The organism is Streptomyces sioyaensis, assembly GCF_004122735.1.
GTDB classification, from domain to species: domain Bacteria; phylum Actinomycetota; class Actinomycetes; order Streptomycetales; family Streptomycetaceae; genus Streptomyces; species Streptomyces sioyaensis.
In genome coordinates this window covers 1-57,671 of sequence record NZ_SDIF01000033.1, presented here as the reverse complement: position 1 = coordinate 57,671, position 57,671 = coordinate 1, and the positions used below count along the sequence as shown (strand labels likewise).

Annotated in this window: 47 protein-coding genes (1 of these 47 running past the window's edge); 16 read left to right on the top strand and 31 right to left on the bottom strand. The window is 71.7% G+C overall.

The window, feature by feature from the left end:
- The 3 genes in view from hisB to hisD are tightly spaced (at most 8 nt apart) and all read right to left on the bottom strand, a layout consistent with a single transcriptional unit that may run on beyond the window.
- Positions 1-284 carry the beginning of an imidazoleglycerol-phosphate dehydratase HisB gene (hisB, locus tag EST54_RS14485; protein ID WP_030085936.1) on the bottom strand. 310 nt of this gene lie to the left of the window's left edge, so 284 of the gene's 594 nt are visible here — the first part of the coding sequence; the start codon lies at positions 282-284; its stop codon lies off the left edge, out of view.
- Positions 281-1,399: a histidinol-phosphate transaminase gene (locus EST54_RS14480; RefSeq protein WP_129248042.1), complete on the bottom strand. Its 1,119-nt coding sequence runs from the start codon at positions 1,397-1,399 to the stop codon at positions 281-283. Before EST54_RS14480 ends, hisB begins: the two co-directional genes overlap by 4 nt.
- 8 nt (positions 1,400-1,407) lie before the next feature.
- Positions 1,408-2,730, bottom strand: coding sequence for a histidinol dehydrogenase (gene hisD / locus EST54_RS14475; protein ID WP_129248022.1), 1,323 nt, complete (start codon positions 2,728-2,730; stop codon positions 1,408-1,410).
- Between the two features lie 264 nt (positions 2,731-2,994).
- Between hisD and EST54_RS14470 the strand changes: the two genes are divergently transcribed.
- The 3 genes from EST54_RS14470 to ybaK are packed head-to-tail and all read left to right on the top strand — an operon-like array spanning position 2,995 to position 5,962.
- Positions 2,995-4,596: an oxidoreductase gene (locus tag EST54_RS14470; protein WP_129248021.1), complete on the top strand. Its 1,602-nt coding sequence runs from the start codon at positions 2,995-2,997 to the stop codon at positions 4,594-4,596.
- Between the two features lie 49 nt (positions 4,597-4,645).
- Positions 4,646-5,392, top strand: a complete 747-nt coding sequence (locus tag EST54_RS14465; protein WP_129248020.1) for an LON peptidase substrate-binding domain-containing protein — start codon at positions 4,646-4,648, stop codon at positions 5,390-5,392.
- Positions 5,393-5,449: 57 nt separating this feature from the next.
- Positions 5,450-5,962, top strand: coding sequence for a Cys-tRNA(Pro) deacylase (gene ybaK / locus EST54_RS14460; protein WP_129248019.1), 513 nt, complete (start codon positions 5,450-5,452; stop codon positions 5,960-5,962).
- 85 nt (positions 5,963-6,047) lie between these two features.
- Here the strand turns inward: ybaK and EST54_RS14455 are convergent, their stop codons facing one another.
- The 4 genes from EST54_RS14455 to EST54_RS14440 form a co-directional block, all read right to left on the bottom strand.
- Entirely contained in the window at positions 6,048-6,737 is a 690-nt protein-coding gene (locus EST54_RS14455; RefSeq protein ID WP_174857438.1) for an ABC transporter permease, read from the bottom strand.
- Between the two features lie 68 nt (positions 6,738-6,805).
- Entirely contained in the window at positions 6,806-7,630 is an 825-nt protein-coding gene (locus tag EST54_RS14450) for an ABC transporter permease (protein ID WP_129248017.1), read from the bottom strand.
- Between the two features lie 85 nt (positions 7,631-7,715).
- Entirely contained in the window at positions 7,716-8,705 is a 990-nt protein-coding gene (locus EST54_RS14445; RefSeq protein ID WP_129248041.1) for an ABC transporter ATP-binding protein, read from the bottom strand.
- A 95-nt stretch (positions 8,706-8,800) separates the two neighbouring features.
- Positions 8,801-10,090, bottom strand: coding sequence for an NYN domain-containing protein (locus tag EST54_RS14440; RefSeq protein ID WP_129248016.1), 1,290 nt, complete (start codon positions 10,088-10,090; stop codon positions 8,801-8,803).
- A 273-nt stretch (positions 10,091-10,363) separates the two neighbouring features.
- Here EST54_RS14440 and EST54_RS14435 point away from each other — a divergent pair, with 273 nt between their 5' ends.
- Positions 10,364-10,543, top strand: a complete 180-nt coding sequence (locus tag EST54_RS14435; protein ID WP_129248015.1) for a hypothetical protein — start codon at positions 10,364-10,366, stop codon at positions 10,541-10,543.
- Between the two features lie 131 nt (positions 10,544-10,674).
- On the opposite strand, the gene dnaE is transcribed toward EST54_RS14435, so the two are convergent.
- Positions 10,675-14,232, bottom strand: a complete 3,558-nt coding sequence (dnaE, locus tag EST54_RS14430; protein WP_129248014.1) for a DNA polymerase III subunit alpha — start codon at positions 14,230-14,232, stop codon at positions 10,675-10,677.
- Between the two features lie 199 nt (positions 14,233-14,431).
- On the opposite strand from dnaE, the gene EST54_RS14425 reads away from it, so the two are divergent.
- The 6 genes from EST54_RS14425 (at position 14,432) to EST54_RS14400 (ending at position 21,077) form a co-directional block, all read left to right on the top strand.
- Positions 14,432-15,793 (top strand): DUF2252 domain-containing protein, encoded by a 1,362-nt coding sequence (locus EST54_RS14425; protein ID WP_129248013.1) that lies wholly within the window; start codon positions 14,432-14,434, stop codon positions 15,791-15,793.
- A gap of 134 nt (positions 15,794-15,927) precedes the next feature.
- Entirely contained in the window at positions 15,928-16,581 is a 654-nt protein-coding gene (locus EST54_RS14420) for a hypothetical protein (protein ID WP_129248012.1), read from the top strand.
- A 96-nt stretch (positions 16,582-16,677) separates the two neighbouring features.
- Positions 16,678-17,526, top strand: coding sequence for a thioredoxin domain-containing protein (locus EST54_RS14415; protein WP_129248011.1), 849 nt, complete (start codon positions 16,678-16,680; stop codon positions 17,524-17,526).
- A 123-nt stretch (positions 17,527-17,649) separates the two neighbouring features.
- Positions 17,650-18,363, top strand: coding sequence for a hypothetical protein (locus tag EST54_RS14410; protein WP_129248010.1), 714 nt, complete (start codon positions 17,650-17,652; stop codon positions 18,361-18,363).
- A 40-nt stretch (positions 18,364-18,403) separates the two neighbouring features.
- Complete coding sequence (locus EST54_RS14405) at positions 18,404-19,345, top strand: thioredoxin domain-containing protein (protein ID WP_129248009.1); 942 nt, start codon at positions 18,404-18,406, stop codon at positions 19,343-19,345.
- An 88-nt stretch (positions 19,346-19,433) separates the two neighbouring features.
- On the top strand, positions 19,434-21,077 hold the full coding sequence (locus EST54_RS14400) for an alkaline phosphatase D family protein (RefSeq protein WP_129248008.1): 1,644 nt from the start codon (positions 19,434-19,436) through the stop codon (positions 21,075-21,077).
- 36 nt (positions 21,078-21,113) lie between these two features.
- On the opposite strand, the gene EST54_RS14395 is transcribed toward EST54_RS14400, so the two are convergent.
- Positions 21,114-21,725, bottom strand: a complete 612-nt coding sequence (locus tag EST54_RS14395) for a dienelactone hydrolase family protein (RefSeq protein ID WP_174857437.1) — start codon at positions 21,723-21,725, stop codon at positions 21,114-21,116.
- 111 nt (positions 21,726-21,836) lie between these two features.
- Here EST54_RS14395 and EST54_RS14390 point away from each other — a divergent pair, with 111 nt between their 5' ends.
- Positions 21,837-22,940: a mechanosensitive ion channel family protein gene (locus EST54_RS14390; protein WP_129248040.1), complete on the top strand. Its 1,104-nt coding sequence runs from the start codon at positions 21,837-21,839 to the stop codon at positions 22,938-22,940.
- A 52-nt stretch (positions 22,941-22,992) separates the two neighbouring features.
- Here EST54_RS14390 and EST54_RS14385 read toward each other — a convergent pair whose 3' ends face one another.
- The 4 genes from EST54_RS14385 to EST54_RS14370 form a co-directional block, all read right to left on the bottom strand.
- Positions 22,993-24,588 (bottom strand): Na+/H+ antiporter, encoded by a 1,596-nt coding sequence (locus EST54_RS14385; RefSeq protein ID WP_129248007.1) that lies wholly within the window; start codon positions 24,586-24,588, stop codon positions 22,993-22,995.
- Positions 24,589-24,726: 138 nt separating this feature from the next.
- Positions 24,727-25,668, bottom strand: coding sequence for an RluA family pseudouridine synthase (locus EST54_RS14380; RefSeq protein ID WP_129248006.1), 942 nt, complete (start codon positions 25,666-25,668; stop codon positions 24,727-24,729).
- An 85-nt stretch (positions 25,669-25,753) separates the two neighbouring features.
- Positions 25,754-26,356: a signal peptidase II gene (gene lspA / locus EST54_RS14375; protein WP_129248005.1), complete on the bottom strand. Its 603-nt coding sequence runs from the start codon at positions 26,354-26,356 to the stop codon at positions 25,754-25,756.
- 122 nt (positions 26,357-26,478) lie between these two features.
- Entirely contained in the window at positions 26,479-27,315 is an 837-nt protein-coding gene (locus EST54_RS14370; protein ID WP_129248004.1) for a TraR/DksA family transcriptional regulator, read from the bottom strand.
- A 616-nt stretch (positions 27,316-27,931) separates the two neighbouring features.
- Here EST54_RS14370 and ileS point away from each other — a divergent pair.
- Entirely contained in the window at positions 27,932-31,084 is a 3,153-nt protein-coding gene (gene ileS / locus EST54_RS14365; RefSeq protein WP_129248003.1) for an isoleucine--tRNA ligase, read from the top strand.
- A 173-nt stretch (positions 31,085-31,257) separates the two neighbouring features.
- Here the strand turns inward: ileS and EST54_RS14360 are convergent, their stop codons facing one another.
- The 16 genes from EST54_RS14360 to rsmH form a co-directional block, all read right to left on the bottom strand.
- Positions 31,258-32,367 carry a DivIVA domain-containing protein gene (locus EST54_RS14360; RefSeq protein ID WP_129248002.1) on the bottom strand — a complete coding sequence of 370 codons (1,110 nt, stop codon included), beginning with the start codon at positions 32,365-32,367 and terminating at the stop codon, positions 31,258-31,260.
- Positions 32,368-32,416: 49 nt separating this feature from the next.
- The gene (locus EST54_RS14355; RefSeq protein WP_030415214.1) at positions 32,417-32,710 is read right to left on the bottom strand and encodes a YggT family protein; all 294 of its coding nucleotides are present in this window, start codon (positions 32,708-32,710) and stop codon (positions 32,417-32,419) included.
- 67 nt (positions 32,711-32,777) lie between these two features.
- On the bottom strand, positions 32,778-33,398 hold the full coding sequence (locus tag EST54_RS14350; RefSeq protein WP_129248001.1) for a cell division protein SepF: 621 nt from the start codon (positions 33,396-33,398) through the stop codon (positions 32,778-32,780).
- Between the two features lie 122 nt (positions 33,399-33,520).
- Entirely contained in the window at positions 33,521-34,291 is a 771-nt protein-coding gene (locus tag EST54_RS14345; protein ID WP_129248000.1) for a YggS family pyridoxal phosphate-dependent enzyme, read from the bottom strand.
- The gene (gene pgeF / locus EST54_RS14340) at positions 34,227-35,003 is read right to left on the bottom strand and encodes a peptidoglycan editing factor PgeF (RefSeq protein WP_129247999.1); all 777 of its coding nucleotides are present in this window, start codon (positions 35,001-35,003) and stop codon (positions 34,227-34,229) included. The genes EST54_RS14345 and pgeF overlap by 65 nt, the downstream gene beginning before the upstream one ends.
- Before the next feature lie 14 nt (positions 35,004-35,017).
- A complete protein-coding gene (gene ftsZ / locus EST54_RS14335) occupies positions 35,018-36,244 on the bottom strand; it encodes a cell division protein FtsZ (RefSeq protein WP_129247998.1) in 1,227 nt (408 codons plus the stop codon).
- A gap of 281 nt (positions 36,245-36,525) precedes the next feature.
- Positions 36,526-37,341 carry a cell division protein FtsQ/DivIB gene (locus EST54_RS14330; protein WP_167511539.1) on the bottom strand — a complete coding sequence of 272 codons (816 nt, stop codon included), beginning with the start codon at positions 37,339-37,341 and terminating at the stop codon, positions 36,526-36,528.
- A 23-nt stretch (positions 37,342-37,364) separates the two neighbouring features.
- Positions 37,365-38,456, bottom strand: coding sequence for an undecaprenyldiphospho-muramoylpentapeptide beta-N-acetylglucosaminyltransferase (murG, locus tag EST54_RS14325; RefSeq protein ID WP_129247996.1), 1,092 nt, complete (start codon positions 38,454-38,456; stop codon positions 37,365-37,367).
- Positions 38,457-38,462: 6 nt separating this feature from the next.
- Positions 38,463-39,812 (bottom strand): putative lipid II flippase FtsW, encoded by a 1,350-nt coding sequence (ftsW, locus tag EST54_RS14320; protein WP_129247995.1) that lies wholly within the window; start codon positions 39,810-39,812, stop codon positions 38,463-38,465.
- A gap of 60 nt (positions 39,813-39,872) precedes the next feature.
- Positions 39,873-41,351 carry a UDP-N-acetylmuramoyl-L-alanine--D-glutamate ligase gene (gene murD / locus EST54_RS14315; RefSeq protein WP_129248038.1) on the bottom strand — a complete coding sequence of 493 codons (1,479 nt, stop codon included), beginning with the start codon at positions 41,349-41,351 and terminating at the stop codon, positions 39,873-39,875.
- Positions 41,348-42,412 (bottom strand): phospho-N-acetylmuramoyl-pentapeptide-transferase, encoded by a 1,065-nt coding sequence (mraY, locus tag EST54_RS14310; RefSeq protein WP_129248037.1) that lies wholly within the window; start codon positions 42,410-42,412, stop codon positions 41,348-41,350. Before mraY ends, murD begins: the two co-directional genes overlap by 4 nt.
- 5 nt (positions 42,413-42,417) lie before the next feature.
- On the bottom strand, positions 42,418-43,869 hold the full coding sequence (locus tag EST54_RS14305; RefSeq protein WP_129247994.1) for a UDP-N-acetylmuramoyl-tripeptide--D-alanyl-D-alanine ligase: 1,452 nt from the start codon (positions 43,867-43,869) through the stop codon (positions 42,418-42,420).
- Positions 43,870-43,931: 62 nt separating this feature from the next.
- Complete coding sequence (locus EST54_RS14300) at positions 43,932-45,695, bottom strand: UDP-N-acetylmuramoyl-L-alanyl-D-glutamate--2,6-diaminopimelate ligase (RefSeq protein ID WP_372448272.1); 1,764 nt, start codon at positions 45,693-45,695, stop codon at positions 43,932-43,934.
- A gap of 18 nt (positions 45,696-45,713) precedes the next feature.
- On the bottom strand, positions 45,714-47,786 hold the full coding sequence (locus EST54_RS14295; protein WP_129247993.1) for a peptidoglycan D,D-transpeptidase FtsI family protein: 2,073 nt from the start codon (positions 47,784-47,786) through the stop codon (positions 45,714-45,716).
- Between the two features lie 7 nt (positions 47,787-47,793).
- Positions 47,794-48,348: a septum formation initiator family protein gene (locus tag EST54_RS14290; RefSeq protein ID WP_129247992.1), complete on the bottom strand. Its 555-nt coding sequence runs from the start codon at positions 48,346-48,348 to the stop codon at positions 47,794-47,796.
- Positions 48,345-49,316: a 16S rRNA (cytosine(1402)-N(4))-methyltransferase RsmH gene (gene rsmH, locus EST54_RS14285; protein ID WP_129247991.1), complete on the bottom strand. Its 972-nt coding sequence runs from the start codon at positions 49,314-49,316 to the stop codon at positions 48,345-48,347. Before rsmH ends, EST54_RS14290 begins: the two co-directional genes overlap by 4 nt.
- Before the next feature lie 517 nt (positions 49,317-49,833).
- Here rsmH and EST54_RS14280 point away from each other — a divergent pair.
- From EST54_RS14280 to EST54_RS14265, 4 genes are all read left to right on the top strand, one after another.
- Positions 49,834-50,394 (top strand): beta-class carbonic anhydrase, encoded by a 561-nt coding sequence (locus EST54_RS14280; protein WP_129247990.1) that lies wholly within the window; start codon positions 49,834-49,836, stop codon positions 50,392-50,394.
- Positions 50,395-50,662: 268 nt separating this feature from the next.
- On the top strand, positions 50,663-51,682 hold the full coding sequence (locus tag EST54_RS14275; protein WP_129247989.1) for an AAA family ATPase: 1,020 nt from the start codon (positions 50,663-50,665) through the stop codon (positions 51,680-51,682).
- Entirely contained in the window at positions 51,682-53,043 is a 1,362-nt protein-coding gene (locus EST54_RS14270) for a DUF58 domain-containing protein (protein WP_129247988.1), read from the top strand. Before EST54_RS14275 ends, EST54_RS14270 begins: the two co-directional genes overlap by 1 nt.
- A 124-nt stretch (positions 53,044-53,167) precedes the next feature.
- Complete coding sequence (locus EST54_RS14265; RefSeq protein ID WP_129247987.1) at positions 53,168-55,594, top strand: transglutaminase family protein; 2,427 nt, start codon at positions 53,168-53,170, stop codon at positions 55,592-55,594.
- A 507-nt stretch (positions 55,595-56,101) separates the two neighbouring features.
- On the opposite strand, the gene EST54_RS14260 is transcribed toward EST54_RS14265, so the two are convergent.
- Together EST54_RS14260 and EST54_RS14255 are read right to left on the bottom strand one after the other, a co-directional pair.
- Positions 56,102-56,515, bottom strand: coding sequence for a DUF3040 domain-containing protein (locus EST54_RS14260; protein ID WP_129247986.1), 414 nt, complete (start codon positions 56,513-56,515; stop codon positions 56,102-56,104).
- Positions 56,516-56,773: 258 nt separating this feature from the next.
- The gene (locus tag EST54_RS14255; protein WP_129247985.1) at positions 56,774-57,529 is read right to left on the bottom strand and encodes a methyltransferase; all 756 of its coding nucleotides are present in this window, start codon (positions 57,527-57,529) and stop codon (positions 56,774-56,776) included.
- Positions 57,530-57,671: the final 142 nt, after the last annotated feature.

Below are 57,671 nucleotides of genomic sequence, written 5' to 3'. Positions count from 1 at the left end.
CAGTTACCGAAGCGGTAGATGCCGGACTTGTCGCCGAGGGCCTGCTTGAAGGCGGCACCCAGCGCGAGGGCGGTGTCCTCGATGGTGTGGTGGGTGTCGATATGCAGATCGCCGTCGGTCTTGACCTTCAGGTCGAACAGGCCGTGCCGGCCGAGCTGGTCGAGCATGTGGTCGTAGAAGCCGACCCCGGTCGACACCTCCACCTCGCCCCGGCCGTCGAGATCGATCTCGACGAGCACGGACGTTTCCTTCGTGGTGCGCTCCACGCGTCCTACGCGGGTCATCGCTTGCTCTCCTTCAGTACTGCACGAACCGCGTCGAGGAACGCGTCGTTCTCGGCCGGGGTGCCGGCGGTGACCCGCAGCCAGCCCGGTACGCCGTTGTCACGGACCAGCACGCCGTGGTCGAGGATCGCCTGCCAGGTGGCGTGCGCGTCGTCGAAGAGACCGAACTGCACGAAGTTGGCGTCGGAGTCGACGACCTGGCAGCCGCTCGCCCGCAGCTCGGTGACCAGGCGGTCCCGCTCGGCCTTGAGCTGCTCGACGTACTTCAGCAGGGTGTCGGTGTGCTCCAGCGCGGCGAGCGCGGTGGCCTGGGTGACGGACGAGAGGTGGTAAGGCAGCCGCACGAGCTGGACGGCGTCGACCACGGCGGGATCGGCGGCCAGATAGCCCAGCCGCAGTCCGGCCGCGCCGAACGCCTTGGACATGGTCCGCGAGACCACCAGATTCGGCCGGCCCTCGATCAGCGGCAGCAGCGAGGGGCGGTGGCTGAACTCGCCGTAGGCCTCGTCGACCACCACCAGGGCCCCGGCGCCGTCGGCCCGCGCCGCCTGCGCGGCGTCGTACAGCGCCAGCACCGTCTCCGCCTCGACGGCGGTGCCGGTGGGGTTGTTCGGCGAGCAGATGAAGACCACGTCGGGCCGCTGCTCGGCGATGGCCGCCCGCGCCGCCTCGACGTCGATGGTGAAGTCGGCGCCCCGCGGGCCGGAGATCCAGCCGGTGCCCGTGCCGCGGGAGATCAGCCCGTGCATGGAGTACGACGGCTCGAAGCCGAGGGCCGTGCGGCCGGGGCCGCCGAAGGTCTGCAGCAGCTGCTGGATGACCTCGTTGGAGCCGTTGGCGGCCCAGATCTGCTCCCGGGTGACCGGGTGGCCGCCGGTGCCGGTGAGGTAGCGGGCCAGCGCCTCGCGCAGCTCGACCGCGTCCCGGTCGGGGTAGCGGTTGAGCTGCCGGGCGGCCTCGGTCACCCGCTCGGCGATCCGCCGGACCAGCGGTTCGGGCAGCGGGTAGGGGTTCTCGTTGGTGTTCAGGCGCACCGGGACGTCCAGCTGCGGCGCGCCGTAGGGGGACTGGCCGCGCAGCTCGTCCCGGATGGGGAGGTCGTCGATACGGGTCACGTGCCTGCTCACTTGCTCTGCGGGACCTTCCATTCGAACCTGGCCTTCAGCGCGGCGCCATGGGCCGGGAGGTCCTCGGCCTCGGCGAGGGTCACCACATGGTGGGCGACCTCGGCCAGCGCGTCGCGCGAGTAGTCCACGACATGGATGCCGCGCAGGAAGGACTGCACGGACAGGCCGGAGGAGTGGCAGGCGCAGCCGCCGGTGGGCAGGACGTGGTTGGAGCCGGCGCAGTAGTCGCCGAGCGAGACCGGGGCCCAGGGGCCGACGAAGACCGCGCCGGCGTTGCGGACCCGGGCGGCGACGGCGGAGGCGTCGGCGGTCTGGATCTCCAGGTGTTCGGCGCCGTAGGCGTCCACGACCGTGAGGCCCTCGTCGATGCCGTCGACGAGGACGGTCGCGGACTGCCGGCCGCCCAGCGCCTCGGTGATCCGCTCGATGTGCTTGGTGGCGGCGACCTGCCGCTTGAGGGCCTCGTCGACGGCGTCGGCGAGCTCGGCGGAGTCGGTGACCAGCACGGCCGCGGCCAGGGTGTCGTGCTCGGCCTGGCTGATCAGGTCGGCGGCGACGTGCTCGGGGTCGGCGGTGGCGTCCGCGAGGACCGCGATCTCGGTGGGGCCGGCCTCGGCGTCGATGCCGATGCGTCCCTTGAGCAGGCGCTTGGCGGAGGCGACGTAGATGTTGCCGGGGCCCGTGACGAGGTTGACCGGCAGGCACTCCTCGGTGCCGTACGCGAACATCGCGATGGCCTGGGCGCCGCCGGCGGCGTAGACCTCGTCGACGCCGAGCAGGGCGCAGGCGGCGAGGATGGTCGGGTGCGGCCGGCCGCCGAACTCCTTCTGCGGCGGGGAGGTGACGGCGATGCCGGTGACCCCGGCCTCCTGCGCCGGGACGACGTTCATGACGACGGAGGACGGGTAGACCGCCAGGCCGCCGGGGACGTAGAGCCCCACCCGCTCGACGGGCACCCAGCGTTCGGTGACCGTGCCGCCGGGGACGACCTTGGTCGTGACATCGGTGCGGCGCTGTTCGCGGTGGACGATCCGGGCACGCCGGATGGACTCCTCCAGAGCGGCCCGCACGGCCGGGTCCAGCCCGTCGAGGGCCTCGCGCAGGGCCTCGTCGGGCACCCGTACGCGGGTGATCTCGACGCCGTCGAACCGCCGCGCACAATCGATCAGCGCCGCGGTGCCGCGATGGCGTACGTCCTCGCAGATGGGCCGCACCTTCTCCAGGGCGGCTTCCACGTCGAACTCGGCACGGGGCAGCAGATCGCGCAGGGCGCCGCCCTCGGGGAGGGCGTCACCGCGCAGGTCGATTCGGGAGATCACCCTCCCAGTGTCTCAGACCTGCTCCTGGGCCCGAGCGGCCGTATCACTCAGTGATACACAGCGGCGTGCGCCGCGGACGCACCGTGACCCGGCCGTTCGAAGTTGACCGGAGTTGGCCCTGACCACGCGTGTTCAAGCAGACACGGGGCGGGCAAGGGCCAGCTGACGGCGTACGGGGACGCCTGTGGGACGCCACACGACCGGTGCACGAGGGTGCGTCCGAACAGGTTGCGACACACCACGGGACAGCAAGGGGGATCCACAGTGACCGAGCCCGGGGACGGCGACGCGCCCGCCGACCTGCAACTGACCTCCGCGGAATGGAGCATGTGGCAGGCCTTCCGCAACGGCAGCACCTGCGACCTGCACATCGGCGATCCGGCCCGCGACGATCCGCACGGGCAGCACCTGTGGGGCCCCGAGCGCCGGGTGCGCGCCCGGGTCGTGGCGCTGCTGATGCTCGACGGGCCGCCCCCGCAGCCGGGACGGGTGGCCGCCTTACAGCTCACCGGCGCGTACATCACGGACACTCTCGACGTTGCGGGCGGCACGATCAAGCCATTCGTGGAGCTGCGGGACTGCCGCTTCGAGGCCGAGGTGGTGCTGCCGGAGAGCCACTTCACCACGCTGCGGCTGGTGAACTGCGCGATACCCCGGCTGGAGGCGGCCCGGCTGCACACCGAGGGCGATCTCCATCTGCCGCGCTGTGTGGTGCAGTCCGGCATCCGGCTCACGGACGCGCAGATAGGCACCGATCTGATGCTCAATCAGACCATCGTCCACAAGGACCGCCAGGGCCGGTCGCTCATGGCGGACGGGCTGACCGTCGCACAGGACCTGCAGGCCGAGATGATGGAGTCCTACGGCGAGCTGTCGCTGCGCGGCGCCACCGTCGGCGTCTCGCTGAGCCTGCGCGGCAGCCGGCTGTGCAACCCGTTCGGCCGCCGGGCGCTGAACGCCCCGCAGCTGACCGTCGAGCGCACTCTCTATCTGACCGCCGCGGGCCTGGCGAACTCCCCGTTCTCCAGCGGCGCCACTCCCCCGTACGGCATCGGCCAGACCCCCTCGCGCGGCACCCGGGTGCAGCGCTTCGAGTGCGAGGGCGGGATGCGGCTGGACGACGGGCGCTTCGGCGACGCGGTCGACTTCGAGAACGCCCGCTTCATCATGGAGTCCGACCAGGAGCTGTCGCTGCGCCGGATCCAGACGCCCGAGCTGCGGTTCCTCGGTGAGCGCCCGCAGCGCGGCCGGGTCATCCTCTCCGGTGCCCGGGTGGTCAACCTCATCGACAAATCGGCGAGCTGGCCGGGGCTGGGCGGGCTGTGGATGGCCGGCTTCGCCTACGAGACGCTGATCCCGCGCGGGCACTTCCCGCTGGCGCTGCGGCTGCAGTGGGTGGCCGCGGCGACCCCCGAGTACGCGCCCGAGCCGTACGAGATGCTGGCCGCCTCGCTGCGCAGCACGGGTGAGGACGCCGACGCCCGGGAGGTGCTGCTGGCCAAGCAGCGGCGCCGCCGCGAGACGCTGCCGCTGGCCGCGAAGCTCTGGGGGATCCTGCAGGACTGGACGGTGGCCTACGGCTACCGGCCGGGGCGGGCCGCGGTGTGGATGGCCGTGCTGTGGGCGATCGGCACGCTCTACTTCTCGACGTCCCCTCCGCCGCCCCTGAAGGCGGGTGAGGCGCCGCCCTGGAATCCGTATCTCTACTCCCTGGACCTGCTGCTTCCGGTGATAGACCTCAATCAGGGGGCCGCCTGGAAGCCGGGCGGCGGGTCGCAGTGGGTGGCCGCGGTGCTGATCCTGGCGGGCTGGGTGCTCGCCACCACGGTCGCGGCCGGCGCCTCGCGGCTGCTGCGGCGGCAATAGCCGGTACGGGTGATGGCCCGGACCGCTACAGGCTCTAGGCTTACCGGCTGTGACCTCCGTGCGCCTCCCCCTCTTCCCGCTGAACTCGGTGCTGTTCCCGGGACTCGTACTCCCGCTCAACGTCTTCGAGGCGCGCTACCGGGCGATGATGCGCGATCTGAGCGCGGTGCCCGAGGACGACCGCCGGTTCGCGGTGATCACCATCCGGGACGGCCGGGAGGTCGCGCCCACCGCGCAGGGCATGCCGGACGCCACGCTGCCGACCGCGGAGGGTCCCGCAGCAGGCTTCGGTGACGACCCGATGCGGGCGTTCCACACGGTCGGCTGCATCGCGGACGCGGCCACCATCCGGGAGAAGTCGTCCGCCGACGACACCGGCTACGAGGTGCTCGCCACCGGCACCACCCGCTTCCGGCTGCTGTCGGTGGAGGCCTCGGGGCCGTATCTGACCGGTGAGGTGGAGGAGCTGCCGGACGACGAGGGGGACGGCGCGGGCGCGCTGGCCTCCGGCGTCGTCCGGGCCTTCCGCACCTATCAGAAGCGGCTGGCCTGGGCGAACGAACGGACCCTGTCGAGCGGCCAGGACCTGCCGGCCGACCCGTCCGTGCTGTCGTATCTGGTGGCCGCGGCCGCCGTGCTGGACGTCCCCGCCAAGCAGCAGCTGCTGGAGGCGCCGGACGCCGCGGCCCGGCTGGCACAGGAGCTGACGCTGCTGCGCCAGGAATCGGCGCTGCTCGGCAAGCTCCCGTCGCTGCCGGCCGTGGACCTGACCCGGCAGCCCACCCACCCCAACTGACGTTCCGCGGCCCGGGCCCGCGGGGGGCCGGTCCCTGGCGAGTGAGGCGTTTTCACGGTGCCGAAGAAGACGAAGCAGAAGAAGGGCGGGCAGCCCGGGGGCGGTACGCCCGCGACGGTGGCGCTCACCGCGTCCGGTGTGCCCTTCACGGTGCATGCCTACGCGCACGACCCGGCCGCCGCCTCGTACGGCGAGGAGGCCGCCGAGGCCCTCGGGGTCGCGCCCGAGCAGGTCTTCAAGACGCTGCTCGCGGAGGTCGACGGCGCGCTGACGGTCGCCGTGGTGCCGGTGTCGGGGTCCTTGGACCTGAAGGCGCTGGCGACCGCGGTGGGCGGCAAGCGGGCCGCGATGGCCGATCCGGCGGCGGCCGAGCGCAGTACGGGGTACGTCCTGGGCGGGATCTCACCGCTGGGGCAGCGCAAGCGGCTGCCCACGGTCGTGGACGCCTCCGCCCAGGGCCGGCCGACCGTGTGTGTCTCGGCGGGGCGGCGCGGCCTGGAGGTCGAGCTGACGCCGGAGGACCTGGTGGCGCTCACGGGCGCCCGGGTCGCGCCGATCGCACGGAGCTAGCCGGTCCGGTCCGGGCGTCCCGGAGACCGGGCGGGGGCAGCCGCGAGGGCGGCCGCCCCTGCTGGTGCGTCGGTGTCCGGCGGCGTCAGTGCGCGGTGGGCGCGTCCGGCGCGGGCGGCTCTTCCGGGTGGTCGTGGTGACCGGACCAGTCCGGATCCGGCTCCGGGTCCCGCGGACCGAAGAGCCCGGTCAGCGCCAGCTGGGTGAGCATCGAGGCGATCGGCCAGGCCAGCAGCGCGCCCTTGGCCTGGAGCCGCAGCGGGCCCGAGAAGGTCACCCCGGGGCCGACCTGCTTGGCGTGCGCGGCCACGTCCGGGGTGGGGCCCAGCCACATCCCCGTCACCCAGCCCAGCACCGCACCCAGCAGCCCGCCCACGACCAGCGCCACGACCAGCGGAATCCCGCCGCGCCGGCGCAGCAGGAAGACCACGGCGGCGCTGAGCACCCCGAAGCCGAGGGACAGCAGGACGAAGGTGCCGTCCGCGCCGATCGCCTCCTCGCCCTCGGTGTTCTTCAGGTAGACGTTGCGGGTGTCCGCGATCAGCGGGATGTGCGGGGCGAGCCAGTTCCACAGCACCCCGAGCAGCACTCCGCTCACCGCGACCACGAGCACGATCAGCGCGCCCTCGCGCAGCTCACGCGCCAGCTCGGGGCCGCCGAGGCCGGTGTGGTCAGGGTGCTCGGCGGTGGCTCCGTGGCTGGGGGCGGGCGCGGCCTGGGGGTGCTGCGGCTCGTCGGGCGGTTGGTTGTCGCGGGGCGTCAGCGGTGCGGTCACCCCGTCATCGTGCCAGGTGGGGCCGGGGGGACCGGCGGCAGGACGCCCGTTGGAGGGGCCGGAGGCGGTCATCGGGTGGCCGCCCGCCGGTAGGCCCAGGTGGCGACGGCCAGCGAGAGCACCCCGACGGCCGCACAGACACCCAGGTCGGCGGCGACCACGAGCCAGTCGGGATGCGGGTCGAAGCTGCGCGACAGCGCCTCCACGCCATAGGTCGACGGCAGCAGATCGCGGGCCCAGCCGAGCACCTCGGGCATCCGCGCGGCCGGCAGCACCCCCAGCAACAGCGCCGCCGACATCCCCAACTGGCCGCAGAGCGTGGCGAGTTCGGGGCGCGGGGCGAGCAGTCCGAGGGCCGCGCCGAGGCCGGCCAGCGCCGCCCCGGCGAGCGGGATCACGGCGGCCAGCACCCACAGATGGGCCATCGGCAGCTGGAAGAGTACACAGCCGGTGACCGCGGTGACGATCGTGCCCGGCACGGTGAAGGAGGCGTACGCGGCGGCGGCGCCGAGCACCACGGCGGCCGGCGGCACCGGCAGCGTCGCATAGTGGTCGAGCCCGCCGCCGGCCCGCAGCTGGCCGAAGTACTGGGCGAGGAGGTTGAGCGCGACGAAGGCGACGACCAGCACGCTGGAGCCGGACACCACCGACCGCGCCGGGTCACCGCTGTCCACCACTCCGCGCAGCAGGACCATGATCCCGACGGACTGGAAGGTGGCCACGAACAGCAGCGGGATCCGTGCCACCCGGGCCCGGGAGAGCTGGGCGCGGTAGACGGCGCCGAGCGCGGGCCCGAAGCGGGCACGGGGCGCCAGCGGGGCGGCACCGTCCCCGGTCCCCACCCCGGCGCCGACGGCCGTACCGGCCACCGCCTGCACGGGAACCACACTCACGCTGTCACCGAGCCTTCCTCGTTCTGCCGGCTGCTGTCCGCGCGCCGTCCGCGGTCTTCGATACGTGCGCCGCACCCCGCGCCGTTCACGCCTTGACCAGCCCCTCCGCGCGGCCGCCGAGGGCAAGGTACACATCCTCCAGGCTCGGCGTGGCGAGGGTGAAGTCGTCGAGGGCGGCGAAGGCGGGACCCGAGGTGACGGCGGCGACGGCGGTGCGGGCCCGGTCGGCGGGGAGCCGCAGGGTCCAGCGGCGGCCGGAGGTGTGCGCGGCGGCGGCGAGGGCGGCGACCTCGGGCACGTCCAGCGGCGGCCGGTCGCGCCACACCAGCTCCAGCCGGACCTCCTCGCTCACCATCTCCTTCAGTCCGCCGGGCGTGTCGCAGGCGATCACCCGGCCCCGGTCGATCACCGCGACCCGGTCGAGCACGCTCTCGGCCTCCAGGACGTTGTGGGTCACCAGCATCACCGTGACGCCGCGCTCGGCGCGCCGCCGGTCGACCGCGGCCCAGACGGCGCGCCGGGCGACCGGGTCCATCCCGGTGGTCGGCTCGTCCAGCACCAGCAGCGGCCGCTCGCCGATCAGCGCGGTGGCGAAGCAGGCCAGCCGCCGCTGCCCGCCGGACAACTGCTTCAGCGCCCGTCCCGTGAGGTCGGTGAGGCCCAGCTCGCCGATCACCGCGTCCCGCTCGGCACGCGCCTCGCGGGCGCCGAGGCCGCGCAGCCGTCCGGTGGTCTCCACCGCCAGCGCGACGGTCATCTCGTCCAGCGCCGTGGACTCCTGGCCCAGGTAGCCCAGCAGGCGGGCGGCCCGCTCCGGGTGGCGCACCAGGTCGTGGCCGAGGACGGCGATGCTGCCGGAGTCCGGGCGCAGCAGTCCGGTCAGCTGGCGCACCAGGGTGGACTTGCCGGCGCCGTTGGGGCCGAGCAGCCCGAAGATCTCGCCGCGGCGCACGTCCAGGGTGATGCCGTCGTTGGCCCGTACGGCGGGCGCCTGTGCCGCCCCGCGGCGCCCGCGCGTCGCGGGGTACGTCTTGACCAGGTCCCGCACGGCGCACACCGGCACACCGCGCTCCACCTGTTTTGCGCCCGTCCTCACGAGCTATGAGGGTACGCGTCCCCGGACCGCCTCCGGCCCGCGGGGCACCGGCGGGCGAGCCGGGCCCGGGGCCGTCAGTCCGCGGCCGGGGCGTGCTCGGCGGCCGTGCGCAGATCGACCTCGCGCCAGAAACCGGCCCGGATGGCATAGCGGTCGTGCTCGTCGATCTGGTCGTCCTTGTGGGCGAGCAGTCCGAAACGGGCGGCGTAGCGCAGCAGTTCACCGTCGATGCGGTGCGGGATGCGCGGGTACTCCGTCGACAGCTGCGTCAGATGTGCGGTGTCGGAGAGCCGGTCGGTCCAGCGGCGGGCGAAGACCTGGCCGACCTCGAAGGGGTCGCCGCTGACGGCGGTGATGTCCTCCTCGCGGTCGGCCCAGCGCTGCTCGGCGCTGGTGAGCTGGGCGAGTGTGGGCAGGCCCGCGGTCGCCTCCGGTTCGCCGGCCGGGCCGCCGCGCTCGACCCAGCCCTTGTCGGACGACCAGCGCAGGGTGGCACCGGCCGCGGCCCCGGGACGGTCGGCGCCCGGGCCGGCCGGTCCCTGGCCGGCGGCGTGCGCCCGGCCGAGCCCGGCCAGGTCCTTGGGGGTGGGCACGACCTTGGAACCGGTGGCGCCGGGCTCGCCGTCGGCGGCCGCGGCGCTCTCGGCGCCGGCCGGCGGGCGGGCGACCCCGTTGGCGCCGCCGCGCTCATGGGTGTGCTCGGCGGATTCCGGACCGGCCGCGGCCGCGGCGGCCGCGGACTCGGGCAGCGGGGCGGAGAGGATCGCGGCGATCTCGGGCCGCGGCACGGGCGGCGGGGCGCAGGGGCCGCCGAGCTCCTTTGCGCGCACCGCGCGGGTGATCCAGGTGCGGTCCAGCACCCGCCGCTCATCGGCCTCGGCGACCAGGTCCTCGGACTGGTTGTAGTCGCCGTCGGCGGCCTGGACGGCCCACAGGTGGACGGCGACGCCGTGCTCCTTCGCCGACATCAGCCCGGGCAGCAGATCGCCGTCGCCGGTGACCAGCACGATGTCGGAGCAGGCGCGGTTACGGGCGAGTTCGGTCAGCTCGGCGTGCATGGCGGCGTCCACGCCCTTCTGCGCCCAGCGGCCGTCGCTGCGGGTCAGGGCGCCGAGCCGGACGGTGACCCGGGGCATCACCCGCAGTCGGCGGTGCTCGGGCTGCGGGACGCGGTCGGGGGCGCCGTCGAACCAGTAGATCCGCAGCAGCGGGCGTTCGGTGTCCGCTTCGGCACGCTGGCGCAGGCCCTGGATGAGGGCGGCGTGGTCAACGGTGATCCGGGACCGTGCGGGCTCTCCGGCGAGCAGGCTCGCGGCGGCACCGAGCAAATACCCGGCGTCCACCAGGACGACGCAGCGATCCACGTTCCACCCTCTTCCCTGAGGTGCTGAAAGTCCGGTCGCCCCCCGGCTCGGCCCATGGCACGAGTTTTCTTCGGCTTTCCATCGAGTCTGCCCGACCGTACGGGCGTTATCAGCCCGAACTCGATCATCGGCGTGGCGGATTCGGCCGGGAATTCGTGCACAGCGCGTGATCGGCCGTTTTACGCACGGTAATTGCCCGAAATGCAGGCATCTGTCCGGCGTGTAAGTCTGGTTCCGGCCCAGATCCCGAATTCCCCCCCAGGAGGCAAGGTCATGGCCAAGGACAAGAAGCAGGACCGCAGCCGGCAGCAGAAGACGGCATCCGCGGCCGAGCGCGGCCAGCAGGAGGCCCAGCGCACGAGCGTGGAGGCACAGACCCAGGCGCGGTCCCAGGCTCAGGGCAGCCCGGCAGATGTTGCACGTAAGCACCAGCGGCGCTTCGGTCACAACTGATCGCTGCCGCACGGGAGTTGAGGGGCGCGCCCACTTCGGGCGCGCCCCTCGGGGTAAGTCCGGTGGCTCAGGGGCCCGGCGAGGATCCGCCGGGCAGGCCCTGAACCGGTGTGCCGGGCGGCGCCGGCCGGTCAGCCCGCCAGGCAGGACGGGCCGAGCAGCACCTTCAGATCGCCGAACAGCGAGGGGTCGGCCGTGACCCGGTGCCGGTCCAGCCGGAGCACCGTCGTCTTGCGCGCCCCGAGCAGCTTGATCCGCACCTCGGTGGAGCCGCGGTGGCTGCTGAGCACCTCACCGAGCTTCTCGACCATCGGCGGGGTGACCTTGACCGTCGGAATGGTGATCGTCACGGGGGCGTTGGTGCCGGCCTCGGAGAGGTCGGGGACCATCATCTCCATCGCGACCAGCCGCGGGATGTCCTCCCGCTTGTCGAGGCGGCCCTTGACGAAGACCACGGTGTCCTCGACGAGTTGGGTCGACACCAGCTGGTAGGTCGCCGGGAAGAACATGCAGTCGATGGAGCCGGCCAGGTCCTCGACGGTGGCGATCGCCCAGGCGTTGCCCTGCTTGGTCATCTTGCGCTGCAGACCGGAGATGATGCCGCCGATGGTGACGATCGAGCCGTCCGAATAGTCGCCGCCGGTCAGCTGGGCGATGGCGGCGTCCGCCTTGTCGGACAGCACGTGTTCCAGGCCGAAGAGCGGGTGGTCGGAGACGTAGAGACCGAGCATCTCGCGCTCCTGGGCGAGGAGGTAGGTCTTGTCCCATTCGACGTCCGAGAACTCGATGTCCAGACCGAAGCCGGGGCCCTCGGAGGTGTCGCCGGACTCGCCGGCCATGCCGCCGAAGAGGTCGAACTGCCCCTCGGCCTCCTTGCGCTTGACCTGGACGACGTTGTCGATCATCGGCTCGTAGTGCGCCATCAGGCCCTTGCGGGTGTGGCCCAGCTCGTCGAAGCCGCCGGCCTTGATGAGGGACTCGGTGGTGCGCTTGTTGCAGACGACCGCGTCGACCTTGTCGAGGTAGTCGGGGAAGGAGGAGTACTTCCCCTTGGCCTTGCGGCAGCGGATGATCGAGTCGACGACGTTCTGGCCGACGTTGCGGACCGCGGTGAGGCCGAAGAGGATCACGTCGTCGCCCTGGGCGGCGAAGTTCGCCTCCGACTCGTTGACGTTCGGCGGCAGCACCTTGATGCCCATGCGCCGGCACTCGTTGAGGTAGACCGCCGACTTGTCCTTGTCGTCGCGCACGGACGTCAGCAGCGCGGACATGTACTCGGCCGGGTAGTTGGCCTTGAGGTAGGCGGTCCAGTAGGTGACCAGGCCGTACGCGGAGGAGTGCGCCTTGTTGAAGGCGTAGCCGGCGAACGGGACCAGGACGTCCCACAGGGCCTGGATGGCCTGGTCGGAGAAGCCCTTCTTCTTCGCGCCCTCCTGGAAGAGCACGAAGTTCTTCGCGAGTTCCTCGGGCTTCTTCTTGCCCATGACGCGGCGGAGGATGTCGGCCTCACCGAGGGAGTACCCGGCGATGATCTGGGCGGCCTTCTGCACCTGCTCCTGATAGACGATCAGGCCGTAGGTGAGGCCCAGGACCTCCTTGAGGGGCTCCTCCAGCTCCGGGTGGATCGGGGTGATCTCCTGGAGGCCGTTCTTGCGCAGCGCGTAGTTGGTGTGCGAGTCCATGCCCATCGGGCCGGGGCGGTACAGGGCCGAGACTGCGGAAATGTCCTCGAAGTTGTCGGGCTTCATCAGCCGCAGCAGCGAGCGCATCGGGCCGCCGTCGAACTGGAAGACGCCGAGGGTGTCACCGCGGCAGAGCATCTCGTAGGTCTTGGGGTCGTCCAGCGGAACGGAGAGCAGCTCCAGGTCGACGCCCTTGTTCTTCTGCACCATCTTGACGGCGTCGTCCATGATGGTGAGGTTGCGCAGGCCCAGGAAGTCCATCTTGAGCAGGCCGAGCGACTCGCACTGGGGGTAGTCCCACTGCGTGATGGTCACGCCGTCGGTGTGCCGCGTCCAGAGCGGGGCGTGGTCGACGATCGGCTCGCTGGACATGATCACGCCGGCCGCGTGCACACCCATCTGCCGGACCAGGCCCTCGACGCCCTTGGCGGTGTCGATGACCTTCTTGACGTCCGGTTCGCTCTCGTACATCCCCCGGATCTCGCCCGCCTCGCTGTAGCGCGGGTGCTTGGGGTCGGTGATGCCGCTGAGGTCGATGCCCTTGCCGAGGACGTCGGCGGGCATGGCCTTGGTGAGGCGGTCGCCCATCGCGTAGGGGTAGCCCAGGACGCGCGCGGAGTCCTTGATGGCGTTCTTGGCCTTGATCTTGCCGTAGGTGCCGATCATGGCGACCTTGTCGGCGCCGTACTTCTCCGTCACATACCGGATCACTTCGACGCGCCTGCGCTCGTCGAAGTCGATGTCGACATCGGGCATGGAGACACGCTCGGGGTTGAGGAACCGCTCGAAGATCAGCCCGTGCTCGATCGGGTCGAGGTCGGTGATGCCCATGGCGTACGCCACGATCGAACCGGCCGCGGAGCCACGGCCGGGGCCGACCGCGATGCCGTTGTTCTTGGCCCACATGATGAAGTCGGCGACCACGAGGAAGTAGCCGGGGAACCCCATCTGGATGATGACGTCCATCTCGTACTCGGCCTGCTTCTGGCGGTCCTCGGGGACGCCGCCCGGGAAGCGGCGCTTCATGCCGACCCGGACCTCCTCCTGGAACCAGGTGACCTCGGTGAAGCCCTCCGGGATGTCGAACTTCGGCATCAGGTCGCGCTTCTCGAACATCCCGGTGATGTCGATCTGGTCGGCGACCAGGCGGGTGTTGGCACAGCCCTGCTGCCAGGCGTCCGAGGAGTCGATGGCGTACATCTCCTCCGTGGACTTGAGGTAGTAGCCCGTGCCGTCGAAGCGGAAGCGGTCCGGGTCGGAGAGGTTCTTGCCGGTCTGGATGCACAGCAGCGCGTCGTGCGCGGTGGACTCGTGCGCATAGGTGTAGTGCGAGTCGTTGGTGACCAGCGGCGGGATGCCGAGCTCCTTGCCGATCTTCAGCAGGTCGTCGCGGACCCGGCGCTCGATCTCGATGCCGTGGTCCATCAGCTCCAGGAAATACCGGTCCTTGCCGAAGATGTCCTGATACTCGCCGGCGGCCTTGCGCGCCTCGTCGTACTGGCCCAGGCGCAGCCGGGTCTGGAGTTCACCGGAGGGGCAGCCGGTGGAGGCGATCAGGCCCTCGGACCACTGGGCGATGGTCTCCTTGTCCATCCGCGGCCACTTCTGCAGCCAGCCCTCGGCGTACGCGTCCGAGGACAGCCGGAAGAGGTTGTGCAGACCGGTCTTGTCCGCCGCCCAGATGGTCTTGTGCGTATAACCACCGGAACCTGAGACGTCATCGCGCTTCTGGTGCGGCTGGCCCCACTGGATCTTGCGCTTGTTGCGCCGCGACTCCGGGGCGACGTACGCCTCGATGCCGATGATCGGCGTCACGCCGGCCTTCTGCGCGGAGTGGAAGAAGTCGTACGCGCCGTGCAGATTGCCGTGGTCGGACATCGCGATGTGCGTCATGCCCATCTCGTTGGCCGCCTTGAACATGTCCGACAGCCGCGCCGCACCGTCCAGCAGGGAGTACTGGGTGTGGACGTGCAGATGTGTGAACGGGGCCTGGGACGCGGCAGCCACAGCGGGGGACCTCCGGAGAGCGGTCGGCGGGGCACTCCCGGCGCGAGCCGGGGGCCGGTGGATGGTCTCGAAGTCTACGACTCCTGACTGACAATCGCCGGGCACGCGCGAGTAGCCTCACCCGTTGTCAGTGGCAGACCGCGACCCGGTACGTCACGGCGCTCCGAACCATTTTCCGCACCTCAGGAGGCACCCAGCGATGCCGTCCCAGCACGCCCCGGCGCAGGACGCCGAGCAGCGCGGCGAGGAGATCCTCGCCGTTTTCGACACCGCCTTCGGGGAACTGCTCGCCGCCGACCCCGCGGCCTTCCGCGTGAAATTCCGGAAGATGGCCGCCTCCGCCTTCGCCTTCTACCGGGGGACGGCGTGTCTGTTCTACCGGGACCTGGAGGCCGGTGCCGCCCAGGGTGACGGCAAGGACAGCGGCCCGTATCTGGACGAGCGGACCAGCCGGGTGTGGATCCACGGCGATCTGCACGCCGAGAACTTCGGCACGTACATGGACGCCACGGGCCGGCTGATCTTCAACGTCAACGACTTCGACGAGGCCTACGTCGGCCCGTTCACCTGGGACCTCAAGCGGTTCGCCGCCTCGGTCGCGCTGATCGGCTACGCCAAGGCGCTCAGCGACAAGCAGATCACCGACCTGGTGCGCACCTACGCCGCCGCCTACCGGGAGCGCATCCACGCCCTGGCCTCCGGTCGGACGAACGCCGACAAGGACGAGCTGCCGCCGTTCATGCTGGAGACCGCCGAGGGCCCGCTGCTGGACGCGCTGCGCGACGCCCGCGCGATGACGCGGTTCGGGCTGCTGGACTCGATGACGGAGATCCGCGACTTCGAGCGCCGCTTCGCGCCGGGCGGCGGCAGCGTCGAGCTGGACGCGGCCACCCGCTACAAGGTGCTCGCCGCCTTCGACGGCTACCTGGAGACGCTGCCCGAGTCGAGCCTGGGCCGGCCGGACTCCTACCGCGTCAAGGACGTGGTGGGCCGGCGCGGCATCGGCATCGGTTCGGCCGGGCTGCCGTCGTACAACATCCTCCTGGAGGGCAACAGCGACGCCCTGGAGAACGACGTCGTGATCTACATGAAGCAGGCGCAGACCCCGGCGGTCTCCCGGCACCTCACCGACCCCGCGGTCCGCGGCTACTTCCAGCACGAGGGCCACCGCACGGTCATCTCGCAGCGCGCCCTGCAGGACCACGCCGACCCGTGGCTGGGCTGGACCGAGCTGGACGGCGCCGGCCAGCTGGTCGCCGAGATCTCGCCGTACGCGGTCGACCTGGACTGGTCGGACATCGACGACCCGGAGGAGATCGCGGCGGTGGTGGCCGACCTGGGGCGGGCCACCGCGACCATGCACGCCGCCGCGGACGACGAGAGCGGCCACTCGCTGGTGCCGTTCTCGACGGAGCGGGCGATCGACGCGGCCATCGCGGCCGACGAGGAGGGCTTCGCGGCGCTGCTGGTGGACTTCGCGCACTCCTACGGCGCCCGCGCCCGCGCCGACCACCAGATCTTCGTGGACCTCTTCCGCAACGGCCGGATCCCCGGCCTCTAGCCACACGGGCAGCGGCGCGGTCAGGAGCGCGCCCAAGCGACCGAGATGTGCCGTACGCACCGTATTTCCGGGTGCGTACGGCTAAGGACCCCCTTAGCCGCCGCTTATCCCGGCCCATGGCACACTCGGCTGCAATGGACACCTCGGCGGCACACCTGCGGGCACTGCGCGCGGCGCTCTTCACGGCGCTGTGCGTCACGCTGTCCGCGGCCTCCCATGTGCTGCTGTCCCGGATGCCGCTGCCGCCGGCGACCGTCGCCGCGCTGTGCGTCGCCGTGTTCGTGATCGCCTACGTGCTGGCCGGCCCGGAGCGCGGCTACTGGCGGATCGCGGCCCTGCTGGTCCCCCTGGAACTCGCCGCCGACCTGGTCTTCAGCCTCGGCCAGCACGCCTGTTACGGGGAGGCCGGCGGCCCGGTCGCCGGTCCGCTGCGCTCGCTGGATCTGCTGTGCGGCGGCGGCCCGGTCGGCACCCCCATGGCGGCCTCGCCCGGCCAGAGCCCCTCGCCCGTGGCGACCTGGTGCGTCCTGCTCGCGGCGCATCTGCTCGTCGGGCTGCTGGCGGCCGGCTGGCTGCGCCGCGGCGAGGCCGCGCTGCACCAGCTGCTGGGCGCGGTGGCCGGCTTCGCCTTCCGCCCGCTGCTGATCGCCGTCGCGGTGATCGGCGCCACCGCCGCCCCGCGCCGCCCGGTGCCCGCCCCCGTCCGGGCCGGGCATCTCCCCCGCGCCGACCCCCTGCTGGTGCACTGCGTGGTACGCCGTGGGCCGCCCTGCGCGCTCGCCGCGTGAGCCCCGCGCCCACGCGGCCGGCGTCCCCGTGAGGTACGGGCACGCCGCCGACCGCATGCACCCCCGTCCCACGGATTCCACGGAGCAGGATCAGTCATGAGCAACCGCAACAACCAGGCCAACAAGCAGGCAGCCCGCGAGCGGCTGCGCGCCGAGCGTGCACGGCAGGCGAAGAAGGAGAAGATCCGCCGGCAGCTGATCGTCGGCGGCGCGATCGTCGGCGTGCTGGCGATAGCCGGCGGCATCGGCGTGGCGTTCGCCACCATGGGCGGCGACTCCGGCAGCAGCGTCGCGAGCGGCGACGAGTGGGGGAAGGCGGAGAAGGCCAAGCTGGTCAAGCCCGCCAACAGCAGCGGCGCCAACGGCACCACGGTCGTCATCGGCAAGCCCGACGCCAAGAACACCCTGAACCTCTTCGAGGACCCGCGCTGCCCCGGCTGCGCCAACTTCGAGCAGAAGGTCGGGGAAACCGTCGAGAAGGACATCAAGGACGGCAAGTACAAGGCCTCCTACCACCTGGGCACGTTCCTCGACGCCAATCTCAGGGGCACCGGCTCCAAGAACGCGCTGAGCGCACTGGGCGCGGCCCTGAACGTCAGCCCGGACGCCTTCCTGAAGTACAAGTTCGCGCTGTACTCGAAGCAGTACCACCCCGACGAGACCGGTCCGGACAAGTTCGCCGACGACAACTACCTGCTCAAGGTCGCCGACACCATCCCGGCCCTGAAGGGTAACGCCGCCTTCCGGAAGAACGTCACGTCCGGCACGTACAACCGCTGGGCGATGGAGATGTCCAAGGCCTTCAACTCGGACAAGGACGTCACCAGCACCCCGACGATCAAGCTCAATGACACGGTGCTGGGCACGGACAGCCCGCAGGGCAAGGTGGCACCGTCCAGCGTGCCCGCCTTCAACTCCATGGTCGACAAGGCGCTGAAGCACTGACGCAGGCGGCGGCCCGGCGCTGAGCCGGGCCGCCTCCCACCCCCGGCCGGCGTGCGCCCCGCACGCCGGCCGATGCCAAATCTTGACCCGGTCCCCGGCCGTGCACATGGCAGACTCCCGCCCATGCAGGCGACGGGAGTGCGCCCCGGGGCCCGGCCGGCGGCCGTGCCGGGGCATCAACTCAGGGCGGTGCGGGCGGCGCTGTTCACGGCGCTGTGCGTCACCCTGTCCGCGGCCTCTCATGTGCTGCTCTCCCGCGCCCCGTTGCCGCCCGTGCCGGTCCTCGCGATCGCCGCCGCCGTCTTCGCCGCGGCCTATCTGTCGGCCGGCCGGGAGCGTGGCTACGGCGCGTTCGCCGCCCTGCTGGTGCCGCTGGAGCTGGCCGCCGACACCGTCTTCACCGCCGGCCAGCACACGTGTTACGGCCGGGCCGGCGGCCCGCTCGCCGGCCCGCTGCACTCGGTCGGCGTCGATCTGCTGTGCCGGGGCGGCGAGTTGGGCACCCCGCTGGCACGGGTCGCCTCCCCTCCGGGCGCGGCGCTGCCGCCGGCCGTCCCCGCGGCCGCGCCCTGGCTGCTGCTCGCCGTCCACGTCACGGCCGGCCTGCTCGCCGCCGCCTGGCTGCACCGCGGCGATGCCGCCCTGGACGCGCTGCTGCGCGCCGCCGCGGCCGGCGCGTTCCGTCCGCTGCTGACCGCGGCCGCGGTGGCCACCGCGGCCGGTGCCCCGCTCCGGCGGCGGATCCGCCCGCCGCATCCGCTGCCGCCGGCCTACCCGCTCCCCCTCCTCGGGCACTGCGTACGGCGCCGCGGCCCGCCCTCCCGGGCCGCCGCCTGACGAGTCCGTACGAGTCTTCACACCCTTGAGGGGACCCCCCATGAGCAACCGCAACAGCCAGGCCGGCAAGGCCGCGGCCCGTGAACGCATCCGGGCCGAACGCGAGCGCCAGAAGAAGAAGGAGCGGCTGCGCCGCCAACTCACCGCGGTCGGCGTGGTGGTCGGCGTGCTGGCCGTGGCCGGCGGCGTCGGCTACGCCGTGCTGAAGGCCAACGAGCCGACGGGCTGGGAGGCCGCCAAGGAGGCCAAGCTCGTCACGCCCGCCCACACCCAGGGCAAGAACGGCACCGAGATCCTGATAGGCGACAAGAACGCCAAGCAGACCCTGGAGATCTTCGAGGACGTCCGCTGTCCGGCGTGCGCGGCCTTCGAGCAGAGCAGCGGCAAGGCCCTGATCAAGGACATCGAGGACGGCCGCTTCCGGGCCCGCTACACGATGTACACCTTCATCGACGACGCCCAGGGCGGCGGCCAGGGCTCGAAGAACGCGCTGAGCGCGCTCGGCGCGGCGCTGAACGTCAGCCCGGAGGCCTTCTTGAAGTACAAGTCGGCGCTGTACTCCGTCAAGTACCACCCCGATGAGCGCGAGGACGTCTACGCCAAGGACTCCGAGCTGCTCAAGGTCGCCGCCGACGTACCGGAGCTGCGGCACAACAAGGCGTTCGAGACGGCCGTCACGAAGGGCACCTACGACCGCTGGGCGATGGAGATGACCGCGCTGTTCGGCCGCAAGGGCGTCAAGGGCACGCCCACCTTCATGCACGGCGACAAGAAGCTGGTGATGGACCAGATCCCGCAGCGGCAGATGACGCAGGCGCAGTACAACCAGCTCGCCCAGGCCAACTTCAACAAGATGATCGACCGGGAGTTCGGCCCGGCGAAGGGCACCGCGGGCGGCGGTGCGGGCAAGGGCGGCAGCACGGGCGAAGGTGGCGCGAAGGGTATCCGCGAGGGCGAAAAGGATCCCACGGGCGGCCGCTGAACGGCTTTCGGACAACGGGCGGGCGAATTCCGGGAATCCCGGAAATCGCCCTCCCGGCGCGGCTTACCGGCCAGTAAGGTGAGCGGCCGTGACCGATCATGACCAGATCTCGCGCCGCACAGCCGTTACGGCCGTAGCCGCCACCGCAGCCCTCCTGCCGTTCGCCGGCGCCGCCACGGCGCACGCCCAAGAGGCCCCGGGCCAGGGCGGGTTCTTCCAGCACGGCGTCGCCTCCGGGGACCCGCTCCCCGACGGCATCCTGCTGTGGACCCGCCTCACGCCGACCGCGGAGGCCACCCCCGGCTCCGGCCGGGGGCCGGCCACCAAGGTGAGCTGGGAGGTGGCGAGCGACCAGGACTTCGCGTCCGTCGTCGCCCGGGGGAGCCTCACCACCTCGGCGGCCGCCGACCACACCGTCAAGGCGGACGTCCGCGGCCTGCGCCCGGCCACCCACTACTACTACCGCTTCACCGCCGGCGGAGGGCACTCCCCCGTCGGCCGCACCCGCACCGCGCCCGCCGAGGGCACCTCGGCGGGCAACGTCCGCTTCGGCGTGGTCTCCTGCGCCAACTGGGAGTCCGGCTACTTCTCCCCCTACCGCCACCTGGCCGCCCGCACCGACCTGGACGCGGTGCTGCACCTCGGCGACTACCTCTACGAGTACAAGTCCGGCGAATACCCGGAGTTCGAGTACGTCGTCCGCCCGCACTCCCCCGCCCACGAGCTGCTCACCCTCGCCGACTACCGCATCCGGCACGGCGTGCACAAGACCGACCCGGACGCGCTGGCCATGCACGCCACGCACCCGGTCATCGCCATCTGGGACGACCACGAATTCGCCGACAACGCCTGGAAGGGCGGCGCGGTGAACCACACCCCGGGCACCGAGGGCGACTGGTCCACGCGGATGGCCGCGGCGAAGCAGGCGTACTTCGAGTGGATGCCGGTGCGGCCCTCGATCGCCGGCACCACCTACCGCAGGCTGCGCTTCGGCACCCTCGCCGATCTGCATCTGCTGGATCTGCGCTCGTTCCGCGACCAGCAGGCCAAGCCGGGCAGCGGCGCGGTCGACGACCCCAGCCGGACGATCACCGGGCGGGCCCAACTGGACTGGCTCAAGCAGGGGCTGGCGCGCTCGGACAGCGCCTGGCGGCTGGTCGGCACCTCGGTGATGATCTCGCAGGTCGCGTTCGGGTCCATACCCGCGAAGCTGCTCGGCCCGCTCGCCGAGATACTCGGGGTGCCCAAGGAGGGCCTGGCGATCAACACCGACCAGTGGGACGGCTACACCGACGACCGGCACGAGCTGCTGACCCACCTCAGCGACCGCGGGATCGACAACACCGTCTTCCTGACCGGCGACATCCACATGGCCTGGGCCAACGACGTGCCGATCCAGGCGGCGACGTACCCGGCGACCAGGCCGGTGGCGACGGAGTTCGTGGTCACCTCCGTGACCTCCGACAACCTGGACGACTTCCTGCACGTCGCGCCGCACACGCTCTCCCTGGCCGGGGTCGCCGCCATCCGGGCCGCCAACCGCCATGTGAAGTGGCTCGACATGGACTCGCACGGCTACGGGGTCCTGGACGTCACCGCCGAGCGGACGCAGATGGACTACTTCGGCATCTCCGACAAGACCGATCCCCAGGCCACCAGCACGCTGCTGCGCTCGTACCGCACCCGGTCCGGCACCCAGCAGGTGGAGCGGACGGACCAGCCGGTGGGTTGAACCGCGCCCCGCCCACCGGCACACCGGCCGCCCGGCTCACAGCCCGGCGAGGAAGCCCTCCGCCACCTTCCAGGTGCGCTCCGCCGCCTCCGCGTCGTAGTCGGGCAGGTCGGGATCGGTGAAGAGATGGCCGGCGCCGGCGTAGCGGTACACCTCTACGTCCGCGCCGGCCCGGCGCATCTGCAGGTACCAGGCGTTCAGCCAGTCGTGCGGCTCGTACGGGTCGGGGTCGGCGACGTGCAGCTGCACCGGCAGATCGTCGGCGACGGTGTCCTCCGCGATGTCCGAGGTGCCGTGGAGCAGCAGGAGACCGCGGGTCTTCTCGTCCCCCAGCGCGAGGGTCTGGGCGACCGAGCCGCCGAAGGAGAAGCCGGCGTAGACCAGTCCGCGGTCGGAGTACGGTGCCACGGCCGTGATGGCCCGCTTGAGCAGCTCCTCCTTGCCGATCTCGTCCTTGATCAGAATGCCGTCCGGGACCGACTCCGCGGTCCGGCCGTCGAACAGATCGGGGACGATCACCTCGTGTCCCGCGGCGCGCAGCCGGTCGGCCGCGGCGTGCACCGCGGGGCGTAGCCCGCACACCGAATGAAAGAGCACAATCGTCGAAAGCCCGCTGGTCGGGGACTCGGCGGAGGCCGGCACTGACATCACTTCCCTGGGTTGGACCGATCTCCGACCATCGTGCCAGTTACCGTCGCAGTCACCGGGTACCAGCACACCACAGCACCCCGCACCCCACGGAGGAGGAGTCCCGTGCCACTGGAGGACGTACTGCGTCCGGTCGTCGTCATCGGCGGCTCGGTCCTGCTCACACTCATCCTGGTCTGGCTCGCCGACCGGGCACTGCGCCGGATCGATGCCGCGCACCCCGAGACCCCCCTGTGGGGACTGCTGCGGCGCTGCCGGATACCACTGCAAGTGGCGCTGGGCGCGGCGCTGTTGCTCGGCTCGTACCACGCGACCGAGGTCAAGCTCATCGACGTCCATGAGCAGGGCATCGGCCAGGCGCTGACCCTGGTGCTGATAGCGGCCACCGCCTGGCTGGTGGTCCGGGCCGCGGCGGCCATCGTCGAGTCGTCGTACTCGCGCTACGCGGCCGGCGCCCGGGACGCGGCGCGGGTGCGCCGGGTGCGGACCCAGGTGACGCTGATCCAGCGGGTGGTCACGGCCGTGGTGATAGTCGTCGCGGCCGCCTCGATGCTGCTGACGTTCCCGGCGATGCGAGCGGTGGGCACGTCCATGCTGGCGTCCGCCGGGCTGGTGGGCATCGTCGCCGGTATCGCCGCCCAGTCCACCCTCGGCAATCTCTTCGCCGGGCTGCAGATCGCCTTCGGCGACATGGTGCGGATAGGGGACACGGTCGTCGTGGACGGCGAGTGGGGCACCGTCGAGGAGATCACCCTGACCTTTCTGACCGTCCGGACCTGGGACGAGCGGCGGATCACCATGCCGGTGTCGTACTTCACCGGCAAGCCGTTCGAGAACTGGTCGCGCGGCGGTGCGCAGATGACCGGCACGGTCCTGCTCCACCTCGATCACAGCGCGCCGGTGGAGAAGATGCGGCAGCGGCTGCTGGAGATCCTCCAGGAGTGCCCGGAGTGGGACGGCCGGTCCTGGAGCCTGGTGGTGACCGACACCACACCGTCCACGATCGTGGTCCGGGCCCTGGTCACCGCCCGGGACGCGGACACCATATGGACGGTGCGCTGTGTGGTCCGCGAGCGGCTGCTGGAGTGGCTGCAGGCCGAGCACTCCTACGCGCTGCCGCGGATCACCACCGCACCGGCGCAGCCGGAGCTGCCGCAGGCCCGCCGAGGTGACCAGGCCGGCGCGGACGCCGGCGCCGAGCCGCCGCAGGGCTGAAGCGCGGGCCGGGCCCGTACGGCCGTCGGGTGCCGGCCGTCCCGCGACGGCGTCAGGGCGTACCCCGCAGGCTGCGCACGTCCAGATGCCGCAGCACCCGGTCGACGACCTCCGGGTCCGCGCCCGGTTCGCTGCGGGCCGCCAGCACCTCGTGCCGGGCGGCGGAGAGCATCTCGCCCTGGATGCGCTGCACCTTCTTCATCCGGGCGATGCGCTTCTCGAAGAGCTCGCGCCGCTCGTCGTCGACGATCTCCGGCGCGATCCGGGCGCCGATGTCGTGCGCCCGGCGGGCCAGCTGCTCGCTGATCTCGTCGGGCAGCTCCTCGACCTCCAGGATCTCCTTCAGCCGGCGCTTGGACGCCTTGATCACCCGCAGCGCCAGCTCCCGCTCCAGCGCGTCGACCGCGTCGGTGTCGGCCCGCACCCGCAGCCGGCGCACCAGCCAGGGCAGCGTGAGGCCCTGGATGATCAGGGTGGAGAGCACCACCGCGAAGGCGATGAAGAGGATGTCGTCGCGGGCCGGGAAGTCGTTGCCGCCGTCGATGGCGTACGGAATGGCCAGCGCCAGCGCCACCGAGGCCACCCCGCGCATCCCCGCCCACCACATGATGAGCGTCTCCCGCCAGCTCATCGGGATGTCCTCGTCGTAGTCGCGGCGCTTGTGCATCCGCTTGGCCAGCCAGGCGGCGGGCAGCAGCCACAGCAGCCGGACGCCGACGACCACCCCGACGACGGCGGCGCCGGCGCCGAGCAGCTGGCCCCAGCGGTGCGAGGCGGCCCCGAAGATGTTGTGCAGCTCCAGGCCGATCAGCCCGAAGGCGACACCGGTGACGAGGGTGTCGACGACCTCCCAGAAGGTGTAGCCCGCCAGCCGGCCCCGCACGTCGTCCGCGTCGACCGCGTGCTCGGCGAGGAAGAGCGCGCAGGTCAGCACCGCCAGCACGCCCGATCCCTGGAACTCCTCGGCCAGCACGTAGGAGACGAACGGCACCAGCAGCGTCAGCCCGATCTGCAGCGTCGGGTCATCGAGCAGCCCCATCAGCTTGTTGGTGAGCCAGCCGAGCGCCAGCCCGACCGCTATGGCGACCACCGCGGACAGCACCAGCGAGCCGAGCGCGGCGGGCAGCGAGAAGGTGCCGCTGACCGCGGCGGCGAGCGCGACGTGGTAGAGCACGATGGCGGTGACGTCGTTGAACAGCCCCTCGCCCTCCAGGATGGAGACCATCCGGCGGGGCAGCCCCAGCTTGCCGGCGACGGCGGTCGCGGCGACCGGGTCGGGCGGTGCGACCAGCGCACCGAGCACCACCGCGGCGGCCACCGGCAGACCGGGCACCACCGCCTGGGCGACGGCGGCGACCGCGGCGGTGGTGGCGAAGACCAGCGCCACGGCCAGCAGGAAGATCGGCCGGAGGTTGGCGGTGAACTGCCGCCAGGAGGTGCGCTGCACGGCCGCGTAGAGCAGCGGCGGCAGCACCACCGGCAGGATGAATTCGGGCGGCACCTCGACGTTGGGCACGAACGGCAGCAGCGCCAGCACGGCACCGGCCAGCGTCATCAGTACCGGTGACGGGAGCCCCAGCCGGTCGCCGACCGGAACCATGACCACGGCTCCGAGCAGAAGGACGAACATCAGAGCCAGCTGGTCCACGGTGGCTACGCTCCGGGGTGGTCGGATTCGATCACTTTCGCCCCAGCCTGCCATGGCCCTGACCAGGACCCGCCGTGCGGTGCCCGTTGTGGGTCGGTTTGCCGCTGTGTGTCAGTGTGCCGCCGCGCCCTGGCGGCGTCAGCTGCTCTCGTCCCGCACGGTGTCCAGGGCACGCTGCAGATCGTCCGGGTACGTGCTCTCGAACTCCACCCAGCGGCCGTCGGAGGGGTGCTCGAAGCCCAGCCGGACCGCGTGCAGCCACTGCCGGCCGACGCTCAGCCGCTTGGCGAGGGTCGGGTCCGCGCCATAGGTCAGGTCGCCGACGCAGGGGTGACGGTGGGCGGCCATGTGCACCCGGATCTGGTGGGTGCGGCCGGTCTCCAGCTTGATGTCGAGCAGGCTGGCCGCGCGGAACGCCTCGATCAGGTCGTAGTGCGTGACCGACGGCTTGCCCTCGGCGGTGACCGCCCACTTGTAGTCGTGCTGCGGATGCCGGCCGATGGGGGCGTCGATGGTGCCGCTCATCGGGTCCGGGTGGCCCTGGACCAGGGCGTGGTAGCGCTTGTCGACCGTGCGCTCGCGGAACTGCTGCTTGAGCAGGGTGTAGGCGCGCTCGGACTTGGCGACCACCATCAGGCCCGAGGTGCCGACGTCGAGACGGTGCACGATGCCCTGGCGCTCGGCGGCACCGGAGGTCGAGATGCGGTAGCCGGCCGCGGCCAGTCCGCCGATGACGGTCGTGCCGGTCCAGCCGGGGCTGGGGTGGGCGGCCACTCCGACCGGCTTGACGATCACGACGATGTCGTCGTCGTCATGCACGATCTCCATGCCCTCGACGGGCTCGGCGACGATCTCGACGGGCGGCGCGGCCTGCGGCATCTCGACTTCCAGCCAGGCGCCGCCGTGCACCCGCTCCGACTTCATCACCTCGGAGCCGTCGACCCGGACCTTCCCGGAGGCCGCGAGTTCGGCCGCCTTCGTACGGGAGAAGCCGAACATCCGGGCCAGCGCGGCGTCGACGCGCTCGCCCTCCAGGCCGTCCGGTACGGGCAGGGTGCGGATCTCGGGAATGGTGCTCACCCCACGAGTATGGCAGTTACGCCATGGTGTCCCGCCCGCGGTGGGGGGCGGCCGGCCCGCGGGACACCGTCCCCCGCCGTGCCCGTCAGTCGTTGTGGACGGTCCCGTCGGGATCGAGGCCCCGGAAGGAGAGGATCACGATCAGGATGCCGCCGCAGACGATCGCGGAGTCGGCGAGGTTGAAGACCGCGAAGTGCGCGGGGGCGATGAAGTCGACGACCGCCCCCTCGAAGACGCCCGGCGTCCGGAAGATCCGGTCGGTGAGGTTGCCGAACGCGCCGCCGAGCAGCAGCCCGAGCGCGATCGCCCAGGGCAGGCTGTAGAGCTTGCGGGCGATCCGGGCGATCACCACGATCACGGCGGCCGCGATGAAGGTGAGGAAGATCGTCAGGGCCTCGCCCATACCGAAGGCGGCCCCGCGGTTACGGATCACCGTGAACTGCAGCAGCGTCCCGATGACCTCGATGGGCGCGTGGTGCTCCAGCTTCGCGACGACGAGGAGCTTGCTGCTCAGGTCGAGCAGGTAGACCAGCAGCGCGACCAGCAGCAGGGCGAGGATCCGCCGCTTGCCGCGGCCGGCGTCCGGCCCGGACTGCTCCGGCCCGTCCCCTTCGGCCCCCGTCGTGGGATCCGCTCCGGTACCCGGCTCGGGTTCCGGCGTGCCGGTGATGCGTTCCGCCTCTGCCACGTGTGAGTCCCTCAGCCCGTCGTGTCCACGGCCGGGCCCCGCCCGGCTGAACCACGAGAGTACGGCACGCCTCCACGGACGCGGGCGGTCCGGGTGCCGCCCCGCGACGACCTCCGGCCGCCTCAGCGGCGCTCCTGCTTCTGCTTGCACTCCACGCACAGCGTCGCGCGCGGGAAGGCCTGCATCCGCGCCTTGCCGATGGCGTTGCCGCAGTTCTCGCACAGCCCGTAGGTGCCCGCGTCCAGCCGGCCGAGGGCCCGTTCGGTCTGGTGGAGCATCTCGCGGGCGTTGGAGGCGAGCGCCAGCTCGTGTTCGCGGGTGATGTTCTTGGTGCCGGTGTCGGCCTCGTCGTCGCCCGCGCCGTCGCCGTCACGCATCAGCCCGGCGATGGCGTTCTCGGCCGAGACGATCTCCAGCCGCAGCCGCGCCGCCTCGTCCATCAGCTCGGTCCGGGCCGCGGCGACCTCGTCCGGCGTCCAGGGCTTCTCACCGGGCCGTACGGCGAGCTCGCCGGGCGCCGCGGCCACTTTGACCGTCGGTGCCGCGGAGTTCTTGCCGGCTCTCCCGGCCGTTGCGGCCGCAGTCTTCTTCGCCACCACCGTTTTGGCTCCCGTCTTCTTAGCGGGCACCGCGGCCGTCTTGGCCGGAGCCTTCTTCGCGGTCTTCTTCGCGGTCTTCTTGGCCGCTGCCTTCTTCGCCGGCGTCGTCGCCGCCTTCTTCGCGGCGGTCTTCTTCGCTGCCGTCTTCGCCGGCGCGGCCGTCTTGGCCGTGGTCTTCGCCGGGCGGGCCGCGCCGTCCGCCGTCTTCTTCGCCGCCGTCTTCTTGGCCGCCGTCTTCTTGGCCGCCGTCTTCTTGGCCGCGGCCTTCTTCGGCGCGGTCTTCTTCGCTGCAGGCTGCTTCGCGACGGCCTCGTCGGCAGGCGTCGTGCTCTTCTCCGCGGCGGTCTTTTTCGCCACCATGGCCGCGACCCCTTCACATATGTGACTTTGTTCGCGAATCGTGACGGGAACGATAAATCGCCACGCGTCACGCGGCAACGGGACGCACCGCCCCTCAGGCCTGCCCACCGGCCCGGACGTCCGGTCTGTCTCGGTTGTGCCCCGCCGTCCGCCCGGTAATCCGCCGGGCGGGCCGGCACCCGACTGCTCGCCATTCGGGTCACGGCGCGGGGCCGGCACGCCTCCGTGCTGCGCCGGTGCCCGGCCCGCACGCACCCCGCCGGAAAACCGGTCGGCCGCGGTCGGCGCGGCCCCGTACACTGTGGGGGTGCCCCCTGCTCGAGCGGAGTCGAGAGCTTGGGGGACCAGCGAGAGGCATTGACGGGACGAGTAGCGCCGTACGCAGCCAGCAGCGACCCGGGGACGGTGGAAGCCCGGGGGCGTGCACGACGTGAAGATCACCCCGGAGCCGCCGGAAGAAAGCCCGCGGAGGATCCGCAGGCGAGTAGAACCGGCAGCGCGACCCCAATGAGGGGGCGGTGCGACGGCACCGCCAAGGAGGGTGGTACCGCGGGAGCCCAGGCTCTCGTCCCTCCGGACGGAGAACGCAGCAGGTGTCCGCCGGAGGAAGCCCCCGATGAGTCCGCAGCCCCAGTACCGCCAGGTACCCGCCCAGGTAGACCTCCCCGCCCTTGAGCACGCCGTGCTCGAGTTCTGGCAGGAGCAGAAGGTCTTCGCCCGTACCCTCCAGCAGTCCGAGGGGCGGCCCGAGTGGGTCTTCTACGAGGGCCCCCCGACCGCCAACGGCATGCCCGGCGCGCACCACATCGAGGCCCGCGTCTTCAAGGACGTCTTCCCCCGGTTCCGCACGATGCAGGGCTACCACGTCGACCGCAAGGCCGGCTGGGACTGCCACGGCCTCCCGGTCGAGCTGGCCGTGGAGAAGGAGCTGGGCTTCAGCGGCAAGAAGGACATCGAGGCGTACGGCATCGCCGAGTTCAACGCCAAGTGCCGCGAGTCGGTGACCCGCCACACCGACGCCTTCGCCGAGCTCACGACCCGTATGGGCTACTGGACCGACCTGGATGCCCCGTACCGCACGATGGACCCCGACTACATCGAGTCGGTGTGGTGGTCGCTGAAGGAGATCTTCTCCAAGGGCCTGCTGGTCCAGGACCACCGTGTCGCCCCCTGGTGCCCGCGCTGCGGCACCGGCCTGTCGGACCACGAGCTCGCGCAGGGCTACGAGACGGTCGTCGACCCCTCGGTCTTCGTCCGCCTCCCGCTGACCTCCGGTCCGCTGGCCGGCCGGGCCAAGCTCCTCATCTGGACGACCACCCCCTGGACCCTGGTCTCCAACACCGCCGTCGCCGCCCACCCCGACGTCACCTATGTCGTGGCCACCGACGGCAGCGAGCAGCTGGTCGTCGCCGAGCCGCTGCTGGAGAAGGCGCTCGGCGAGGGCTGGAGCGCCACCGGCGAGTCGTTCACCGGCCGCGAGATGGAGCGCTGGTCCTACGAGCGCCCCTTCGACCTCGTCGAGCTGGAGGGCGCCAACATCGTCGTCAACGCCGAGTACGTCACCACCGACGACGGCACCGGCCTCGTCCACCAGGCCCCGGCCTTCGGTGAGGACGACCTCAAGACCTGCCGGGCGTACGGCCTGCCGGTGATCAACCCGGTCCGCCCGGACGGCACCTTCGAGGAGCGGCTGGACCTGATCGGCGGTCAGTTCTTCAAGAAGGCCGACGAGGCGCTGGTCGCCGACCTCGGCGCCCGCGGTCTGCTCTTCCGGCACCTCGCCTACGAGCACAGCTACCCGCACTGCTGGCGCTGCCACACCGCACTGCTCTACTACGCGCAGCCGTCGTGGTACATCCGCACGACCGCCGTCAAGGACGCCCTGCTGCGGGAGAACGAGAACACCAACTGGTTCCCGGAGTCGGTCAAGCACGGCCGCTTCGGCGACTGGCTGAACAACAACATCGACTGGGCGCTGTCCCGCAACCGCTACTGGGGCACCCCGCTGCCCATCTGGCGCTGCGAGGAGAACCACCTCACCTGCGTCGGCTCGCTGGCCGAGCTGACCGAGCTGACCGGCACCGACCAGTCGGACCTGGACCCGCACCGCCCGTTCATCGACGAGATCACCTTCGCCTGCCCGACCTGCCAGGGCACCGCGACCCGCGTCCCGGAGGTCATCGACGCCTGGTACGACTCGGGCTCGATGCCGTTCGCGCAGTGGGGCTACCCGTACCGCAACAAGGAGCAGTTCGAGAAGCGCTACCCGGCGCAGTTCATCTGCGAGGCCATCGACCAGACCCGCGGCTGGTTCTACACCCTGATGGCCGTCGGCACCCTCGTCTTCGACAAGTCGAGTTACGAGAACGTCGTCTGCCTGGGCCACATCCTGGCCGAGGACGGCCGGAAGATGTCCAAGCACCTGGGCAACATCCTCCAGCCGATCCCGCTCATGGACCAGCACGGCGCCGACGCGGTCCGCTGGTTCATGGCCGCCGGCGGCTCCCCCTGGGCCGCCCGCCGGGTGGGCCACTCCACCATCCAGGAAGTCGTCCGCAAGACGCTGCTGACGTACTGGAACACCGTCGCCTTCCAGGCCCTGTACGCCCGTACCTCGAACTGGGCGCCGTCCGCCGCCGACCCGGCCCCCGCCGACCGCCCGCTGCTGGACCGCTGGCTGCTCGGCGAGCTGAACAATCTGGTCGAGCAGGTCACCGAGTCCCTGGAGGGCTTCGACACCCAGCGGGCCGGCAAGCTGCTCTCCTCCTTCGTCGACGACCTCTCCAACTGGTACGTCCGCCGCTCCCGCCGCCGCTTCTGGCAGGGCGACGCGGCCGCGCTGCGCACCCTCCACGAGGTCATCGAGACCGTCACCCGTCTCATGGCGCCCCTCACCCCGTTCCTCACCGAGCGGGTCTGGCAGGACCTGGTCGTCCCGGTGACCCCGGACGCCCCGGATTCGGTACACCTCGCCGGCTGGCCGGTCGCCGACAAGGCCGCCATCGACCCGACGCTGTCCGCCCAGATGCTGCTGGTCCGCCGGCTGGTCGAACTGGGCCGCGCCACCCGCGCCGAGTCCGGCGTCAAGACCCGCCAGCCGCTGTCCCGCGCGCTGGTCGCGGCCCACGGCTTCGCGGCCCTGCCCGAGGACCTGCGCACACAGATCACCGAGGAGCTCAACGTCAGCTCGCTGGCCTCCCTCTCCGAGGTCGGGGGCTCCCTCGTCGACACCACCGCCAAGGCGAACTTCCGTGCCCTCGGCAAGCGGTTCGGCAAGGGCGTGCAGGCGGTCGCCAAGGCCGTCGCCGCCGCGGACGCCGCGGCTCTCTCGCTCGCCCTGCGCGAGGGCACGGCGAGCGTCGAGGTCGACGGCGAGACCGTCTCCCTCGCGCCCGACGAGGTGATCATCACCGAAACCCCGCGCGAGGGCTGGTCGGTGGCCTCCGACGCGGGGGCGACGGTCGCCCTCGATCTGGAGATCACTCCCGAGCTGCGCCGGGCGGGCCTGGCCCGGGACGCGATCCGGCTGATCCAGGAGGCGCGTAAGAACAGCGGTCTGGACGTCGCCGACCGGATCGCGCTGCGCTGGCAGTCCACCGACGAAGAGGTGCGCACGGCACTGGCCGACCACACCGGCCTGATCTCCGACGAGGTGCTCGCCACGGAGTTCGTGAACGAGCAGCACACCGCCGACGAGGCGGACGGTGCCTACGGCCCCGAGTTCACCGACGAGGCCCTGGCCCTCACCTTCCGCCTCCGCAAGGCGTAACCCGCGGCACCGCCCGCACGAAGCCCCCCGGCGCCGCTCGCGCCGGGGGGCTTCGCCGTCCCCGCATCGCCCCCGGCCGCACGGACAAGTCCACACAAAAGGGCCGGGCCCCGAAGGAATGTTCTTCCCTCGGGGCCCGGCCCTGATTGCCGACGGTGCGCGCTACGCGGGCGTCAGTTGTCGTCCTCGTCGATGAGGAAGCCCCGCATCGGCGACGGCGTCTGCTGCATCGGCTGCGGGCTCTGCGGCCGCACCGGAGCCATCGGCTGGGTCATCGCCGGCGACATCTGCTGCTGACCGCCGTAGGACGGACCACCGCTGGACTGACCGGCCATGGAGTGGTTGCCACCACCCATGGACTGACCGCCACCCATGGTGTGGTTGCCGCCCATGGCACCCGCACCGGCCGACGCCATCGACGGGGACGGCGGCAGCGAAGCGGTCGCCGGGGTCCGCGGCGGGGCCAGCGAGTCGTCGGCCTGGTTCTCCAGCTGACGCAGCTGGCTCTCCAGGTAGGACTTCAGCCGCGTGCGGTACTCGCGCTCGAAGCCGCGCAGGTCCTCGACCTTGCGCTCCAGCGTCGCGCGGGCCGACTCCAGCGAGCCCATCGCCACGCGGTGCTTCTCCTGCGCGTCCCGCTCCAGCGCGTCGGCCTTGGCGCGGGCGTCCCGCTCCAGGCCCTCGGCACGGCTGCGCGCCTCGCCGACGATCTTGTTGGCCTCGGAACGGGCCTCCGCGATCGCCTGGTCGGCGGTCTGCTGTGCCAGCGACAGCACGCGGGCCGCGCTGTCACCGCCCGGGCCGCCCTGCTGGCCGCCGGGGCCGGGCAGCTGGGGTCCACCGGGGCCGCCCATCGGGCCGCCCATGGGACCGCCGGGACCCATCGGACCGGGGCCGTGCGGGCCCTGCGGGCCGTGGCCACCGGGACCAGGAGGCAGCTGCGGTGCTCCACCGGGCAGTTGGGGAGGTCCACCCATCCCCTGCTGCTGCGGCGGCACCGGCTGCGGACCGGATATGGCGGCGGGCACGGGAGCCCCGGGCCTCTGCTGCTGCTCCTGCTGCTGGTCCGGTCCCTTGCGCAGACCCTGCTGCTGCTGGTTCTGCGCGGCGGCGCGGGTGGCAGCCGCAAGCTTGGCGCGGAGGTCCTCGTTCTCCCGCAGGAGCCGGGTCAGTTCGGCTTCGACCTCATCGAGGAAGGCATCGACCTCGTCCTCGTCATAGCCTTCTCGGAGGCGGACGGTCGTGAACTGCTTGTTCCGCACGTCCTCGGGGGTCAACGGCATCTCTACTTCACCTCAACGTAGTCGTCGGCAATCGGCAAGACCGTATCGTTCACACCAACAACACCGACCTCACGACGGTGATCAGGATGTACACGATGATCATCAATACGAAGAAGGACAGGTCGAGCGCCACGCCCCCGAGACGCAGCGGCGGAATTACCCGCCGCAGAAGCTTGAGTGGCGGATCAGTGACAGTGTAGGCGGCCTCAAGAATGACCACCATCGCCTTGCCGGGTTGCCATGAACGGGCGAATTGGAACACATAGTCCATCACCAGCCGGAAGATCAACACGATCAGGAAGCAGTACAGCGCGATATAGATCACCTGGCCAGCGACACTCATCTCGCGCTTCCCTCTCCCCTTGCTCTCCTGTGCAGACCTTACGGCCCGGTGTGCCCGGTGTTGCGTCTCAGCTCTGGTTGAAGAACCCGCCCTCTGCGATACGGGCCTTGTCCTCCGCCGTGACATCGACGTTAGCAGGAGACAACAGGAACACCTTCTGCGTCACCCGCTCGATACTGCCGTGAAGACCAAACACCAATCCGGCCGCAAAGTCGACAAGTCGCTTCGCATCGATGTCATCCATCTCCGTCAGATTCATGATCACCGGAGTGCCCTCACGGAAGTGTTCCCCGATGGTACGGGCTTCGTTGTAGGTCCGGGGGTGGAGTGTGGTGATGCGGTAGGGCTCCCGCTCGGACACAACCTTGGGCATGATCACCGGTGCGTTCTTCTCCAGATTTGGACGTTCGGGTGTGATGGATGACACGGGGGCGATTCGCGCGGGTCGTCCGCTTTCCACGGTGAGCGGGGCCGGTTCGCGTTGCGCCGGAGGTGTCACAGCACGGACGGGTTCCTCCCTTTCCGGGGGGATTTCGGGCTGAGCCTGGTGCTGTTGACGCCGCCCCCGATCGGGTTCCGGGTCAAGCTCGGGCTCGAACTCGTCGTCGGGGTCGAACCCCCGGCCGTCGTACCCATCGTCCTCCACGAGGCCGAGGTAGACCGCCATCTTGCGCATCGCGCCGGCCATTCTCTGCGTCCTCCGCTCTGTGGTGGATCGGCTCCGTCAGCAGGGGCCTTGGATCCACGTGGCCTGCCCGCTTGTGCGGGAATGACCATATTTTGTGCTGTGGTCCGACTTGCTTGGCGACGTTACCGGAGCCGTGGTCGGACTCCGAGTACCGCAGTGCCGACGCGCACATGTGTCGCCCCGGCTGCCACGGCATCCTCAAGGTCCGCACTCATGCCTGCTGACACCATGTTGGCAGCAGGATGCAGTCCGCGCAGGTCGGATGAGATTTCCATGAGCCGTTCGAAAGCGGCGAGTTCACGGCCGGCATACGGCCCGGCCAGCGGTGCGACGGTCATCACACCGTCCAGGCGCAGCCCTTGGGCCCCGGCGATCGTCTCGGCAAGTGCCTCGACTCCGTCCGGCGCCACCCCGCCCCGGTCCCCCCGCTCCCCCGACTCCGCGTCGAGCGCCACCTGGATCAGGCACCCCAGTTCGCGCTCGGCGCGCACCGCCTCCCTGGAGAGGGCGGTGGCGAGCCTGGCCCGGTCGACCGACTGAACAACTCCGGCATATCCGGCCACGGACCGCACCTTGTTCGTCTGCAATTGACCAACGAAGTGCCAATTAAGCGGCAAATCTCCGCATTCAGCGGCCTTGGGAGCGGCCTCCTGATCACGGTTCTCCGCGACCTGCCGCACCCCCAGCTCCGCGAGCAGCCGCACATCGCTCGCGGGGTAGGTCTTGGTGACCACGATCAGGGTCACGTCGGCACGCGGCCGGCCGGCCTTGGCGCAGGCGGCGGAGATACGTTCCTCCACCTGCGCCAGGTTCTGTGCCAGCTGCGTTCTACGGTCGTCCGTCACGGCTCGGCCTCCCCCAGCCCCGGGCCGGGGGCGCCCCGAGCCACACATAGCTCGCGAGCCGCCCCGTCGTACGGTCGCGCCGGTAAGAAAAGTGGTCCGCGGACTCGCGGGTGCAGATGTGGGAATCCTCACGCAACGGCACGCCCGCCGCGGCGAGTTGGGCCCGTACGCCGGCGGTGACGTCCACCGCGGGAGTGCCCCAGCCGGTGGTCGCCCGGGACTCGGGCACCACGGCGGCGACCTCGTCGCGCATCGCCTCGGGCACCTCGTAGCACCGCCCGCAGATCGCGGGTCCGGTGTACGCGATGATCCGGGCCGGCTCCGCGCCCTGGTGCACCATCGCCTCGACGACCGCCGGGACGACCCCGGCGACCAGCCCGGGCCGGCCGGCGTGCGCGGCCCCCGCGATCCCGGCGACCGGGTCGGCGAGCAGGACCGGGGTGCAGTCGGCCGTCAGAACGGCGAGCGCAAGACCCCGGCGATCCGTCACCACCGCGTCGACAGCGGGGACGTCCTCGTCTCGCCACGGTCCGTCGACCACGGCGACGTCCCGGCCGTGGACCTGGTTCATCCAGACCACCGCGGCCGGGTCGAGGCCGAGTTCCGCGGCGGCGCGGGCACGGTTGGTGCGGACGGCCTGCGGGTCGTCGCCGACCGCGCCGCCCAGATTGAGCTGCTCATACGGAGCGGCGCTCACCCCGCCCCACCTGTCGGTGAAGGCGAAGTGCGCGCCGCTCTCGTGGTGCTGTTTCCCTATCACTTCGCTGCTTTACGTCACTTCAGGAAGTCGGGGACGTCGAGTTCCTCGGCCGCGGAGTCCGAGTACGGACGGGCCGGGGGAACCTGCGGGGCGCTCGCCGGGGGCGAGGACACCTCACCCAGCGAGGAGGACTCGGCCGGGGCCGGCTCCTCGTCGCGTACGGGCACCGAACCCAGTCCGCCGAAGGACGACGACCGCGGCTCGGGCGGAGCGACCGGGCGGCTCGGGGCCGGGGCGGGCTCCTCGCGCTTCGGGGTGGACGCGGCGGACTGTGTGTCGCGGCGGGCCGGCGGCTGACCGCCGTCGAAGCCCGCGGCGATGACCGTGACCCGGACCTCGTCGCCCAGCGCGTCGTCGATGACCGCACCGAAGATGATGTTGGCTTCGGGGTGTGCCGCCTCGCTGACCAGCTGCGCGGCCTCGTTGATCTCGAAGAGACCGAGGTCGGAGCCGCCGGAGATGGAGAGCAGCACGCCGCGGGCGCCGTCGATGGACGCCTCCAGGAGCGGCGAGGAGATCGCCATCTCCGCGGCGGCCACCGCGCGGTCGTCGCCGCGCGCCGAGCCGATGCCCATGAGGGCGGACCCGGCCTCCGACATCACGGACTTGACGTCGGCGAAGTCGAGGTTGATCAGGCCCGGGGTGGTGATCAGATCGGTGATGCCCTGCACACCCGACAGCAGCACCTGGTCCGCCGACTTGAACGCGTCGAGCACGCTCACCTGACGGTCCGAGATGGACAGCAGCCGGTCATTGGGGATCACGATGAGGGTGTCGACCTCTTCGCGCAGCTGGGCGATGCCGTCCTCGGCCTGGTTGGCGCGACGGCGGCCCTCGAAGGTGAACGGGCGGGTGACCACACCGATCGTCAGGGCGCCCAGCGAGCGCGCGATGTTGGCGACGACGGGTGCGCCGCCGGTGCCGGTGCCGCCGCCCTCTCCCGCGGTCACGAAGACCATGTCGGCCCCCTTGAGGACCTCCTCGATCTCCTCGCGGTGGTCCTCGGCCGCCTTGCGACCCACATCCGGGTTGGCGCCGGCGCCGAGCCCGCGCGTCATTTCGCGGCCGACGTCGAGCTTGACGTCGGCGTCGCTCATCAGCAGCGCCTGCGCATCGGTGTTGATCGCGATGAACTCGACGCCCTTGAGCCCGACCTCGATCATCCGGTTGATGGCGTTCACGCCACCGCCGCCGATGCCGACGACCTTGATGACTGCGAGGTAGTTCTGCGGTGCTGCCACGTCGAAGGCCTCTCGCCTCGAGTTACGTGTCGTCGCCGCACTGCGTGTGGACGCCGACTGATGCCGATGGGACGGTTCGTAGTGCCGACCCGAACCCTAACGTTGAAGTTTAGGGTTACCTGTGCCTGTGTTCCTTGGTTCCATAGTCCCTTTGGAACGAGACACTAAGTCGACAAGGCGCGCACGTTCAACGAACACGCCGAACCTCCCGTTTTTCTTTTCACCCTATGTGATCACCCATAGTCGTAGCCATCCAGGGTGCTGGCCTGCGGCTACGGACGTCAACTCCCGGATACGGCAGGGGCGCTGGGCACCGACACATCGAAGTGGCGCGCGTCACGCGCGGCTTTCACCAGCGCGGCCAGCACCTTTGCCTTTTCGGCGCCCTGTTCGCGGCTGCCCCAGGCGACGGTGCGGCCGCCCGCCAGTTCGAGGGTGATGGCGTCGTAGGACCGGACCCGGACCTTCCGGAGGCCCTTGCGCAGCGCCGTGGGCAGATCCTGGGTGACCTCGACAGCGGAGCGTCGCAAACGGTCGGTTCCAAACTGATGCAGACTCGGAGAGTCGGATACGTTCATTTCCAGAAGCGGAACACCCTTGGGGGCCGCCTCCACGGTGGCGAACCGGACACCCTCGGCGTCCACTTCGGCAAACTTTCCGCCCGCTCGCATCAGCAGTTCCGGCATTCTTTCGGTCACATTCAGACCGATTGTGTTCGGCCAGGACCGCTCGACGTCCACGGTCTTGATGCGCGGCAGCCGGTCGCGCAGCCGGCGGGCCAGGGCCTCGGTGTCCACGGAGGCCAGTGGGGCGTTCATCGGGGCATGCGCCGCGGCAACGACCTCATGCGGCGTCAGCACCTCGGCGCCGGTGACCCTGACGCGTTCCACCCGTAGCCAGTTCGAGGCGAAGAGCACCCAGGCGCCGAACGCGCCGAGCAGCAGCACGCCGACCAGCATGATGATCAGACTGCGGCGGCCCGGCGCGCGAACGGGAAGGCGCACCCACCCGAATCTTCGCCCCGGGGGCGCCGCGGCGGAGGGCGGGCCGGACGGTGACTTCTGCTCGCCCCGACGGGCGGTTGCCGGTCCGGCCACGCTCCCCTGCCTTCTCTCGTGCGCTACTTGTTGTGCTGCGCAATCGCCTCGTACACCATGCCGACCAACAGCTCGTCGGCGTCCCGGCGGCCGAACTCGGAGGCCGCGCGCGACATCTCGTACAGCCGGTGCGGATCGGCCAGGACCGGGAGCACCTGGCTCTGCACCCAGTCCGAGGTCAGCTGGGCGTCGTCGACCAGCAGACCTCCGCCGGCGTTGACCAGCGGCTGGGCGTTGAGCCGCTGCTCGCCGTTGCCGATGGGCAGCGGGACGAACGCGGCCGGGAGCCCGACGGCGGACAACTCGGCGACGGTCATCGCGCCCGCGCGGCAGAGCATCATGTCGGCCGCGGCGTACGCGAGATCCATCCGGTCCACGTACGGTACCGGGACATAGGGGGGCATCCCGGGCATGTTGTCCGCATGCGGCAGTTCGTTCTTCGGGCCGACCGCGTGCAGGACCTGGATGCCGGCGCGCTGCAGGGCCGGCACGGTGGCCTGGATGACCTCGTTGAGCCGGCGGGCGCCCTGGGAACCGCCGGACACCAGCAGCGTCGGGAGGTTGGGGTCGAGGCCGAAGGCGGCCCGCGCCTCGGGGCGGACCGCGGCACGGTCCAGGGTCGCGATGGTGCGGCGCAGCGGGATGCCGACGTAGCGGGCCCCGCGCAGCTTGCTGTCGGGGGTGCTGACGGCGACGAACTTGGCGTACCGCGAGCCGATCTTGTTGGCCAGACCGGGCCGGGCGTTCGCCTCGTGGACGATGATCGGCACCCCGAGCCGCTTGGCGGCCAGGTATCCGGGCAGCGCCACATAGCCGCCGAAGCCGACGACGCAGTCGGCCTTGGTGCGCTCCAGGATCTGCTCGGCGGCCTTGATCGTGCCGCGCAGCCGCCCGGGGACGGTGATCAGTTCCGGCGTGGGCTTGCGCGGCAGGGGTACCGCGGGGATCAGCCCCAGCTCATAGCCGCGTTCCGGGACGAGCCGGGTCTCCAGGCCCTTCTCCGTGCCGAGTGCCGTGATCCCCACGGTCGGGTCCTGCCTCCGCAGTGCGTCCGCGAGGGCGAGCGCGGGCTCGATGTGGCCGGCGGTCCCCCCACCGGCGAGTACGACATGCACCGAAATTCACCGCTCTCCGGACGGCCGCTTCTTGACGCGCCGTCTCATCGTCTTCCATCTCACCCCAGCCGGTCTTCTGCCGAAGACCGGCTTCCGCTTCGACCGGGCCGTCAACGCCACCCGTGCAGCGGGCTCGTCCCGCGCGAAGGCGATCAGCAGCCCGATGGCGAACATCGTCGGCAGCAGGGCGGAGCCTCCGTAGGAGAACAGCGGGAGCGGGACACCGGCGATCGGCAGCAGGCCGAGCACCGCACCGATGTTGATCACGGCCTGGGCCGTGATCCAGGTGGTCACGCCTCCCGCGGCGTACCGTACGAAGGGGTCCTCCGTGCGTCCGGCCACGCGGATACCCGCATAGCCTAGAGCCGCGAAGAGGGCGAGCACCGACAGCGTCCCCGCCAGACCCAGTTCCTCCCCGGTGATGGCGAAGATGAAGTCGGTGTGCGGTTCAGGGAGTTCTCCCCATTTTTCCATACTCGCGCCGAGGCCGGAACCGAAGAATCCGCCGGACGCCAGGGCGTAGATGCCGTGCACGGCCTGCCAGCACTGGTCCCCGGGCCCCGGATCGGTCGCTCCGATGCAGGCCAGCCGGGACATCCGGTTGGCGCTGGTCTTGATCAGCAGCGCCCCGATCAGCGTGGCGGCGCCCAGCACCCCCACGAACAGCCTGGTCGGCGCACCGGCCAGCCACAGCAGCCCGAAGAGGATCGCCGTGAGAATGATCGCGGTGCCCATGTCGCCGCCGAGCATGATCAGCCCGAGCAGCAGAAAGGCCACCGGGATCAGCGGCACCAGCAGGTGCTTCCACTGCACCAGCAGTTTCTTGTCCTGTTTGCGGGCCAGCAGATCGGCGCCCCACAGCACCAGCGCGAGCTTGCCGAACTCGCTCGGCTGCATCTGGAACGGTCCGCCGAGGTTGATCCAGTTCTGGTTGCCGTTGACCGCGACCCCTATCCCGGGGATCTGCACCAGGCACATCAGGAACACCGAACCGGCCAGCAGCGGATAGGCCAGCCCGCGGTGCAGCCGCACCGGCATCCGGGCGGCGGCCAGCAGCAACCCGCCGCCGAGGACCGCGGCGAGCAGCTGCTTGCGGAAGAAGTACGCCGGGGCCAGGCCGGACTGCAGCGCCTTGATCTGGGACGCCGAGTAGACCATCACCAGGCCCAGGACGGTGATCAGCAGGCTGCCGCCGAGGATCAGGTAGTACGCGGTCAGCGGACGGTCCCAGGCGCGCCGCACCCTGACCAGGAAGCCCCGGGGGCCACCGGGGACGCGTCCGCCGCGCGGCCCCCGCACCATGGCGGGCCGGCGCGGCGGACGCGGAGGGGCCGCCTTCGGCGATCGGGCCGTCATCCTCGTCCCCTCCACAGGTGCGCGCGCCGACCGGTCCTGGTGGCGGCGGGGAGAAACGGTCTAGTGATCCCGTGCGGTCAGCTCGCCGACCGCGTCGGCGAAGGCCTCGCCCCGCTTGTTGTAATTGACGAACATGTCCATCGAGGCACAGGCCGGAGCCAGCAGGACGGTATCGCCCGGCTCGGCCAGACGGGTCGCTTCCCGGACCGCCTCGGACATCGCCCCAGTGTCTGTCCGGCCGAGGTCGACCACCGGGACATCGGGGGCGTGTCGCACCAGGGCTTCGCGAATCAGCGCCCGATCGGCGCCGATCAGCACCACGCCGCGCAGCCGGGCCGCGGACTTCTGCACCAGCTCGTCGAAGGTCGCGCCCTTGGCGAGGCCGCCGGCGATCCACACGATGTGCTCGTACGCCGCCAACGACGCCTCGGTGGCGTGGGTGTTGGTGGCCTTGGAGTCGTCGATGTAGGTGACGCCGTCGAGCTCCGCGACGTGCTGGATGCGGTGTGCCTCCGGGTGGAAGGCGCGCAGTCCGTCGCGTACGGCGGCGGGCCGGACGCCGAAGGCACGGGCCAGCGCCGCCGCCGCGAGGGCGTTGGCGATGTTGTGCGGGGCGGGCGTGCCGGAGCCGGGCGCGATGTCGGAGACCTCGGCGAGCTCCTGAGCCTGCTGCTGCCGGTTCTCCACGAAGGCGCGGTCGACGAGAAGGCCCTCGACGACGCCGAGTTGGGAGGGGCCGGGGGTGCCGAGGGTGAAGCCGATGGCCCGGCAGCCCTCCTCGACGTCGGCCTCGCGCACCAGGTCCTCGGTCGCCTTGTCGGCCGCGTTGTAGACGCAGGCGACGGTGTTGCCCTCGTAGATCCGGCCCTTGTCGGCGGCGTAGGCCTCCATGGAGCCGTGCCAGTCGAGGTGGTCGGGGGCGAGGTTGAGGACCACTGCGGAGTGCGCGCGCAGCGACGGCGCCCAGTGCAGCTGGTAGCTGGAGAGCTCCACGGCGAGCACGTCGTAGGGGCGCGCACCGTCCTTGCCCTGGCCGAGGACGACATCGATGATCGGGGTGCCGATGTTGCCGACGGCCGTGGTGTGCAGGCCCTCGGCGGCCAGGATCGAGGCCAGCATCCGTACGGTGGTGGTCTTGCCGTTGGTGCCGGTGACCGCGAGCCAGGCGGCGGGCGGCTGCCCCGCGACGGTCTCGCGCAGCCGCCAGGCGATCTCCACGTCGCCGACCACGTCCACCCCGGCCGCGGCGGCCGCCGTGAACAGCGGGCTGTCCGGCTTCCAGCCGGGCGACGTCACGACGAGGTCGGTGCCCTCGGGGAAGGTCTCGCCGTCACCGAGGCGGACGGTGATCCCTGCCGCCTCCAGCTCCCGCGCCGCCGCCCGCTGGGTGTCCCCGTCGCCGCCATCCACGACGGTGACGTGGGCGCCGAGGCCGGCCAGCGCGCGGGCGGCACTGATGCCGCTCACGCCCAGGCCGGCCACGGTGATGTGCTGACCGTCGAATCCCGCGGGAGCGCCGGTCGGACCGTGGGTGGTCACTTCGCTGCCTGCCAACCGCCGTAGAAGATGCCGAGTCCGACGATGACGCACATGCCCTGAATAATCCAGAATCTGACCACCACAAGCACTTCCGACCACCCCTTGAGCTCGAAGTGGTGCTGGAGTGGCGCCATCCGGAAGACCCGCTTACCGGTCAGCCGGAACGAGCCGACCTGGATGACCACGGACATGGTGATCAGGACGAAGAGGCCGCCGAGGATGGCCAGCAGCAGCTCGGTACGGGAGCAGATGGCCAGACCGGCCAGCGCGCCGCCCAGGGCCAGCGAGCCGGTGTCCCCCATGAAGATCTTGGCGGGTGAGGTGTTCCACCACAGGAAGCCGAAGCAGGCACCCATCAGGGCCGAGGCGACGACCGCGAGGTCGAGTGGGTCGCGGACCTCGTAACAGCCGGGCCCCGCGGTGATCTGGTTGGCGCAGGACTCCTGGTGCTGCCAGATGCCGATGAAGGTGTACGCGCCGAAGACCATCACCGAGGCGCCGGTGGCCAGGCCGTCGAGGCCGTCGGTGAGGTTCACGCCGTTGGACATCGCAAGGATCATGAACAGCGCCCAGATCACGAAGATCACCGGGCCGATCTGCCAGCCGAAGTCCTGGGTGAAGGACAGCCGGTCCGAGGCCGGGGTCTGTCCGCGCAGGTCGGCGAATTGCAGCGAGAGCACCGCGAAGGCGATGCCGACGATCAGCTGGCCGGCCATCTTGGCCTTGGCGCGCAGGCCCAGCGAGCGCTGCTTGACGATCTTGATGTAGTCGTCGAGGAACCCGACCAGGCCCATGCCCGCCATCAGGAACAGCACCAGCACACCGGAGAAGGTGGGGTCGCTGGAGGTGATCAGCTTGGTCACGACGTAGGCGATGATCGTGGCCAGGATGAAGGAGATGCCGCCCATGGTGGGCGTGCCCTTCTTGCTGCCGTGCGTCCGCGGGCCGTCATCGCGGATGAACTGCCCGTATCCCTTTTTGGCCAGCAGCTTGATCAGCAGCGGGGTGCCGATCAGGGTCAGGAAGAGCCCGATCGTTCCGGAGAAGAGGATCTGCTTCATCGTGTTCATCGGGATGCGGCTCCACCCTCAGCGCCCGCGGCGCCCGCGGCGCCGCCGTCGTCCAGCAATGCTGCGGCGACCCGCTCCAGCCCCACCGACCTGGACGCCTTCACCAGCACGACATCTCCCGGGCGCAGCTCGCTGCGCAACAGGTCGACCGCCGCCCGCGCGTCGGACACGTGCACCGACTCCTCACCCCACGAACCCTCGTTCTTGGCGCCCATGTCGAGCCACGCCGCTTCCGCGCCGCCGACCGCCACGAGCTTGCTGACGTTGAGTCGGACGACCAGCCGCCCGACCGCGTCGTGTTCGGCGAGTGACTCCTCGCCCAGCTCGGCCATCTCACCGAGCACCGCCCACGTGCGCCCGCCCTCCGCCTTGGCGGCGGCGCCCATGGCGACCAGCGCTCGCAGCGCCGCTCGCATGGACTCGGGGTTCGCGTTGTAGGCGTCGTTGACGACCGTCACGCCGTCCGCGCGCTCGGTGACCTCCATACGCCAGCGGGAGAGCGTGCCGGCTTCGGAGAGCGCGGAGGCGATCTCGTCCACGGGCATGCCCAACTCATGGGCTACGGCGGCCGCGGCGAGCGCGTTCGACACGTGGTGCTCACCGTACAGCCGCATGGTCACATCACTGCACCCGGAGGGTGTGTGAAGCGTAAATGCGGGCTGTCCGAGCGCCGTGAGACGGACATTCTCGGCACGCACATCGGCGTCCGCGGCCTCACCGAACAGGACCGTACGGGCCGTTGTGCGCACCGCCATGGCACGGACGTACGGATCGTCGGCGTTGAGCACCGCGATCCCGCCCTCCGCCGCGGACGGCAGCGCCTCGACGAGTTCGCCCTTCGCCGCGGCGATCTGCTCGCGGCCGCCGAACTCGCCGATGTGCGCGGAGCCGACGTTGAGCACCACACCGACCCTCGGCGGGGTCAGCCCGGCGAGGTAGCGGATGTGGCCGACGCCGCGGGCGCCCATCTCCAGGACGAGGTGACGGGTCGTCTCATCGGCGCGCAGCGCGGTCAGCGGCAGCCCGATCTCGTTGTTGAGGTTGCCCTCGGGCCAGACGGTCGGGCCGTGCCGCTGCAGCAGTTGGGCGAGCAGGTCCTTGGTGCTGGTCTTGCCGGCCGAGCCGGTCAGTCCGACGACGGTGGTGCCGAGCCGCTCGACGACGGCGCGGGCGAGCGCGCCGAGCGCGGCGGTGACGTCGTCGACGACGATCGCGGGGACGCCGACGGGGCGCGCGGCCAGGACGGCCACCGCGCCCGCCTCCACGGCACCCCGGGCGAAGTCATGGCCGTCGACGCGTTCCCCGGCGAAGGCCACGAACAGGGAGCCGGGGCCCACCGCGCGGGAGTCGGCCACGACCGGTCCGGTCACCCGGCGGTCGTCGTCCGGTATGTCGTACTGCTGCCCGCCGACGATGCTCGCGATCTCGGCGAGCGACAGGGAGATCACAGGTCACCCCCGTCGAGGGGCGGGCGGTGACGGTAAGCGGATTGTGCGCGCATGGAGGTGTGTCATCCCTGGTGGTTCGGCTGCGGTGACTGCTGCGACTGCTGTGGCTTCAACGAGTCCTCGATGGCACCGCGCAGCACCTGGCGGTCGTCGAAGGGGCGTACCACTCCGGCGATGTCCTGGCCCTGCTCATGGCCCTTGCCCGCGACGATCACGGTGTCGCCGGGCTCGGCGCGCGCGACGGCGGCGGCGATGGCGGCGGCCCGCTCCTCCTCGACCAGCACCGTGCCGCGTTCGTGGATCGGCACCTCGGCGGCGCCCGCGAGCATGGTGGCGAGGATCGCGAGCGGGTCCTCGTTACGGGGGTTGTCGGAGGTCAGGACCGCCGTGTCGGCGAGCCGGGCCACCGCGGCGCCCATCGGGCCGCGCTTGTGCGGATCGCGGTCGCCGCCGCAGCCGAGGACGGCGTGCAGCTTGCCGTCGGTGACCTTGCGCAGCGCGCGCAGAACCGATTCGACGGCGTCGGTCTTGTGGGCGTAGTCGACGACCGCCAGATACGGCTGGCCGGCGTCGATGCGCTCCAGACGACCGGGGACGCCGGGCACCGCGGCCACGCCGTCGGCCGCGGTCTGCGCGTCGATGCCGGCGACGACCAGCGAGACGATCGCGGCGAGCGCGTTGGCGACGTTGAAGGGGCCGGCGATCGGGGAGGCGGCCCGCACCGTCCGGCCGTCCGGGCCGTGCACGGTGAAGGTCGAGCCGAGGGTGCCGACCTCGACGTCCGCGGCGCGCCAGTCGGCGTCCGGGTGGCCCTCCGCGGAGAAGGTGGTGACCGGGACCTCGGACTCGCCCTCGGCCAGGCGCTTGCCGTATTCGTCGTCGAGGTTGACCACGCCGGCGCGGCTGCGGGCCTTGGTGAACAGCTGGGCCTTGGCCTGGAAGTAGTCCTCCATGCCGGAGTGGAACTCCATGTGCTCCGGGCTGAGGTTGTTGAAGATCGCGACGTCGAAGACGCAGCCGTCGACCCGGCCGAGGACCAGGGCGTGGCTGGAGACCTCCATGGCGACCGCACGGACCCCGCGCTCGCGCATCACGGCGAACAGTGCCTGCAGGTCGGTGGCCTCGGGGGTGGTGCGCTCGGACTTGATCCGCTCGTCGCCGATACGCGTCTCGACGGTACCGATCAGGCCCGTGAGCCCGCCGTCGGGGCGCTTGGCCGCGGCGGCCCGCAGCCCGCCCTCGATGAGGTAGGCGGTGGTGGTCTTGCCGGAGGTGCCGGTGATGCCGATCTGGAGGAGGTCCTCGCCCGGCGTTCCGTAGATCGAGACGGCCAGGGCACCCATCCGCGCGCGGGGGTTCTCGACGGCGAGGACCGGCAGGCCGGTCGCGGCGGCGCGCTCGGCGCCGGAGGGGTCCGTCAGGATCGCCGCGGCACCGAGGTCGGCGGCCTGGGCGACGAAGTCGGCGCCGTGCAGACGGGCGCCGGGCAGCGCGGCGTAGACATCGCCGGGGCGGACCGCCCGGGAGTCATGGGTGATGCCGGTGACCATGACATCGGCATGGCCGGCGGCGGGGGCCGGGCATCCCAGCTGCTCGGCGAGGTCCGCCAGGGGGGTGGGGCGGACCCGGTCAGGGCGGGGTGCGCCCGGATAGGTGCCGGGACCGCCCTTCTCGGCGTGCTGGGCTTTCGGGGACTGATCAGCGTGTGACACGGCGGTGAGCGTACCGGGCACAGTGGGCCCGGGGCGAAGTGAGGGCTGTGGTGGGGAGCAGCTTCCGGGGATGGGGGTGCCGTCCGGGGTGCCGTCGGGGGTGATGGTCGTCACGGCGGAATTGCCTCGATTTCATTGGCCTGGCGTGAAGGTGACCGGCAGCCGCGGGGGCTTGGCTCCGGTCGGAGGTACCTGGAGGGTCTTCAGCGCGAACGCCATAACCTGCTGGTAGATCGGACCGCAGACCTGACCGCCGAAGTAGCTGCCCGCGGTGGGGTTCTGTACGGCGCAGTAGACAGTGAGGCGGGGCTTGTCGGCGGGGGCGAAGCCGGCGAAGGACGCGGTGTAGCCGTGGTAGCGGCCGGTCCGGGGGTCCACCCGGTTGGAGGTGCCGGTCTTGCCGCCGACCCGATAGCCGTCGATCTTCGCCTTCGCGCCGGTGCCCTCCTCGTCGTCGACCACCGATTCGAGCATGGTCGCGAGCGTGGTGGCGGTCTTCCGGCTGACCACCCGGTTCTTGGCGGGCCGGGGCGCCGGAACGAACTTTCCGTCGGGGCCGGTGGTGCCCCGGACCAGGGAGGGGGCGATGCGCTCGCCGCCGTTGGCGATGGTGGAGTAGACGGAGGCGGCCTGGACGGCGTTGAGCGACAGCCCCTGGCCGAACGGGATGGTGAACTGCTGCGAGGTGTTCCACTTCTGCGGCTTGGCCAGGATGCCGTCGGTCTCGCCGGGAAACCCGAGGCCGGTCGGCTTCCCGATCCCGAATCTGCGCAGATACGAGTAGAGGACCCGGTTGGCCTCCGGCTGGGTCCTGCCGAGCTGGCCGGCCGCGAGAATCGTGCCGATGTTGCTGGACTTGGCGAGCACGCCGTTGAGCGTCAGGTGCCAGGTGGCGTGGTCGACGTCGTCCGCGAACAGCCGGTCGCCGCGGTGCAGCCGGTTGGGCACGGTGACCCGGGTGGACGGGGTGGCGACGCCCTCCTCCAGGACGGCGGCCAGCGACATCAGCTTGCTGGTGGAGCCCGGCTCGAAGGCGTCGGACAGCGCGGCGTTGCCCAGCGTCTCCGGCTCGGCCTTCGCGATGTCGTTGGGGTCGAAGCCGGGCGCGTTGGCGAGCGCCAGGATCTCGCCGGTGCGGCTGTCCTGGACGACGACATAGCCGCGGTCGGCCCGGGAGCGGGCGACCTGCTCGGTGATGGCCTTCTGGGCCGCCCACTGGATGTCCCGGTCGAGGGTCAGCTCGATGTCGCTGCCGGGGACGGCGGGGTGCTCCTGGGTGTCACCGGTGGGCACCCGAAGGCCGCCGGACTGGGCGTAGACGAGCTTGCCGTCCTTGCCCGCCAGCTGCTTGTTCAGGCGCGCCTCCAGTCCGCCGCCGCCCTTGCCGTTGCTGGCCACGAAGCCGAGGACGCCCGAGGCGAGGTCCTTGTTCGGGTAGAGGCGCCGGCTGTGTTTGTCGGCGAAGATCCCGACCAGGACGTCGGGGCGGGGGGCACGCTTGGGGGCGGCGGCCGCCCTGGCGTCGAGGCGTGTGCGCAGGTCCTTGATCTTCTTCCAGACCTGCGGGCTCTGCTGCCGGGCGAGCAGGACATAGCGCGCCGTGGGCTGGTCGAGCTTCCGGGCGAGGGTGGCCTTGTCCTGGCCGAGGATCGGGGCGAGCAGCGCGGCGGCCCGCCGCGGCGCGTCGCCGATCTTGGTCTTGGCGGGCGCCAGCAGGCTGGGGTCGGCGGTGATGTCGTACCCGTCCACGGTGGTGGCCAGGTCCACGCCGTTGCGGTCGGTGATCGCACCGCGCTCGGCGGCCAGCTTGACCGGTACATAGCGGTTCTCGTTGGCCTTGGCGGCGTACGCCGAGGCATCGACGGCCTGCACCTGGAAGAGCCGTACCACGAAGATCAGCATGATCAGCGTCAGCCCGAGGGCGACCAGCCGCAGCCGGGGGCGCGGGCTGCCGAGGCGGAGCACCGGCTGCCCGGCGCGGGGGCGGGCGGCGGGACGCCGGGCCGCGGGCCTCGGGGCGCCCGGCTTCGGGGCGCCCGGCTTCGGAGCGCCCTGCTTCGGAGCGCCCTGCTTCGGAGCGCCCTGCTTCGGGCCCGGCCGGGGCCCGGGGCTCCGGCCGGCGGACGGTCGACCGGAGCGGCCTGATCCCTGGCCGCCGCGCTGGGCGGGGCGCGGCACCCGGCGGGGGTCCCTGGGCTCGGTCATGCCGCGGTCACCTGCCGGCGGTCGTCGGGGAGGGAGCGGACGGGGCGCGCAGGGCGGCGGGCGAGGGTGCCGGCGCACCGTCCGGTCCCAGCACCCCGGCGGCCGCGAGCGGCGACGCGGACGGGCCGGCGCGGCCGGGGACGCCCGCCGTCGACGGCTCGGCGGAGCTGCTCAGCGGTGCCCCCGTCGACGTGGCCTTGCTCGGCCGGCCGCGGACCGTGCCGTCCGGGAGCAGGAACGCCGGGGTGCCGCCCGGCACCATTCCCAGCGCCCGGGCGCGCCGCTCCAGCGCGTCCGGGGCGGAGTAGGCGTCCACGTCCTGCTGCAGGGCCTGCTGCTCGTCCGTCAGCTCGTCGGTCTTCTTCTCCAGCTTGCTCAGCTCGAACGAGCCTTGGTTGAGGGCGGAGTTGAGCAGCAGCAGGGTGATCAGGCCGGAGCCGAGCAGGACGACGATCAGGAACACGAAGGGCGTGCGCGCCGCCGTGCCCCGCCCGCCGGCCCCGGAGGGGAGCAGCGCGGCGAGGCGGTACTGCCTGCCGCGCGGCCTCCCCTGGCGTTTCATGCGGTGTCCTCGACGTGCTCGCGGATGCGCTCCGCGCCGCGCAGCCGGGCGGGGGCGGCGCGGCGGTTCTCGGCGATCTCCTCCTCCGTGGGGAGCTCGGCGCCGCGGGTCAGCAGCTTGAGCCGGGGCTGGTAGCGCTCGGGGACGACCGGCAGCCCGGGTGGCGCCGTATTGGCGGCTCCGGCCGCGAAGACCTGCTTGACCAGCCGGTCCTCCAGCGAGTGGTACGAGAGCACGGCGATCCGGCCGCCCACCGCGAGCGCCTTCACGGCCGCCGGAACGGCGCGCTCCACGCTCTGCAGCTCCCCGTTGACCTCGATGCGCAGCGCCTGGAACGTCCGCTTGGCGGGGTTGCCGCCGGTGCGCTTGGCGGCCTGCGGCAGCGCGTCACGGATCAGCTCGACCAGCCGCGCGCTGGTCGTGAACGGCTCCTTGGCGCGCTCGCGCACGACGGCCTCGACGATCCGCTTGGCCTGCTTCTCCTCTCCGTAGGAGCGCAGGATCCGGACCAGCTCACCGGGCGCGTAGGTGTTGAGGACCTCCGCGGCGCTGATGCCGGTCGTCTGGTCCATCCGCATGTCGAGCGGGGCGTCCTGCGCGTACGCGAAGCCGCGGTCGGCCTCGTCGAGCTGCATGGAGGAGACCCCGAGGTCGAAGAGCACACCCTGGACGCGCGGGGTCCCGAGCCGGTCGAGGACCTCGGGGAGCTCGTCGTAGACGGCGTGCACCAGGGTGGCGCGCTCGCCGTACGGGGCGAGCCGCTCGCCCGCGAGCTTCAGGGCCGACGGGTCGCGGTCGAGGGCGATGAGCCGGGCCGCCGGGAAGGTGGCGAGCAGCGCCTCGCTGTGCCCACCGAGGCCGAGCGTGCAGTCGACGACGACCGCGCCGGGCTCGGCGAGCGCGGGGGCGAGCATGTCCAGGCACCGCTGGAGCATGACGGGGACGTGACGGGTGCTGCTGTTGTTCATACGGCGGCCCCGCCGCGCCCGGCCCGCCTGCCCGCGCAGAGCGCGCACTTCTTCCTGGTTCGCTCGCTACGCTCGCTCATGTGCCTTCCGATGGGCTGGGCGGCAGGTGGGTCCCCCGGCCGCTGGCTGGGGGATGCCGCACGTACCGCTTGGTCCCCGCCCGCTCTGAAGGGGAAGTGGCCCTCCGGCGACGGGGAAGTGACGTCGGAAGACCATGGGAGCGGGAGGAGGCCGAGCCGTACGTACGATGCGCGCACGCGAGGAATCCGGTATCCAAGGAGAGCGTCACGCCTCCCACTTCGCGCCACTTTAGTCCACCGGCTGCCCCGGTCAATCAACCGGTTCCGCGCGTCCTGCGACGGCTTTGCCGCGGCCCTTCCCGCCGGCTTTCCCGGCGCCGCTCACCCGGACGGCGGGGTACGGACGGACCTGTGGGTTACCTCACAAGGAGTGATGTCGCCCCCTATGCCCGACCTCTCATGCGGCCGGACGAGCCGACGCCTATTACGGTGATTCCATGTCCATACCTGCATCGCAGCCGCTGCCCCCGTCCTCCGACAGCGCCGCCGGCGGTGCCGCCGGCACCGTCACCGACAGTCTCGTCGAGGCGAATCGGCACTATGCCGCCTCGTTCACCGACCCCGGGATGGACGCCCGGCCCGTCCGCAAGGTCGCCGTCGTCTCCTGCATGGACGCCCGGATCGACCTGCACGCCGCCCTCGGCCTGAAGCTCGGCGACTGCCACACCATCCGCAATGCCGGCGGGGTGGTCACCGACGACATCATCCGGTCCCTGACGATCAGCCAGCGGGCGCTCGGCACCCGCTCGGTCGTCCTCATCCACCACACCAACTGCGGCCTGCTCAGCCTGACCGAGGACTTCCGCCATGACCTGGCGGCCGAGGTCGGACAGCGTCCCACCTGGGCGGTCGAGGCGTTCAAGGACCTCGACGAGGACGTGCGGCAGTCGATGCAGCGGGTACGCACCTCGCCCTTCCTCCTGCACACCGACGACGTCCGCGGCTTCGTCTTCGATGTGACGACGGGCCTGCTGCGGGAGATCGATCCGCAGCACTGAGGTGCCGCACCGCTTCTTCCGGTTCTGCCGGTTCTTCCGGTTCTGCCGGGGCGGGGGCCGGACCGGAAGGGCGGGTTCGCCCGGAAAGCCGGGAAAGCCGCGAGATAACCTTGTGAGTTATCCACAGGTCATGACGCGAAGCCGCGCGGGCGGCAAGAATGCGTACGTGACGTCGTCCCGGCCGTGGCCGGGCGCGATGCGCGCTTTCGAGGTGGGCCGGGTCCGAAGAGGGGGCACGTGCCCGTGGTTCGGGGCCGAGGAGGGCCGAGTGACGACGTATGACGAACGAGCGAGCCTCAGCGATCTGACCACCACCGCGGAGCGGGTCCGCCGGGCGGTGGAGGGCGTGATCGAGGGCAAGCCGGAGGTCGTACGGCTCGCACTGACCGTGCTCCTGGCCGAGGGACACCTGCTCATCGAGGACGTGCCCGGCGTCGGCAAGACCATGCTCGCCAAGGCACTGGCCCGCTCCGTCGACTGCTCGGTGCGGCGCATCCAGTTCACCCCGGACCTGCTGCCCTCGGACATCACCGGCGTCAGCATCTTCGACCAGCAGCAGCGGGACTTCGAGTTCAAGCCCGGCGCGATCTTCTCCCAGATCGTGATCGGCGACGAGATCAACCGCGCCTCGCCCAAGACCCAGTCGGCGCTCCTGGAGTCCATGGAGGAGCACCAGGTCACGATGGACGGGCAGACCTACGAACTGCCCAGTCCGTTCATGGTGATCGCCACTCAGAACCCGGTCGAGATGGAGGGCACCTATCCCCTCCCCGAGGCCCAGCGGGACCGCTTCATGGCGCGGGTGTCGATCGGCTATCCCAGCCCGGCGGCCGAGCTGCAGATGCTGGAGGTGCACGGCGGCGCCTCGCCCCTCGACGACCTCCAGCCGGTCGCGCACGCCCACGAGATCGTGAAGCTGACCGAAGCGGTGCGCGAGGTCCATGTCGCCGAAACCGTGCGCAGATACACCGTGGATCTGGTCGCGGCCACCCGCAGCCACCCCGAGCTGCGGCTCGGCGCCTCACCGCGCGCCACCCTGCATCTGCTGCGCGCCGCCAAGGCCGGTGCCGCGCTCCTGGGGCGGGAGTACGCCCTCCCGGACGACGTCCAGTCGCTGGCGGTGCCGGTGCTCACCCACCGGCTGCTGCCCACCGCCCAGGCCCAGTTGAACCGCCGTACGGCCGAACAGATCGTCCGGGAGATCCTGCAGCGCGTCCCGGTCCCCGATCCGTCCGTGCAGCCATGGCGCACACCCGGTCAGCGGCCGCCCGGCGTACGGGGGTTGTGATGTCCGAGGGGGGGAGCGGGGGGCCGCCGGACCGGGACGGACTGCGGGCGGCCCTCTCGGGGCTGACGACACGCGGCAGATCGTTCCTGGCCGCCGGGATGGCCGCCGCGGTGTGCTCCTTTCTCCTCGGACAGCCGGATCTGCTGCGGGTCGGGCTGCTGCTCGCCGCGCTGCCGCTGGTGTGCGTCCTGGTCCTGCACCGCACCCGCTACCGGGTCGCGGGCAGCCGTGCGCTGTCCCCGGCCCGGGTGCCCGCGGCCGCCGAGTCCCGGGTCCGGCTGCGGATGGAGAACGTCTCCCGGCTGCCGACGGGGGTGCTGATGCTCCAGGACCGCGTGCCGTACGTCCTCGGGCCGCGGCCGCGTTTCGTCCTGGACCGGGTCGAGGCCGGCGGCCGCCGTGAGGTCTCCTACCGCGTCCGCTCCGACCTGCGCGGACGCTATCCGCTGGGCCCGCTGCAGCTGCGCCTGTCCGACCCGTTCGGGATGTGCGAGCTGACCCGCTCGTTCAGCGCCTGCGACACCCTCACGGTGGTGCCGCGGGTCGAGCCGCTGCCGCCGGTGCGCCTGACGGGCGAGGCCGCCGGCTACGGCGAGGGACGGCAGCGTTCGCTGGCGCTGGCCGGGGAGGACGATGTCATTCCGCGCGGCTACCGGCACGGCGACGATCTGCGCCGGGTCCACTGGCGCTCCACCGCGCGCTACGGCGAGCTGATGGTCCGCAGGGAGGAGCAGCCGCAGAAGGCACGCTGCACGATCCTGCTCGACACCCGCGAGACGGCCCACCCGGGCGCGGGTCCCGACTCGGCCTTCGAATGGGCGGTGACGGGCGCGGCGTCGAGTGCGGTGCATCTGCTGGAGCGCGGCTTCTCGGTGCGGCTGCTGACCGACACCGGCACCTCGGTCCCGGCCCCCGACGGCGCCGGCGGCTTCGGCGGCGGCACGGAATCGGCCGATGCCGCGGGCCTGGTGCTGGACACCCTCGCCGTCGTGGAGCAGTCCGAGGAAGAGGGCCTGTCGGCGGCGTACGACGTCCTGCGCGGCAGCAACGAAGGACTGCTGGTCGCCTTCTTCGGCGACCTGGACGAGCAGCAGGCGGCGGTGGCCGGGCGGATGCGGCAGCGCTGCGGTGCGGCCGTCGCGTTCGTCCTGGACGGCGACGCCTTCACCCGCCGCCCCGGCGGCCTCAGATTCTCCCCCGGCCAGGTCCCGGTGGCCGACCGGCTGCGGCTGCTGCGGCAGGCGGGCTGGACGGCGCTGCCGGTGACCCCCGGGGACGCGCTCGCCGACCTGTGGCGTGCGGGGGCCGGGCAGCAGCGCCCGGCGGACGCGGCGGAGACGGTGGCAGGGGGCCGGCCATGAACGGGTGCCCGACGCCTGCGCGGGAGAGGCGGCCGGGGCCGCCCCGCCGTGGTGGGAGCACGGACCGGAGCGGCGGTCGGCGCGGGCCGTGCCCGGCCGGTCCGGAGCGACGGGGGGCACGCACATGAGCGGCCGGGCGCGGCTGGCGCTGTGCGCGGCGGTGGCCACCCTGTGTGCCGCCGGCGCGCTGCTGCCACTGGTGGAGCCGATCGACTGGATGATCCAGGCGGCCTTCCTGCTGGCCGTCGTGACCGGCGCGGGCGCGGCCGCCCGCCGGGCCCCCCTCGCCGGGCCACTGGTCATCGGCGTACAGGCTCTGGTCGCCGTGCTGCTGATGACCCTGTTCTTCGCGCCGGGCGAGGCCATCCTCGGCCTGCTGCCGGGCCCCGACGCCCTCGCGGAATTCGGCCGGCTGCTGCACGCCGGCGTACGGGACGTCGGCCGCTACGCCATCCCCGCCCCCGTCACCCCCGGCATCCGGCTGCTGCTCATCGCCGGTGTGCTGCTGATCGGCCTGCTCGTGGACGCGCTGGCGGTCACGTACCGCAGCGCCGCGCCCGCCGGGCTGCCGCTGCTGGCGCTGTACTCGGTGGCGGCGGGGCTCTCCCAGGGCGGCGCGGGCCGGCTGCGGTTCCTGGTCGCGGCCGCCGGTTACCTACTGCTCCTGCTGGCCGAGGGCCGCGACCGGCTCTCCCAGTGGGGCCGGGTGTTCGGCGGCCCGGGCCGCCCGGAGCGCACGCGGGGCTTCGCCGTCGGCGGCCCCACGCCGGCCCCGGTCCGTACGGGCCGCAGGATCGGCGCGCTGGTGCTCGGCATCGCGGTGGTGGTACCGGCCCTCCTCCCCTCCCTGGGCGGCGGGCTGTTCGGCGGCTCCGCCAGCGGCGGGGGACCGGGCAGCGGCGGCGGCACGATCTCCGCGGTCAACCCACTGGTGTCACTGCAGGACAGCCTCAATCAGCCCGAGGACAAGGAAGTCCTCAACTACCGCACGACCGCCGCCGACTCCCGCGACATGTATCTGCGGATCGTCGCCCTGGACCAGTTCGACGGCACGACCTGGAAGCCCTCCGAGCGGACCGTCACGGACGTCCCCGAGCAGCTTCCGCGGCCGCCCGGCCTCAGCTCATCGGTCGACGTCAACCATGTCAACACCTCCATCTCGACCGCCGAGTGGTACGCCCAGAACTGGCTGCCGCTCCCCTACCCGGCGTCCAAGGTGGACATCTCCGGGCGCTGGCGCTTCGAGCCCCAGGGCCGCACGCTCGTCGGGGACCGCGGCCAGAACACCCACGGCCTGCAATACCAGGTCGAGAGCCTGCAGCTGCGGCCCACGTCCCGGCAGCTGGCCGCCGCCCCGGCGCCGCCCGCCAAGCTGCTGCGCGAGTACACCAAGGTCCCGGACTCCCTGCCCCCGGTCGTCGGCAGCACCGCCCGCCGGGTCACCCACGGCGCACCGACCGCCTACGCCAAGGCCGTCAAGCTCCAGGACTGGTTCGCGCTCAACGGCGGCTTCACGTACAACACGGAGGTCCGGGCCGGCAGCGGTTCCGAGGCCATCGCCCGGTTCCTGCGGCAAAAGGAGGGCTTCTGCGTCCACTTCTCGTTCTCGATGGCTGCGATGGCCCGGACGCTGGGCATTCCGGCCCGGGTAGCCGTGGGCTTCACCCCGGGCACCAAGCAGCCGGACGGCACGACCTCGGTCGGCCTCAAGGACGCCCACGCCTGGCCCGAGCTGTACTTCCAGGGCGTCGGCTGGACCCGCTTCGAGCCGACCCCGAGCCGAGGCAGCATCCCTGACTACGCCTACCCCGACACCTCGGCCCCGGCCGAGCCCGGCAACCCGGCTCCCGAGCCCTCCCAGTCCGCTGCCCCCTCGGACGGCGGTCCGTCCGCGGACCCGTCCTGCGGCCCGGACGAACAGCGGCGCGGCAGCGGATCGGCATGCGTCACACTCCCCGCGGAGTCCGGTGCCCGCCCGCCAGGCGGCGGCACGTCCCCCTGGGCGATCGCCGGCATCGTGCCGGCCGCCCTGCTGGTCCTGCTGCTGCCCGCAGTCCCGCTGCTGTGGCGACTGCGTACGCGCTCCAGACGACTGGCGGCCACGGGCGCGGACGGGGACCTCACGGCCGGCACCCTCGCCGCCTGGCGGGAGTTGCTGGACACCGCCTGGGACTTCGGCATCCTGCCGGACGAATCGCTGACGCCGCGCAAGGCGGCGGCACGGATCATCAGCATCGGAGAACTGCAACCGGAGCCCGCCGCGGCCGCCCACCGGGTTGCGGCAGCGGTCGAACAGGTCCTGTACGCCCCGCAACCGCAGCCGGTGTCCGACCTCGCCACGGACGTACAGCAGGTCCGGGCCGGGTTGCAGGCCGGCGCACCCCGTGCGCTGCGGCTGCGCGCCCGGCTCGCCCCGCGCTCGGCGGCCCGCCTGGGCCGGGCCTGGTCCGCCCGCTGGACGGCCCTCCTGCTCCGGTGCCGCACCAGCCGCCCGGTCGCCCTGACGCGGCGCACGGTGACGGTCCTACGGCCGGGCCGACGGCGGGCGTAGCGTCCGCGCTGCCGGAGCGCAAAAGTCCCCGAGGCGCAAAGTGCGGTGCCGCAACGTTGTCCGGTGGCCGCCCGATCCTGCCGGGCGGCCACAGCGCGGCGGAGACTCCCGGTGCGGCGTAGGGAGGAGGCATTACGCGCCGGCGCCGAAACCAAACCGCTGGAGCGCAGGAGCGCCAGGGCGCTGCAGCGGTGAAGCATCGGTGTAGAGCGGGCCGTCGGCTTGCCTGCGGGCGAACCGCGGCTGCGGACAGAAAAGCCCGCTCACCGTCCACGACACACTCACCGCAACCGCAACCGCAACCTTCGGCCTGCGTGCTGCGAAGCCTTGTGCGGGGGGGGAAAGCTGCGCGGCGACGTGAGGAGCCGCAACTTGGCGGGGGGGGGCGGAAAAGGCGGAAGCGGCCGGAAGGCCGCTTCGGGGGTGTGCAGGAGGGCTTGGCGTAAGACGGCACCGGAGGGGCTCAGAGAACCCCCGGGAGGCCCGTCACCGTGTCGATCCGTCGGCTCAGTGGCCCTGTTGTTCGTCCCTGCGACGCTGCCAGCGGTCCTCGATACGGTTCATCATCGAGCGCCGCTGCCTGGGCCGGCGTGCCGGTGCACCTGCGCCGCCTGCGGGACCCGTGCCGGACGACGGCTGCTGGCCCTGCCGGGGGGCCTTGCGCCAGCCGGTGACCGCCAGCACTGCGCAGCCGAGCATGACGAGGAAGCCCACCACACTGATCCAGATCTGCTGCGCGACCATGCCGGCCATGAGCAGGGCGATACCCACCAGGAAGCCCGCGACCGCTTGGTAGACCCGTCGCCGGGTGTACGTGCGCAGCCCGCTTCCCTCAAGCGCTGTCGCGAACTTGGGATCTTCGGCGTACAGCGCTCGCTCCATTTGCTCGAGCATGCGCTGCTCGTGCTCCGAGAGCGGCACGGAGTCCTCCTACTCGTCGGTCGCGGGGGGCGACCGGGTGCGACCCTTTCAGGATAGGCAGGGAATCGCCCCCGTGAAACCCGCCCCTCGACGCCAGTTCACTGTCCGGGCCGCCGAGGAGACCGGTGGCGATGCTGCCTGCATTCCCCACCCGCCTGTCCGTCATGCCGGAACGTCGTACCCCGATCATACGGGGCGAAGGGGCTGATCGGGTGGTCTGTGGCCGACTGCACGCGGTAGTCGCTCGTGCCGCGTGGGTCAGTCGCGCTCCGCGAGGACGTGCAGCTGGGTGGCCACCGAGTGGAACGCGGGCTGCTCGGCGGCGGCCGCTTCGAGCTTCAGCAGGGCCTCCATGGCGCCCGGCTCGGTGTCGACCAGCACACCGGGGACCAGATCGGCGAAGACCCGTACGCCGTGGACCGCCCCGACCTGCAGACCGCTGGCGGACACCAGGTCGGTGAGCTGGTCGGCGGTGAACCGGCGCGGGACGGGGTCGCCCTCGCCCCAGCGGCCTGCGGGGTCGGTGAGGGCGTGGCGGGCCTCGGTGAAGTGGCCCGCGAGGGCGCGGGCGAGGACGGCGCCGCCCAGACCGGCCGCGAGCAGGCTGAGGGTGCCGGCCGGGCGCAGCGCGTCGACGGCGTTGCGGACGCCCTCGGCCGGGTCGTCGACGTACTCCAGCACGCCGTGGCAGAGCACGGTGTCGTAGCCGCCACGCTCCACGACGTCGAAGAGGCCGTGGGCGTCGCCCTGGACCGCGCGTACCCGGTCGGCGACACCTGCCTCCGCGGCCCGGCGTTCCAGGGCGAAGAGGGCGTTGGGGCTGGGGTCGACGACCGTGACGCGGTGGCCGAGGCGGGCGACCGGCACGGCGAAGTTGCCGGTGCCGCCGCCGGTGTCGAGGACGTCCAGGACATCGCGCCCGGCGGTCTTGACCCGGCGCTCCAGGGCGTCCTTGAGGACCTCCCAGACCACGGCGGTACGAAGGGATGCGCGGGGGCGCAGCGGGTCAGACACGGCGGGTGGCTCCTCGGCGGGGGCATGAACGTCTAGGCGTCCACCACCCTATTCCGTCCGGCGGCGTGCGCCGCCTGCGGAGCCGTACGTCTTGTGTGCGGGGTGGGGCGGGGTCTTCGCTTTCCTCCCCCGGGCCCTCCCC

What these genes read in the sequence shown, in the direction of transcription:
- EST54_RS14435 (WP_129248015.1), top strand. Translation starts at nt 10,364, where the DNA reads ATGGCCAAGGACAAGAAGCAGGACCGCAGCCGGCAGCAGAAGACGGCA.
- EST54_RS14425 (WP_129248013.1), top strand. Translation starts at nt 14,432, where the DNA reads ATGCCGTCCCAGCACGCCCCGGCGCAGGACGCCGAGCAGCGCGGCGAG.
- EST54_RS14420 (WP_129248012.1), top strand. Translation starts at nt 15,928, where the DNA reads ATGGACACCTCGGCGGCACACCTGCGGGCACTGCGCGCGGCGCTCTTC.
- EST54_RS14415 (WP_129248011.1), top strand. Translation starts at nt 16,678, where the DNA reads ATGAGCAACCGCAACAACCAGGCCAACAAGCAGGCAGCCCGCGAGCGG.
- EST54_RS14410 (WP_129248010.1), top strand. Translation starts at nt 17,650, where the DNA reads ATGCAGGCGACGGGAGTGCGCCCCGGGGCCCGGCCGGCGGCCGTGCCG.
- EST54_RS14405 (WP_129248009.1), top strand. Translation starts at nt 18,404, where the DNA reads ATGAGCAACCGCAACAGCCAGGCCGGCAAGGCCGCGGCCCGTGAACGC.
- EST54_RS14395 (WP_174857437.1), bottom strand. Translation starts at nt 21,725, where the DNA reads ATGTCAGTGCCGGCCTCCGCCGAGTCCCCGACCAGCGGGCTTTCGACG.
- EST54_RS14370 (WP_129248004.1), bottom strand. Translation starts at nt 27,315, where the DNA reads ATGGTGGCGAAAAAGACCGCCGCGGAGAAGAGCACGACGCCTGCCGAC.
- ileS (WP_129248003.1), top strand. Translation starts at nt 27,932, where the DNA reads ATGAGTCCGCAGCCCCAGTACCGCCAGGTACCCGCCCAGGTAGACCTC.
- EST54_RS14360 (WP_129248002.1), bottom strand. Translation starts at nt 32,367, where the DNA reads ATGCCGTTGACCCCCGAGGACGTGCGGAACAAGCAGTTCACGACCGTC.
- EST54_RS14355 (WP_030415214.1), bottom strand. Translation starts at nt 32,710, where the DNA reads ATGAGTGTCGCTGGCCAGGTGATCTATATCGCGCTGTACTGCTTCCTG.
- EST54_RS14350 (WP_129248001.1), bottom strand. Translation starts at nt 33,398, where the DNA reads ATGGCCGGCGCGATGCGCAAGATGGCGGTCTACCTCGGCCTCGTGGAG.
- EST54_RS14345 (WP_129248000.1), bottom strand. Translation starts at nt 34,291, where the DNA reads ATGTGTGGCTCGGGGCGCCCCCGGCCCGGGGCTGGGGGAGGCCGAGCC.
- ftsW (WP_129247995.1), bottom strand. Translation starts at nt 39,812, where the DNA reads ATGACGGCCCGATCGCCGAAGGCGGCCCCTCCGCGTCCGCCGCGCCGG.
- mraY (WP_129248037.1), bottom strand. Translation starts at nt 42,412, where the DNA reads ATGAAGCAGATCCTCTTCTCCGGAACGATCGGGCTCTTCCTGACCCTG.
- EST54_RS14295 (WP_129247993.1), bottom strand. Translation starts at nt 47,786, where the DNA reads ATGACCGAGCCCAGGGACCCCCGCCGGGTGCCGCGCCCCGCCCAGCGC.
- EST54_RS14290 (WP_129247992.1), bottom strand. Translation starts at nt 48,348, where the DNA reads ATGAAACGCCAGGGGAGGCCGCGCGGCAGGCAGTACCGCCTCGCCGCG.
- rsmH (WP_129247991.1), bottom strand. Translation starts at nt 49,316, where the DNA reads ATGAACAACAGCAGCACCCGTCACGTCCCCGTCATGCTCCAGCGGTGC.
- EST54_RS14280 (WP_129247990.1), top strand. Translation starts at nt 49,834, where the DNA reads ATGTCCATACCTGCATCGCAGCCGCTGCCCCCGTCCTCCGACAGCGCC.
- EST54_RS14270 (WP_129247988.1), top strand. Translation starts at nt 51,682, where the DNA reads ATGTCCGAGGGGGGGAGCGGGGGGCCGCCGGACCGGGACGGACTGCGG.
- EST54_RS14265 (WP_129247987.1), top strand. Translation starts at nt 53,168, where the DNA reads ATGAGCGGCCGGGCGCGGCTGGCGCTGTGCGCGGCGGTGGCCACCCTG.